This is a genomic window from Novosphingobium sp. SG754 (genome assembly GCF_013149315.1).
GTDB lineage: Bacteria > Pseudomonadota > Alphaproteobacteria > Sphingomonadales > Sphingomonadaceae > Novosphingobium > Novosphingobium capsulatum.
In genome coordinates this window covers 403231-460901 of sequence record NZ_JABGCC010000003.1, presented here as the reverse complement: position 1 = coordinate 460901, position 57671 = coordinate 403231, and the positions used below count along the sequence as shown (strand labels likewise).

General features: G+C 65.5%; 51 protein-coding genes (2 of these 51 only partly in view). 28 read left to right on the top strand and 23 right to left on the bottom strand.

From position 1 onward, the window contains the following. The 4 genes from FHW97_RS10045 to FHW97_RS10030 form a co-directional block, all read right to left on the bottom strand. A protein-coding gene (locus FHW97_RS10045; protein WP_370525354.1) for a LamG-like jellyroll fold domain-containing protein crosses the window boundary here: on the bottom strand, nt 1-1623 show its beginning. Its footprint begins 2208 nt before the window's first position; the window shows 1623 of its 3831 coding nt (coding positions 1-1623); it begins with the start codon at nt 1621-1623; the stop codon falls past the left edge of the window. A gap of 146 nt (nt 1624-1769) precedes the next feature. Beyond that, nucleotides 1770-3368, bottom strand: coding sequence for a family 43 glycosylhydrolase (locus FHW97_RS10040; protein ID WP_171798849.1), 1599 nt, complete (start codon nt 3366-3368; stop codon nt 1770-1772). Continuing rightward, entirely contained in the window at nt 3365-4663 is a 1299-nt protein-coding gene (locus FHW97_RS10035) for an MFS transporter (RefSeq protein WP_171798848.1), read from the bottom strand. Before FHW97_RS10035 ends, FHW97_RS10040 begins: the two co-directional genes overlap by 4 nt. Nucleotides 4664-4734: 71 nt before the next feature. Then, nucleotides 4735-5559, bottom strand: coding sequence for a 2-keto-4-pentenoate hydratase (locus FHW97_RS10030; protein WP_171796673.1), 825 nt, complete (start codon nt 5557-5559; stop codon nt 4735-4737). A 213-nt stretch (nt 5560-5772) separates the two neighbouring features. Between FHW97_RS10030 and FHW97_RS10025 the strand changes: the two genes are divergently transcribed. The 8 genes from FHW97_RS10025 (at nt 5773) to FHW97_RS09990 (ending at nt 16590) form a co-directional block, all read left to right on the top strand. After that, complete coding sequence (locus FHW97_RS10025) at nt 5773-6789, top strand: LacI family DNA-binding transcriptional regulator (RefSeq protein WP_022677926.1); 1017 nt, start codon at nt 5773-5775, stop codon at nt 6787-6789. A gap of 104 nt (nt 6790-6893) precedes the next feature. Then, the gene (kduI, locus tag FHW97_RS10020; RefSeq protein WP_062784042.1) at nt 6894-7730 is read left to right on the top strand and encodes a 5-dehydro-4-deoxy-D-glucuronate isomerase; all 837 of its coding nucleotides are present in this window, start codon (nt 6894-6896) and stop codon (nt 7728-7730) included. A gap of 6 nt (nt 7731-7736) precedes the next feature. After that, complete coding sequence (gene kduD / locus FHW97_RS10015; RefSeq protein WP_171798847.1) at nt 7737-8492, top strand: 2-dehydro-3-deoxy-D-gluconate 5-dehydrogenase KduD; 756 nt, start codon at nt 7737-7739, stop codon at nt 8490-8492. 71 nt (nt 8493-8563) lie between these two features. After that, complete coding sequence (locus FHW97_RS10010; RefSeq protein ID WP_253941734.1) at nt 8564-9508, top strand: PfkB family carbohydrate kinase; 945 nt, start codon at nt 8564-8566, stop codon at nt 9506-9508. Nucleotides 9509-9552: 44 nt separating this feature from the next. Further along, nucleotides 9553-11115: a carboxylesterase/lipase family protein gene (locus FHW97_RS10005; protein ID WP_171798845.1), complete on the top strand. Its 1563-nt coding sequence runs from the start codon at nt 9553-9555 to the stop codon at nt 11113-11115. Nucleotides 11116-11474: 359 nt separating this feature from the next. Then, a complete protein-coding gene (locus FHW97_RS10000) occupies nt 11475-14372 on the top strand; it encodes a TonB-dependent receptor (RefSeq protein ID WP_171793379.1) in 2898 nt (965 codons plus the stop codon). Nucleotides 14373-14478: 106 nt separating this feature from the next. After that, entirely contained in the window at nt 14479-15495 is a 1017-nt protein-coding gene (locus tag FHW97_RS09995) for an alpha/beta hydrolase (RefSeq protein WP_171798844.1), read from the top strand. 30 nt (nt 15496-15525) lie between these two features. Beyond that, nucleotides 15526-16590: a LacI family DNA-binding transcriptional regulator gene (locus tag FHW97_RS09990; protein WP_171798843.1), complete on the top strand. Its 1065-nt coding sequence runs from the start codon at nt 15526-15528 to the stop codon at nt 16588-16590. Here FHW97_RS09990 and FHW97_RS09985 read toward each other — a convergent pair. Together FHW97_RS09985 and uxaC are read right to left on the bottom strand one after the other, a co-directional pair. After that, nucleotides 16587-18011 (bottom strand): mannitol dehydrogenase family protein, encoded by a 1425-nt coding sequence (locus FHW97_RS09985; protein ID WP_054131368.1) that lies wholly within the window; start codon nt 18009-18011, stop codon nt 16587-16589. The genes FHW97_RS09990 and FHW97_RS09985 overlap by 4 nt on opposite strands. Beyond that, nucleotides 18008-19432, bottom strand: coding sequence for a glucuronate isomerase (gene uxaC, locus FHW97_RS09980; RefSeq protein WP_171798842.1), 1425 nt, complete (start codon nt 19430-19432; stop codon nt 18008-18010). The genes FHW97_RS09985 and uxaC overlap by 4 nt, the downstream gene beginning before the upstream one ends. 77 nt (nt 19433-19509) lie before the next feature. Here uxaC and FHW97_RS09975 point away from each other — a divergent pair, with 77 nt between their 5' ends. Then, nucleotides 19510-21027 carry a UxaA family hydrolase gene (locus FHW97_RS09975; protein ID WP_171798841.1) on the top strand — a complete coding sequence of 506 codons (1518 nt, stop codon included), beginning with the start codon at nt 19510-19512 and terminating at the stop codon, nt 21025-21027. Here FHW97_RS09975 and FHW97_RS09970 read toward each other — a convergent pair. Both FHW97_RS09970 and FHW97_RS09965 read right to left on the bottom strand, forming a co-directional pair. Then, nucleotides 21024-21938: a hypothetical protein gene (locus FHW97_RS09970; protein WP_171798646.1), complete on the bottom strand. Its 915-nt coding sequence runs from the start codon at nt 21936-21938 to the stop codon at nt 21024-21026. The genes FHW97_RS09975 and FHW97_RS09970 overlap by 4 nt on opposite strands. Nucleotides 21939-22104: 166 nt before the next feature. Further along, the gene (locus FHW97_RS09965; protein ID WP_171798840.1) at nt 22105-23223 is read right to left on the bottom strand and encodes an acyl-CoA dehydrogenase family protein; all 1119 of its coding nucleotides are present in this window, start codon (nt 23221-23223) and stop codon (nt 22105-22107) included. A gap of 118 nt (nt 23224-23341) precedes the next feature. On the opposite strand from FHW97_RS09965, the gene FHW97_RS09960 reads away from it, so the two are divergent. The 9 genes from FHW97_RS09960 (at nt 23342) to FHW97_RS09920 (ending at nt 32369) form a co-directional block, all read left to right on the top strand. Beyond that, entirely contained in the window at nt 23342-24112 is a 771-nt protein-coding gene (locus tag FHW97_RS09960; RefSeq protein WP_028658247.1) for a LuxR C-terminal-related transcriptional regulator, read from the top strand. A 210-nt stretch (nt 24113-24322) separates the two neighbouring features. Continuing rightward, entirely contained in the window at nt 24323-24742 is a 420-nt protein-coding gene (locus FHW97_RS09955) for a Zn-ribbon domain-containing OB-fold protein (RefSeq protein ID WP_022677757.1), read from the top strand. Continuing rightward, nucleotides 24739-25890 (top strand): thiolase family protein, encoded by a 1152-nt coding sequence (locus tag FHW97_RS09950; protein ID WP_171798839.1) that lies wholly within the window; start codon nt 24739-24741, stop codon nt 25888-25890. The genes FHW97_RS09955 and FHW97_RS09950 overlap by 4 nt, the downstream gene beginning before the upstream one ends. Nucleotides 25891-25896: 6 nt before the next feature. Next, a complete protein-coding gene (locus FHW97_RS09945) occupies nt 25897-27117 on the top strand; it encodes an acyl-CoA dehydrogenase family protein (RefSeq protein WP_171798838.1) in 1221 nt (406 codons plus the stop codon). A 40-nt stretch (nt 27118-27157) separates the two neighbouring features. Further along, complete coding sequence (locus FHW97_RS09940; RefSeq protein WP_054131376.1) at nt 27158-28141, top strand: thiamine pyrophosphate-dependent dehydrogenase E1 component subunit alpha; 984 nt, start codon at nt 27158-27160, stop codon at nt 28139-28141. Nucleotides 28142-28161: 20 nt separating this feature from the next. Then, a complete protein-coding gene (locus tag FHW97_RS09935) occupies nt 28162-29175 on the top strand; it encodes an alpha-ketoacid dehydrogenase subunit beta (protein ID WP_169048643.1) in 1014 nt (337 codons plus the stop codon). 11 nt (nt 29176-29186) lie between these two features. After that, nucleotides 29187-30623, top strand: a complete 1437-nt coding sequence (locus FHW97_RS09930; RefSeq protein ID WP_171798837.1) for a 2-oxo acid dehydrogenase subunit E2 — start codon at nt 29187-29189, stop codon at nt 30621-30623. A 19-nt stretch (nt 30624-30642) separates the two neighbouring features. Continuing rightward, nucleotides 30643-31179, top strand: a complete 537-nt coding sequence (locus tag FHW97_RS09925) for a VOC family protein (protein WP_171793390.1) — start codon at nt 30643-30645, stop codon at nt 31177-31179. Between the two features lie 71 nt (nt 31180-31250). Further along, a complete protein-coding gene (locus tag FHW97_RS09920; RefSeq protein ID WP_171798836.1) occupies nt 31251-32369 on the top strand; it encodes a zinc-binding dehydrogenase in 1119 nt (372 codons plus the stop codon). Nucleotides 32370-32396: 27 nt separating this feature from the next. Here FHW97_RS09920 and FHW97_RS09915 read toward each other — a convergent pair whose 3' ends face one another. The 3 genes from FHW97_RS09915 to FHW97_RS09905 form a co-directional block, all read right to left on the bottom strand. Then, nucleotides 32397-34415, bottom strand: a complete 2019-nt coding sequence (locus tag FHW97_RS09915; RefSeq protein ID WP_171798835.1) for a glycoside hydrolase family 3 protein — start codon at nt 34413-34415, stop codon at nt 32397-32399. A 215-nt stretch (nt 34416-34630) separates the two neighbouring features. Next, the gene (locus FHW97_RS09910) at nt 34631-35770 is read right to left on the bottom strand and encodes an acyltransferase (RefSeq protein WP_171798834.1); all 1140 of its coding nucleotides are present in this window, start codon (nt 35768-35770) and stop codon (nt 34631-34633) included. A 363-nt stretch (nt 35771-36133) separates the two neighbouring features. Further along, a complete protein-coding gene (locus FHW97_RS09905; RefSeq protein ID WP_171798833.1) occupies nt 36134-37342 on the bottom strand; it encodes a S9 family peptidase in 1209 nt (402 codons plus the stop codon). A gap of 369 nt (nt 37343-37711) precedes the next feature. Here FHW97_RS09905 and FHW97_RS09900 point away from each other — a divergent pair, with 369 nt between their 5' ends. After that, nucleotides 37712-37918 carry a hypothetical protein gene (locus tag FHW97_RS09900; RefSeq protein WP_171798832.1) on the top strand — a complete coding sequence of 69 codons (207 nt, stop codon included), beginning with the start codon at nt 37712-37714 and terminating at the stop codon, nt 37916-37918. Nucleotides 37919-38250: 332 nt separating this feature from the next. Here the strand turns inward: FHW97_RS09900 and FHW97_RS09895 are convergent, their stop codons facing one another. Continuing rightward, a complete protein-coding gene (locus FHW97_RS09895) occupies nt 38251-39801 on the bottom strand; it encodes an ATP-binding cassette domain-containing protein (protein ID WP_370525355.1) in 1551 nt (516 codons plus the stop codon). Nucleotides 39802-40138: 337 nt separating this feature from the next. Here FHW97_RS09895 and FHW97_RS09890 point away from each other — a divergent pair, with 337 nt between their 5' ends. From FHW97_RS09890 to FHW97_RS09875, 4 genes are read left to right on the top strand one after another with little or no spacing between them, the layout of a single operon-like run. Continuing rightward, complete coding sequence (locus tag FHW97_RS09890) at nt 40139-40528, top strand: UrcA family protein (protein ID WP_171798830.1); 390 nt, start codon at nt 40139-40141, stop codon at nt 40526-40528. Nucleotides 40529-40555: 27 nt separating this feature from the next. Then, nucleotides 40556-41389, top strand: coding sequence for an SDR family oxidoreductase (locus FHW97_RS09885; RefSeq protein WP_168353375.1), 834 nt, complete (start codon nt 40556-40558; stop codon nt 41387-41389). Nucleotides 41390-41420: 31 nt separating this feature from the next. Continuing rightward, complete coding sequence (locus FHW97_RS09880; RefSeq protein ID WP_171798829.1) at nt 41421-42404, top strand: aldo/keto reductase; 984 nt, start codon at nt 41421-41423, stop codon at nt 42402-42404. A 22-nt stretch (nt 42405-42426) separates the two neighbouring features. Beyond that, complete coding sequence (locus tag FHW97_RS09875; protein ID WP_168353377.1) at nt 42427-42810, top strand: SDR family NAD(P)-dependent oxidoreductase; 384 nt, start codon at nt 42427-42429, stop codon at nt 42808-42810. 419 nt (nt 42811-43229) lie between these two features. On the opposite strand, the gene FHW97_RS09870 is transcribed toward FHW97_RS09875, so the two are convergent. The 5 genes from FHW97_RS09870 to FHW97_RS09850 all read right to left on the bottom strand — a co-directional run bounded on the left by FHW97_RS09870 (nt 43230) and on the right by FHW97_RS09850 (nt 46998). Continuing rightward, nucleotides 43230-43421, bottom strand: coding sequence for a type II toxin-antitoxin system RelE/ParE family toxin (locus FHW97_RS09870; RefSeq protein WP_253941704.1), 192 nt, complete (start codon nt 43419-43421; stop codon nt 43230-43232). 168 nt (nt 43422-43589) lie between these two features. Continuing rightward, nucleotides 43590-44066, bottom strand: coding sequence for a DsrE family protein (locus FHW97_RS09865; RefSeq protein ID WP_171798828.1), 477 nt, complete (start codon nt 44064-44066; stop codon nt 43590-43592). Nucleotides 44067-44153: 87 nt separating this feature from the next. Beyond that, nucleotides 44154-44246 (bottom strand): cytochrome bd oxidase small subunit, CydX/CbdX family, encoded by a 93-nt coding sequence (locus tag FHW97_RS09860; RefSeq protein WP_255476817.1) that lies wholly within the window; start codon nt 44244-44246, stop codon nt 44154-44156. Nucleotides 44247-44275: 29 nt separating this feature from the next. Next, a complete protein-coding gene (cydB, locus tag FHW97_RS09855; RefSeq protein ID WP_171798827.1) occupies nt 44276-45424 on the bottom strand; it encodes a cytochrome d ubiquinol oxidase subunit II in 1149 nt (382 codons plus the stop codon). An 11-nt stretch (nt 45425-45435) separates the two neighbouring features. Next, on the bottom strand, nt 45436-46998 hold the full coding sequence (locus tag FHW97_RS09850) for a cytochrome ubiquinol oxidase subunit I (protein WP_171798826.1): 1563 nt from the start codon (nt 46996-46998) through the stop codon (nt 45436-45438). Between the two features lie 84 nt (nt 46999-47082). Between FHW97_RS09850 and FHW97_RS09845 the strand changes: the two genes are divergently transcribed. Next, nucleotides 47083-47397: a hypothetical protein gene (locus FHW97_RS09845; RefSeq protein ID WP_171798825.1), complete on the top strand. Its 315-nt coding sequence runs from the start codon at nt 47083-47085 to the stop codon at nt 47395-47397. 194 nt (nt 47398-47591) lie between these two features. Here FHW97_RS09845 and FHW97_RS09840 read toward each other — a convergent pair whose 3' ends face one another. From FHW97_RS09840 to FHW97_RS09825, 4 genes are all read right to left on the bottom strand, one after another. Continuing rightward, nucleotides 47592-47924, bottom strand: coding sequence for a helix-turn-helix transcriptional regulator (locus tag FHW97_RS09840; protein WP_054132111.1), 333 nt, complete (start codon nt 47922-47924; stop codon nt 47592-47594). After that, nucleotides 47921-51121 carry an efflux RND transporter permease subunit gene (locus FHW97_RS09835; RefSeq protein ID WP_171798824.1) on the bottom strand — a complete coding sequence of 1067 codons (3201 nt, stop codon included), beginning with the start codon at nt 51119-51121 and terminating at the stop codon, nt 47921-47923. Before FHW97_RS09835 ends, FHW97_RS09840 begins: the two co-directional genes overlap by 4 nt. Then, a complete protein-coding gene (locus tag FHW97_RS09830; RefSeq protein ID WP_233251139.1) occupies nt 51118-52014 on the bottom strand; it encodes an efflux RND transporter periplasmic adaptor subunit in 897 nt (298 codons plus the stop codon). The genes FHW97_RS09835 and FHW97_RS09830 overlap by 4 nt, the downstream gene beginning before the upstream one ends. A gap of 200 nt (nt 52015-52214) precedes the next feature. Next, nucleotides 52215-52553, bottom strand: a complete 339-nt coding sequence (locus FHW97_RS09825) for a rhodanese-like domain-containing protein (RefSeq protein WP_171798823.1) — start codon at nt 52551-52553, stop codon at nt 52215-52217. A 157-nt stretch (nt 52554-52710) separates the two neighbouring features. Between FHW97_RS09825 and FHW97_RS09820 the strand changes: the two genes are divergently transcribed. The 4 genes from FHW97_RS09820 to FHW97_RS09805 are packed head-to-tail and all read left to right on the top strand — an operon-like array spanning nt 52711 to nt 55868. Next, entirely contained in the window at nt 52711-54021 is a 1311-nt protein-coding gene (locus FHW97_RS09820) for an NAD(P)/FAD-dependent oxidoreductase (protein ID WP_062788734.1), read from the top strand. Beyond that, nucleotides 54021-54224, top strand: a complete 204-nt coding sequence (locus FHW97_RS09815) for a DUF2892 domain-containing protein (RefSeq protein WP_062788736.1) — start codon at nt 54021-54023, stop codon at nt 54222-54224. Before FHW97_RS09820 ends, FHW97_RS09815 begins: the two co-directional genes overlap by 1 nt. An 11-nt stretch (nt 54225-54235) precedes the next feature. Beyond that, nucleotides 54236-55495, top strand: a complete 1260-nt coding sequence (locus FHW97_RS09810; RefSeq protein ID WP_168353259.1) for a TolC family protein — start codon at nt 54236-54238, stop codon at nt 55493-55495. Nucleotides 55496-55529: 34 nt separating this feature from the next. Continuing rightward, entirely contained in the window at nt 55530-55868 is a 339-nt protein-coding gene (locus FHW97_RS09805) for a carboxymuconolactone decarboxylase family protein (protein ID WP_370525356.1), read from the top strand. A 248-nt stretch (nt 55869-56116) separates the two neighbouring features. Here the strand turns inward: FHW97_RS09805 and FHW97_RS09800 are convergent, their stop codons facing one another. Together FHW97_RS09800 and FHW97_RS09795 are read right to left on the bottom strand one after the other, a co-directional pair. Beyond that, nucleotides 56117-57325, bottom strand: coding sequence for a hypothetical protein (locus FHW97_RS09800; protein WP_171798822.1), 1209 nt, complete (start codon nt 57323-57325; stop codon nt 56117-56119). Then, nucleotides 57322-57671, bottom strand: the end of a protein-coding gene (locus FHW97_RS09795) for a DUF2254 domain-containing protein (RefSeq protein WP_171798821.1). 1063 nt of this gene lie beyond the right edge of the window; the window shows 350 of its 1413 coding nt (coding positions 1064-1413); the start codon falls outside the window, past its right edge; it ends in the stop codon at nt 57322-57324. The genes FHW97_RS09800 and FHW97_RS09795 overlap by 4 nt, the downstream gene beginning before the upstream one ends.

Here is a 57671-nt window from a genome sequence, read left to right as displayed (position 1 = left end):
CGCCGGCAGATCGAGCGCCACGCCATCCAGGCCATCGTGGCTGTTTTCCCAGCCATAGTTCCAGGCGCGGGCCAGCGGACGCCCGGCCGGCGCATCGCCAAAGTTCGACGGGATCAGCACGTGCACCAGCGGCAGATGCGCGCCCGCCTCGCGCTGTGCCGCCGGGCCGCCAGCCGCACTGCCCGCGCCCACTGCCGCGCGCACGCCCTCGCTCGGCAAGGCGACCACCGTGGCCCGCTCTGCCAAGGGATAGCGTCCGGCGATGAAAGCATTGAGCGGCGCCAGCGCGCCCAGATCGGTGGCGGCCTGGCTGCGCACGGTATAGCGCAGCTGGAACGTGCCATCCGGCACTGCGCCGGGCTTGATGTCATAGGCCCAGATTTCCTGGATCGGCTGTTCCTGCATCACATTGGTAAAGCGCAGCACGCCGCCCTGGCGCGGCGCCAGGTCGGTGACCGAGCGCACCACGCCCTGTGGCCGGGCCGCCAGTTTCTGCCAGTTGCCTTGGCCATCGGCCGACCATTCCAGCGCGCCATAGGCCGCGCCGCGAATCTCCACGCGGTTGAAGGCCGCATCGGCCGGCACTGTCAGGCTATAGGCCTTGCCCCCTTCGACATAAACGTTCCAATCGGGCAGTTCGAAATAATCGTCACGGCCGGGCAGGCGCGATCGGTTGTAAACGCCCGGCCAGGTGGTTTCGGCAATGCCATCCACCCCTTTCCACATCCACTCCTTGAGATCCTTGGCATCGGCAAATTCCACCTTGCGCACGGTGGTGACCGGCGCGGCCAGCGGCGGCGGGGTCTGGCTGTCCCACCCGAAGCGGTGCAGCCAGGCGGTGCGCGGCGCGGAAGCCGCCGGAGAGGGGGCAGATGGCGGCGCATCGCCATGCGCGGCCAGCGCGGCCACGCCGGGGCCACCGAGCATGTGGTCATAGACGCGGATATCGTCGAGATCAGACCCGCGCATGAAGTTATAGCGGCTTTGCACCTGGTGCGGGGCGATCACCCGGCCCGCCAGGCCAAACTGATCGAGCCCCATGTCGAGATCGGCCGCCTGCGTCTTGGCCGCCACTTCGCGCCCGTCCCAGAACAGCTTAATGCCGCGCGCCTCGTCCCAGGCAAAGGCGATGTGGTGCCAGGCATCGGGCGCCGGGGCTTGCGGGATCGTCCAGCTGACCCGCACGCGCGAGAGATTGGCATCGGTGACGAAGGCGTCAAACCCATGGCCGTTCCAATCGATGCGCAGGAACGCCATGTCCCAGCTGGAATGATCGGCGGCGCCGGCGCGAAAGATCACGAACGGCGCTTCGCCCACCGGAGTGTGGCTGCGCCAGAAGAACGCCAGCGTGCCGCGCTGGGCATAGATATTGCCTGGCGCATTCCACGCGACATAGCCGCCATCGGCCCACCGCCCCGCCCCGCCCTGCGCGCCATCGGGCACGATTCCCACGTCGCTCTGGAAATTGGGCACGGCATCGCCGCCGGCCTGGGTAGCGGTGAAATCGCGATCGAGCGGGGCGTGGAACAGCAGGCCATCGGCCGGTGCCGCACGCGCGGCAGTGGTGTTCGCCAGGCAAGCCAAGGCCAGCAACGAGGCACCACGCAAGAGCGGATGGGACACGGCAATTCTCCCGATAATTTCAACTTTATCTTGTTACGTCGCCCCGGACTTGATCCGGGGTCCCGCTTTCTTCTGCTCGGTCCCACGAAGAAGCGGGACCCCGGGTCAAGCGCGGGGTGACGAAGGTGACAGGTTACTAACTTTGTTCATGATTCCAGCACACGAAACCGGAAATCGCGAAAGCGCGCCTCGCCCTTGCCGGCGGCATAGAGGCCGGGGCGCAGCATCAGGAAGCCGCCACGCACGTTGTGGTGATAGCCCGAAACCTCCATCCCCCGGTCAAACCGCTGCCAGGTCTGGCCATCGTCGCCGCTGGTGTGCAGCGAGACGATATGCCGATCGTTGCGCAAGCGCATGCGCAGGCGGCGGCCGTGCGGATTGGCGGAGCGGCCGCGCTCCATGCCATATTGGTGGGTGACGAACGCCTTGGCGTCAAAACCCAGCCCGCAATAGAGCGCCTGGTCATAAAACAGCAGCAGGCCGGCGGTGGTTTCGGGATCGATCTCGATCGTGCAGGCAAATTCATAGGCCTGGTCCCCGGCGATGAGCAGCAGCGGCGAGGAATCCGCCGGCGCCGTGCCGCGCGCGGCGAGGTGCAGGCAGCGGTCGGCCACGCGCACCCGGCCCGCTTCGTCCGGCGCGGGTTTGAAGAAGTTCCACCGCTTGCCCAGCGCCAGCGTGGCGAAATCGTCTGACAGCGGCAGGCCGTGCGGCCCCGATGGGCGCCCGCCGCGCGGGCTGGGCAAGGGCATGGAGAGATCACCGCCCTTCATGCGGAACCAGCCATCGGCGGTCCATTCCACCGGATCGAGCAGGGTCTGGCGGCCCAGTGTCCAGTAATCGCGTTCGAACCCGTGATAGACCGACCACCAATCGCCGCCCGGCCCCGGAATCAGCGTGGCATGGCCGCGTGACCACCACGCCTCGTCCCGGCTGCGCGTGCGCACGATCGGGTTGTGCGGGCAGTTTTCCCACGGCCCGTGAATGGAGCGGGAGCGCGCGGCGATGACCATGTGCCCGGTCGGCGGGCCGGCCGTGCCGCCCACTGCCGTAATCAGGTAGAACCAGCCGCCATGGGCAACGATCTTGGGCCCCTCGGGCGAAAAGCCTTCGACCGGCCAGCGCTCTGCCGAGGCATCGGAATAGCGCCAGGGATCATAGACATGCTGCACAGCGCCGATCGTCGACAGGCCATCGGCGGCGAGCGCCACGCAGTCTCCGCCCGACAGGAACAGCCAGCGCGAGCCGTCTTCGCCCACGGCATGGCCAGGATCGATATGGTCGGGCAGGCCCAGGTTGATCGGCGGGCTCCATGGCCCACCGATCTGATCGGCCCAGATCACATAAGTGGCATTGGGCCGCGCCTTGGCGGCGAAATAGATGAAATAGCGCCCGGCGTGGCGGCACAGATCCGGCGCCCACACCGCGCCGACATTCTGCGTGAGCGCGGCGATGACCGGTTGCCAGTTGAGCAGGTCGCGCGAATGCCAGATGACCAGGCCCGGATAGGAATCGAAAGTGGAGAAGGTCATGTAGTAATCATCGCCATCCTTCAGGATCGAAGGGTCGGGATGATCACCGGCCATGATCGGGTTGCGATAGGTACCGTTGCCCTGATCGGCCAAGCGCTGGCCATCGAACCCGCGTGGGCGCGTGGCAGGCGCGGCCGTGGCGGGAAGGCTGGCCAGCCCGGCGAGCCCCGCCGCACCCACCAGCGCGCCGCGTCGATCGACGCCGCCGCTCATGCTTCGATCCGCACCGGCGCCAGGCGCGGGCTGAGCGCGTGGACCACGGCCAGCGCCACCAGATAGGCGCTGGCGCAGATCGCGAAGAGCACTTCATAACTGTGCGTGGCATCGAGGATATAGCCGGCGAACAGCGCCATGCCCATGCCGCCGAATGCGCCCACCGTGCCACCGATACCCACGACAGACCCCACGGCGCCGCGCGGAAACACGTCTGACGGCAGGGTGTAGAGGTTGGCGGAAAAAGCCTGATGTGCGGCCGTGGCCAGGCCGATGATCAAGACCGCCCACCACATGCTGTCCACCCCTTGCACGAACCAAATCGGCAGGACGCAGATCGCGCAGATCAGCATGGTCAGCTTGCGCGCCACATTGGGCGTGCGCCCGGCCTTGATCAGGCGCGATGACAGCCAGCCACCTGCGATGCTGCCGAGATCGGAAATGAGGTAGATCGCCGCAAGTGGCAGGCCAAAGCTTTTGAGATCAAGGTTGTAGCGCGTGAACAGATAGCCCGGCAGCCAGAACAGGAAGAACCACCAGATCGGGTCGATCAGGAACTTGCCCAGGGCATAGGCCCAGGTTTCCCGCACGGTGAGCAGGCGCGCCCAGCCGATCGGCTGCACCGGATCGGCCGGATCCTGGCGAATCCAGGCGAGTTCAGCGGCGCTGAGCCGGCTGTGCTGTTCCGGGTGGCGATAGAGCAGCCACCACGCCACCATCCAGGCGATGCCGAACAGGCCGGTGACGAAAAACGCCATGCGCCAATCGAACCACAGCACCAGCAAGGGCACCAGCAGCGGCGTGATGATCGCGCCGACATTGGCGCCGGCATTGAACACGCCGATGGCAAAGGCGCGCTCGCGCTGGGGAAACCAATCGGTGACGGCGCGGATGCCAGCGGGGAAATTGCCGGATTCGCCAATGCCCAGGCCGAACCGGGCCAGCGCGAACGACACCAGCCCCGTGGCAAAGCCATGGGCCATGTGGCTGACCGTCCAGATAATGATGGCGATGGTATAGCCCAGCCGCGCGCCCAGCGCATCGACCACCTTGCCGAACGAGAGATAGCCGATCGCATAGGCAACCTGGAACCAGAACACGATCGCGGCAAAATCGGTTTCCGACCAATGGAAATTGGCGGCCAGCGTGGGCTTGAGCACGCCGATCATCTGCCGGTCGATATAGTTGATCGCCGTGGCGGCGAACAGCAGTGCCACCACCACCCAGCGAACGCGGCCCACCTTGGCCCCGACCTGGATATGCCCGGCCTGGTGTGGCCCAGTCTGCGCTTCCATTGCTTCAACTCCCAATAACGGCGGGCTTTTTGCCCTGCCGGTCTTGCCGCAGCGATCAGGCCCCGAAGGGCTCAGGCCGCCACGATCGTGCAGGCCACGTCGCCATGGCCAACAAAGCTGGCGCGCACCTGCTGCCCCGGCACGACCGGATGCACGCCGGTGACCGCGCCAGTGGAAATCCACAGCCCCCCTGCCGCCGCGATGCCACGGGACGCCAGGTTGCCCAGCAGGAACCGCACCGCGCCCAGCGGGCCATCGAGCATGGTGGCGGTGGTCGCCGCGCCAACGCCGACGCCGTCGATCGCCAGGCCCACGGGGATAGAGGCAAAATCAATATCTTGCCACCCAACCAGCGGCGCACCCACGACCAGCCCATAGTTGTTGCCATAGTCTGACACGGTGACCGGCGGGCCATCATCGTTGATGCCGGGATAGGGGGAGGACGCAACCTCGATCCCGATGTGCACGCGATCGAGCAGGGCGCGGGTGGCGGCGTCATCGTCCGGCACCGTGCCGTTCCAGCCCGCCGCCACATGCAGCAGGAATTCCGCCTCGGCCGCGGCAAAACCCTCGGCAAAGACCGGCATGGCGGGCACCTGCCCAGCGCCGGGCGTGACCACGCTATCGGCAAAGATCGGCCCGGCCAGGCGATTGCTCGCCAGCCGCGCATCGTCGGGCGGGTTGATCCGGCCCACTTTCCACCCCGCCACCGTGCGGCCATCGATGGCCAGCGCTGCGTCCTGGATGGCATAGGCCGTGGCCAGATCGGCCGGCATCTGCCCCGGATAGGTGGCCAGCGCGCGCTTTTCACGCCTGGCGGCCACGAATGCTGCGGCTACGGCGCCCGCCTGTGCCGGATCAGCCTGTGCCGCATCTGCCTGTTTCGTCAAACCCATCCCCAACCCATCCCGGGCGGATCGGGCCTTTCACGCGGCTGGAAACCGGTGTCAAAACCCGATACAACGCAATTGAACATGATCCGCCGCGCCCCGTTTATGGCGGGGCAGCATCAGCCTTGCGGCAAGGTAACCGGTGTCATCTTGCCTTTTGTCCCAGCCGAAGGCAAGTCTGAAAAATCGGCGCAGAGCGAGAGACAAGAAGGACACCGGATGGCCAAAGCGCAGAAACCCACGATCAACGATGTGGCGCGCCTGTCAGGGGTGTCGAAAAAGACCGTCAGCCGGGTGATCAACAAGTCTCCGCTGCTCAACCAGGCCACCCGCGAAAAGGTGGAAGCGGTGATCGCGCAGCTCGATTACGTGCCCAATCCCCAGGCGCGGGCACTGGCGCTGCGGCGCAATTTCCTGATCGGCCTGATCCACGACAACCCCAACGCGCAGATGGTGCTGGGGGTGCAGGAAGGCATTCTCGATACGATTCGCAGCACCGAATTTGCGCTGGTGGTGCGCCCGGTCGATCGCCATTCGCCCACCCTGCTCGATGATATTCACCGCTTTATCGAGCAGCAGCGCCTCTATGGCGTGATGCTGCTGCCGCCGCTTTCGGAAAATGACGAGCTGGCCCGGCTGTGCCGCGATCTGGGCTGCACCGTGGTGCGCATGGGCTCGGCCCGGCTGGACGACGAGGCCCACTTGGTGGCGTCCAACGACCAGGAAGCGGTGAGCGAGGCAGTGGCCTGGCTCGCCGAATTGGGCCACACGCGAATCGGCTTCATCGCCGGGCCCGATGGCTTCCGCTCTGCTCGCGAGCGCGAACTGGGCTTCATCGCCGGCATGGGCCGCGCCGGCCTGACGATCGACCCCGCCCTGCTGGCGCGCGGCAACTATCAGTTCGAATCGGGTCATGCCGCCGGGCAGCACCTGCTCGGCACCGCCACCCCGCCCACCGCGATCTTTGCCAGCAACGATGAAATGGCCGCCGGCGTCCTGCATGCGGCCTGCGAACGCGGCCTGCGCGTGCCGCACGACCTGTCGATCATCGGTTTCGACGATACCGCCATTGCCGCGCACATCTGGCCCCCGCTCACCACCGTACGCTGGCCGATCCGGGCCATGGCGCGCACCGCCGCGCTCAAGCTGACACGCCCCGAAACCGCCGCGCGCGACGCGGCTTTCTTCCCGTCCGAACTGGTGCGCCGCGCCTCGGCCGTGCGCGCGCCGAGCTGATCATGCGATCGCGGCGCGGGGCGCAAAAGACGTTTGGCACCCTATTGACACCGGTTACCTAAAGCCGATACCACACCTCTCGGCAGCGAAAGGGAGAGTGCGCCATGTATGCCAAGACCTATCACGCGACGCATCCGGACATGATGGATGGTGTTTCCAACGACGCGCTGCGCGATCGCTATCTGGTTTCGGGCATGTTCGTGGCCGGAGAGATCAATCTCAACTATTCGCACAACGAACGCTTCGTGATCGGCGGCGCCGTGCCGGGCGCGCAGCCCTTGCATCTGCCGCGCCAGACCGAGCCCAAGAGCGCGGCCGGGCACACGCTGCTGGAACGGCGCGAGATGGGTGTGGTCAACATCGGCGGCCCAGGGTTCGTCACGGTGGACGGGCAGCGCTTTGCCATGGCCAACAAGGAATGCCTCTATGTGCCCATGGGCAGCGAAGAGGTGGTGTTCGAAGGCGAAGGCGCGCGGTTCTACCTGGCCTCCACCCCGGCGCACAAGGCCTTGCCGATCAAGCATATCCCGCTGGACAAGGCCAATCCTCTGGCGCGTGGTGACCTGGCCAATTCCAACCAGCGGACGATCTACCAGCTGGTGATCCCCGGCGTGTGTGACAGCGCGCAGCTGCTGCTCGGCCTGACCGTGCTGGAAGAAGGCAGCGTGTGGAACACCATGCCGCCGCACCTGCATGACCGCCGCAGCGAGATCTATCTCTACTTCGACCTGGCCGAGGAAAACGACCGCATTTTCCACTACATGGGCGAGCCTGACAGCATGCGCCACATCGTCATCGCCAACGAAGAGGCGGTGATCAGCCCGCCCTGGTCGATCCATATGGGCGCGGGCACCAAGAAGTATGCGTTCATCTGGGCAATGGGCGGGGAAAACCTCGACTATACCGATATGAACGCGCTCGATATCTGCCAGCTGAAGTAAGCCGCGATGGCGATTTCCTTCAGCCTTGCGGGCAAGACCGCGCTCGTTACCGGCGCCAACACCGGTATCGGCCAGGCGATCGCCGTGGGCTTGGCCCAGGCCGGGGCCGACGTGGCCCTGGCCGGCCGCTCTCACCCCGCCGAAACGCTGGACCTGATCGCCCAGGCCGGGCGCAAGGCGGTGAACATCACCGCTGATCTGGCCAGCACCGCGCCGGTGACGCGCGTGGTGGACGAGGCCGTGGCGGCACTGGGGCGCATCGATATCCTGGTCAACAATGCCGGGATCATCCGCCGCGACGATCTGCTGCAGTTCAGCGAGGCAGACTGGGACGCGGTGATCGATACCAACCTCAAGACGCTGTTCTTCCTGAGCCAGGCCGCGGCGCGCGGCATGGTGGCGCAGGGCAGCGGCAAGATCATCAACATCGCCTCGCTGCTGACTTTCCAGGGCGGCATCCGCGTGCCGAGCTATGCCGCGGCCAAATCCGGCGTGGGCGGCGTGACCAAGGCCATGGCCAACGAACTGGCGCCGCACGGCGTACAGGTCAACGCCATCGCGCCCGGCTATATCGCCACCAACAATACCGCCGCCTTGCAGGCGGACGAGACGCGCAACCGCCAGATTCTGGAGCGGATTCCAGCCGGGCGCTGGGGCGATCCCAGCGATATTGCTGGGGCTGCGGTGTTCCTCGCTTCGCCTGCATCCAACTATGTCACGGGCCACGTGCTGGCCGTCGATGGCGGGTGGCTGGCACGGTGACCGGGCGTTCGGGCCATATCGTCTGCTTTGGCGAGGTCTTGCTGCGCCTGGCAACGCCTGGGCACCGCCTGATGACGCAGGCCGAAAGCCTGGACCTGGTGGTGGGCGGGGCAGAGGCCAATGTCGCCGCCGGCCTTGCCGCGCTGGGCCATCATGCCGCGCTGCTCACCCGCCTGCCCGCCAGCCCGCTGGGCGACAAGGCGCGCGCGGCGCTGGGCGCGGCGGGGGTCGATACCCGCCATGTCGGGCGCGGCACGGGGCGCATGGGCCTCTATTTCCTGGAAAGTGGCGCAGGGCTGCGCCCGGCGACGATCACCTATGATCGCGCCGGCAGCGTGTTTGCCCAGTCCGCGCCCGGCGATTTCGATTTTACCCGCGCGCTCGATGGCGCCGCCCTGCTTCACCTGTCGGGCATCACCCCTGCGCTGGGGCCGGGCGGCGTGGCGCTGGCGCAGGCGGCGGTGGCCGCAGCCGATGCGGCGGGCGTGCCGATCTGCTTTGACGGCAATTACCGCGCCATGCTGTGGGACGCGTGGGACAGTGACCCGCGCGCGATCCTCACCGATCTCATGCAATCGGCCAGCATCATGATCGGCAACCACCGCGATATCGCGCTGTTGCTGGCCCAGCCCTTTTCCGGCGACGGCGCCGAGCGGCGGCGCGAAGCGGCCCAGGCCGCCTTTGCCGCGTTCCCGCGCCTGGCGCTGATCGCATCGACAGCGCGGCACATTGCCGGACCCGATCACCACCGCATCGCCGCGCGGGTCGACGCGCGCGACGGCGCGCACCAGACCGCCGAGGTGGACGTGACCGGCATCGTCGACCGGATCGGCACGGGCGATGCCTTTGCCGCCGGCGTGCTGCACCAGTGGCTGCAGAGCGGTAATGTGGCGGCCATGGCCCAGGCCGGCCTGGCCTATACCGCGCTCAAGCATAGCCAGCCCGGTGACATGTGCACCATCGGCCGTGCCGAACTCGAAGCGTTTTCCGCCAGTGGTGGCGATGTCAGGCGCTGAACGCGCCAAAGCTTAGTAACGACAAGACAAGCGGGAGTGGCAGGATGGACCGGATGACCCGGCGCGGCCTGATGCAGGGCGCGGGCGCCATGGCGATGATCACCACACCGCTGGGCGCAGGCGCGCGGGCACGCACTGCGCCGCTGGCCCAGCCCCGCGTCGGGCGTTATCGCGGTCTGCGCGAGGGCGGCGTCATGGCGTTCAAGGGCATCCGCTATGGCCGGGCGGCGCGCTTTGCCCGTGCCGTGGCCGAACCGTTTGAGGGGCCAGAGCAAGACGCCACGCAATTTGGCCCGCTCTGCCCGCAGCGCGGCATGACCGGGGCGCCGCAGAGCGAGGATTGCCTGTTCCTCAACGTGTGGACGCCCGATGCCCATCCCGGCGCGCGGCGGGCGGTGATGGTCTATTTCCACGGCGGTGCCTATGCCAATGGCTCGGTCACCGATCCGCTGACGCATGGTTCGCATCTGGCCGCTGGTGGCGATGTGGTGGTGGTGAGCGTCAACCATCGCCTGGGGCCGCTCGGCTATGCGTGGCTGCGCCCGCTGGACGTGCAGGCGGCCGATAGCGGCAACCTGGGGCAGCTGGACCTGATCCTGGCGCTGCAATGGGTGCGCGATCACATTGCCGCGTTTGGCGGCGATCCGGCGCGCGTCATGGTCTTTGGCCAATCGGGCGGGGGCGCCAAGATCGCCACGCTGATGGCGATGCCGGCCGCGCGCGGCCTGTTCCAGGCCGCCGCGACCATGAGTGGACAGCAGGTGCAGGCCAGTGGCCCGGGCCATGCGCTGGCCCGCACGCGCGCATGGATGGCGCGCCTGGGATTGGGCGACGATGGGGTTGCGGCCCTGCGCGCCATGCCGATTGCGCGCCTAATCGACGCGCTCGACGCCAGCGATCCGATCATGGGTGGCAGCCTCTATTTCGGGCCGGTGCTGGATATGACCAACCTGCCGCGCCATCCGTTCTGGCCCGATGCGGCACCGCAATCGCTGGATATTCCGATGATCCTGGGCAACGCGCACGATGAAACGCGCGCGTTTCTCGATCCGCGTGGGTCAAAGCTTGCCGGCCTGAACTGGGATAACCTGCCGCACCGCATCGCGGCCGAGGTCAAGATCGATCTCGACCCGCAATGGGTGGTGGCGCAATACCGCGCGCACGCCCCGCAGTCGAGCGCAGAGCAGATCTATTACGCGGCCACCACCGCCGGGCGATCGTGGCCCGGCCAGGTGATCGAGGCCGACGCGCGCGCCGCCGCCAGCGCGCAGGCCACCTGGGTCTACCAGCTCGACCGCCCCTCTCCGCGCGATCCGCTGCGCGGCGCGGCGCATACCGATGATATCCCTTATGTGTTCGGCACGTTGGATGCGCCGGGCAGCTATTCCGGCACCGACGCGCAGGCCCGTGCGCTGAGCGCGACGATGATGGCGGCCTTTTCCGGGCTGGCACGCAGCGGCCGGCCGGGCCTGGCAGATTGGGCGCCCTATCGCCTGCCGGCGCGCGCGACGATGGTGTTCGACGCGGCCCCGCACATGGCAGACGATCCGCGCGGCTGGCAACGCCGGCTATGGGCCACGGCGCCCTATGTGCAGCCGGGATCATAACCGGCGAATCAGCGCCATGCTGCAGGGCCACGCGCGCAGCATGATGCGGCAAAATGCGCCGCGAGATGGGCGGAATTTCAGTTTAGACTATTGAATTACCATATTATTTTTTGATCGACAGCCAAGCAACCGGGTTCTTGACAGGGGAAAGATCGTGCTGCAAAACATATCGTAATGACACCGGTTACCTTTCGCGGCACATAAGGCCGGGAAGGTAGCAAGAGACAACAAGCCCGCCCGATGGCGCGGGCGATCCGCCATGTGCGGATGGGAGTAGTGTTGCCGGATCGATGCAAGCCATTGCGTGCATTGTTGACACCGGTATCATCCAGCCTCACGGGCTGAGAGGGGATGTGACGATGCGCAAGAATATTTCCCGAGTTTCCACGCTCAAGATCGCCCTGTTCGCTGGCAGCGCGCTGGCCCTGCCGCATGGCGCGATGGCCCAGGCCGCCCCGCAGGATACCGCCACACCGGCCACCGACGCGGCTGCTGCGGCCCCGGGCACCGGCGATGACCAGACCCCGGCCATCATCGTGACCGGCTTCCGCCAGTCGCTTCAAGCCGCGCTCAACGTCAAGCGCAACTCGGTTTCGGCAGTCGATGCCGTGGTGGCCGAAGACATTGCCAAGTTCCCTGATCAGAACATTGCCGAATCCCTGCAGCGCATCCCCGGCATCTCGATCCAGAAAGATGGCGGCGAAGGCCGCGCGATCACTGTGCGCGGCTTGGGCGCCCAGTTCACCCGCGTGCGCGTCAACGGCCTGGAAACGATCACCACCTCGTCCGACGGCGCTTCGGCCAACCGCGATCGCTCTTTCGATTTCAACGTCTTTGCCTCGGAACTGTTCAGCAGCCTGGTGGTCCACAAGACCGCAGAGGCGAGCCTGGACGAAGGCTCGCTGGGTGCGGTGGTCGATCTCAACACCGGCAATCCGCTGGCCGGCAAGACCGGGCTTACCGCCGTGCTCAACGTGCAGGGTTCGTATAACGACCTGTCGAAGAATGTCGGGCCGCGCATTGCAGGGCTGCTGTCGTGGAAGAACGATGCCGGCACGCTGGGCGTCAACCTCTCGGCCGCCTATTCGCACACCGATACGCTGGAAACCGGCAACAACACGGTACGCTGGTCGCAGGCCTATTTCAATTCGGTGGGCGGCACGCCGTGCTTCTATTCGGTCGCCGGCGCCACTGGCGGCAATGCGGTGAACAGCGGCGGGTTCTATCGCCCCTCGGCCGCGTGCGATGCCGCTGCGCTCTCGTTCCACCCGCGCATTCCACGCTATGGCGTGGTCGAACACGATCGCCGCCGCCTGGGCCTGACCGGCTCGATCCAGTTCGAACCCAGCACCCACACCAAGATCTCGATCGACGCGCTCTATTCCTCGTTCAAGGAAGACCGCAAGGAAAAGTGGCTGGAAGTACTGGCCCGCTCCAACGAGCGCAGCTTCAACGTGGTCAATCCGGCGTACGACAGCAATGGCAACATGGTCAGCGGCACGTTCAACAATGCCTACGTCCGCACCGAAAGCTATCTGCGCCAATCTAATACCAAGTTCTACCAGGTGGGCGCCACCTGGGACCAGGACGTGTCGGACAGCCTGCGCTTCACCCTGCTGGGCGGCATTTCGCAGTCTGACGCGGATATCCCGGTGGAAAGCACGATCGCCTACGACAGCAAGGGCGCCAACGGCTTCGCGTTCGATTACAGCAACATGAAAGCGCCGGTGCTGAGCTATGGCATCGACGTGACCAACCCGGCCAATTTCCAGCTGGCCGAAATCCGCGATCGCCCGTCCTATGTCACCAACAAGTTCAAGACAGTGCAACTGCGCACCGAATGGGATGTGACCAAGGGCTTTACCGTCAAGCTGGGCGGCGTGTGGCGCCGCTACAACTTCCAGACCCAGCTGTGGACGCGCGACACGGTGGCCTGTTCGGGTAACGGCAAGCCCGACCTGATCCTGGGCACCACCACCTGCTCGTCCAGCGTCTATGGCCTGCCTGTCACGTCGAGCATTTCCGATCTCGTCAGCCTGGGCGATGCCGGGCAACCGGGTGGGACCACCTCGCAGTTCCTGGCGGCCAACATCGGCTCGGCCGCTGCCTATACCAATCTCTATGGCCGCACCCAGGTGGAAGATCTTGGTTCCAACCGCCAGGTGCAGGAAACCACGTCGGGCGGCTATCTGCAGTTTGACGTGAAGGGTGATCTGTTCGGGCTGGAATATGCCGGCAACGCGGGCATCCGCTATGCCCACACCGATCAGCGTTCCACCGGCTATACCGCAGGCGTCGCCGCCACGGTGGGCCGCACCTACAACGACTGGCTGCCCTCGTTCAACATCGCGTTCTATCCGCACCGCGACGTGATCCTGCGCGGCGCCATTGCCAAGGTCATCACCCGGCCTTCGCTGGGCAATCTCAATCCCGGCGGCTCGGTCGACGGGTTCAACTATCGCGTTACCTTCGGCAACCCGTTCCTCAACCCCTATCGCGCCACCAATTTCGACGTGTCGGCCGAATGGTATTTTGCGCCGCAGGCGCTGCTGTCGGTGGCCGGCTTCATCAAGCAGATCCAGAGCTTCCCGGTCTCGGGCACTTATACCGCCACGCTGCCCCAGCTCGGGCTCGATCGCTCGGTGCTCACGCCCAGCTCGCCCGCCTACATCAACTATGACCCGACGCAGGAATATATCGTGTCCTCGCAGGTCAACGGCGCGGGGGCCACGCTCAAGGGCATCGAAGTGGCTTTGCAGCTGCCCTTCACGTTCCTGCCCAGCTTCCTCAGCCACACCGGGTTCCAGGGCAATGCCACGCTGATCAAGAGCGACGCTGATTACACCATCACCGGCCCGGCGGTGAGCGCCTGCACCCGCAATGCGTCCGGTGCCTGCACGCTGGCAGGGGTTTCGGCGATCTATAACCAGACCCTGCTCAACGTCTCGAAGCGGGCGTGGAACGCCACGCTCTATTATGACGATGGCAAGTTCAGCATTCGCGGCTCGGTCAGCTATCGCGGGCCCTTCGTTGACGGCACCAGCGCCACGGGCAACGTGTTCGAAGGCTATGGCGCCTATACCAGCGTGGATGCGGCGGTGCGCTACAAGATCCGGCCGTGGCTGGAACTGTCGATCGATGGCAACAACCTGACCGACGCCTATCGCTATCGCTTCACCGATGAAACGGCGCAGCGCAATTACGAGAACAACCACTTTGGCCGCACCATCCTGTTTGGCGCCCGCGCCAAGCTGTGAGGGTTAGCCCGCGCGCCTGAACGACGCTTCCCCCCGCCCACGTCATCCCGGACTTGATCCGGGGTGGCGTGGGCATCCCACTTCTGAAACTGAGGAAACTCTGCCCATGACTCTTGATCGTCGCGCTCTGGTGGCCCGGACGCTGGCGATCGGGGCTTGGGCAGCGGCCCGGCCGACGCTGGGGCAAACCCCGCCACCGGCCGGGCCACGTGGCACGCCGCCCGGGTTGCCGCAGCCGGTTGAAACGATCGACCTGTGGCCGGGCGGCGCGCCTGGCATGCCCAGCGGCTCAGAGGCCCATGCGCTGGTCGAAAGGGTCAACGAACGATCGACCGACAGCATGGTCAACGACCGTGCGGTGCTGGGCGTAACCCGCCCACGCCTGGCGGTGTTCCGCCCCGATCGCCCCAATGGCGCGGCCGTGATGATCACGCCGGGCGGCGGCTATCGCTGGGTCGTGGTGGACAAGGAAGGCTATGAAATCGGCCGCTGGCTGGCCGCGCGCGGGTTTACCGCGTTCGTCCTGTTCTATCGCCTGCCCGGCGATGGCTGGGCATCGGGCGCCGATACCCCGCTGACCGATGCGCAGCGGGCGATGCGCCTGATCCGCCACCGCGCGCGCGATTACGCGATCGATCCCGAACGCGTGGCGGCGATGGGCTTTTCAGCTGGCGGCCATGTCTGCGCCGACCTGGCCGCGCGCTTTGCCGTGCCGGTCTATACCCCGCGCGATGCCGCAGACGCATTGTCGGCCCGGCCGCACAGCGCCGCACCGATCTATCCCGTGGTCAGCATGGACCCGGCCATTGCCCATCCTGGATCGCGGCAGCTGCTGCTGGGTGATCATCCCTCCCTGGCCGCGCAGGTGGCGCATTCGCCCGATCGCTGCGTGCCGGCAGACGCCCCGCCGCATTTCCTCTGCCATGCCGAGGACGATGACGTGGTGCCGGTGGAAAACACCGTGCGACTGCGGGCGGCGCTCAAGGCGCGGGGCATCCCGCTGGAAATGCATCTCTTTGCCAATGGCGGCCACGGCTTTGGCCTGCGCCGCGCGATCGGCAAGCCGGTGTCGGCCTGGCCCGATCTGTGGCGGGCCTGGGCGGCCACGGTGGGACTGGCGTGAGCGCGCCATATCTGCGCATAGAACAGGGGCATGACCGACCGCCCTGCCCCCTTTCCAGAAAGCGCGCCCGCCGCTGACCATCCGCGCCACGGCGAACCGACGATCGAGGACGTGGCCGCCGCCGCCGGGGTTTCGATCCGCACCGTGTCGCGCGTGCTCAACAAGTCTCCCAAGGTCAACGCGCAGACGCGCGAGCGGATCGAGGCGGCGATTGCGGCGCTGCAATTCCGCCCCAGCCTGCGCGCCCGCGCCCTGGCGATGCGGCGATCGTTCCTGATCGGGTTGATCCACAACGATCGCAACGCGCTGGTGCTCGATTCCATCCAGCGCGGCATCGTGTCGGTCAGTTCGGCACACGGCTACGAACTGATCGTCCATTCCACCCCGCGCGAGGGTGAGGCGGCAATTGCCGATACCCTGGCCTTTGCCGGGCGATCGCGCGTGGACGGGTTGATCGTGCTGCCGCCGATCTCGGGCGTGGCCGGCCTGGCGCAGGCGCTGGAGGCGGCCAAGGTGCCGGCCGTGGCGGTTTCGGCCGTGCCGCTCGATGGGTTTGCCGGGGTGGTGTTGAGCGACGAGCGCGGCGCCGGCGCGCAAGTGGCGCGCCATCTGCTGGGACTGGGCCATCGCCGCCTGGGCCTGGTCAACGGGCCGGAAGACATGGCCTCTGCCCGCGAGCGCCGCGCCGGTTTCCTGGCGGAAATCGCCACGGTGCCCGATGCGCGGGTGGCCGAAGCGGCAGGCGACTATGGCTTTGCCGCCGGCATCGCGGCGGCAGAGGCCCTGCTGGCCGCACCCGACGCGCCCACCGCGATCTTTGCCGCGAACGACATCATGGCCGCCGGTGTGCTCAAGGTGGCGGCGCGGCGCGGCATTGCCGTGCCGGGGCAGCTTTCCGTAGTGGGCTTTGACGGCAGCATGCTGGCGCAGATGGTCAGCCCCGCGCTCACCTCGGTCACCCGGCCGTTCGGCGCGATAGCTGCGGCGGCCACCGGCGACCTGATCGCGCGGATCGAGGGCGGCAGCCCGCCGCCCCCGTTTCATCCCGAACTCATGCTGACCCCGGCCGAGAGCAGCGGGCCGGTGCCAGGCTAAACAGGTTCCAGCTGGCCGGCGGCCAGCGCGGCATGCGCCTTGGCCACCGCATCGAAAAGCTGCGCATCCTGGCCCAGCGTGCCGAACACCGCTGGCATGGCCAGCACAGCGCGCCAATCGCTGGCCCGCGCCAGCAGGTCTGCCGCCAAGGGATCGGTGATCGCGGTGCCGCTGCGTGCGGCCCGCTCCAGAAAGCGCAGCCAGGCGGCAATCGGCACGGCCAGCCGGGTGATCGGCCGGCCTGCTTCCAGCGCCTCGCGCACTGTGCCAAGCAGGCGGTAGGGCAGCTTTTGCGAGCCATCCCAGGCGATCTGCGACAGCAGGTGGCGGATCGCCGGATTGGCAAAGCGCGCTAACACATCGGCAATATAGCGCGACAGGTCCAGCCCCGGCGGCGCCATGACCGATGGCGCGATATCCTCGCGCATCAGGCGTTCGACAAACCTGGCAAGGGCAGCGTCCTGCATCGCCTGGGCCACGGTTTCATGGCCGAGCCCCAGCCCGACATAGGCCAGCGTCGAATGCGCACCATTGAGCAGGCGCAGCTTGGCCATCTCGAACGGGCGCACATCGGCGGCGAACGTCACCCCGGCCAGATCGAGCGCCGGGCGCTCTCCGGCAAAGCGATCCTCGATCACCCACTGGGTAAAGCCTTCGCGCTGGATCGGCCAGGCATCCTCCAGACCGGTCGCGGCGGCCACTTGCGCGCGCAAGGCATCGTCGGTGGCCGGCGTGATCGAATCGACCATGGCATTGGGAAAGCACACCTGATCGACGATCCATGCCGCGGTCTGCGGGTCCACCTGCTGGGCCAGGGCCAAGGTGGCGGCCTCCAGCTTGCGGCCATTGTCGGTCAGGTTGTCGCACGACAGCACGGTCAGGCCAGGCAAGCCGGCGCGGCGCCGTGCGCCCAGGCCGCAGACCAGCCAGCCGATGAAGCTTTGCGGCACCCAGCTGTCGTTCCCGGCCCCGGTGAGGTCGGCAGCGATCGCGGGGTGGGTGGTATCGAGCGCGCCATCGGCGCCCAGGCAATAGCCCTTTTCGGTCACCGTGGCGCTGATGATCCGGGTATCGGCATGGGCCATGGCGCCAAGGATTGCCTGCGGCGCCTTGCCGGTCAGCACTTGGCCAATGCTGCCGATCACGCGATAGCGCGTCTGCCTATCCAGCAAGGCCAGCGTATAAAGCCCGCCCTGCGGCCCCAGCGCCTGGGCCACCCCTTGCGAATGCAGGCTGATGCCAGTGATGCCCCAGCGCGGATCGTGCGCCAGCAGCGTGTCGAACGCGGCGGCCTGGTGCGCGCGGTGAAACGCGCCGGGCCCGAAATGAACCACGCCAGCGCGCATGGCGCCGCGATCATAGGTGGGCCGCGCCACATCGCCGGGCAACAGCGCCAGCGTTTCGGGCGAAAGCCGGGTCATGCCGACACCGGCAGGCCATAGGCGCGGCGCACCAGGCTCGTGGTCAATTCCACGATCAGGTCGGCCGCTTCCCAATCGGCCAGGCGGTGTTCGGCCACCAGCCGCGCCAGGAAACCGCAATCGATCCGCCGGGCCACATCGTGCCGCGCCGGGATCGACAGGAACGCGCGCGTATCATCGTTGAAGCCCACGGTGTTGTAGAACCCGGCGGTCTCGGTGGTCATTTCACGGAAGCGGCGCATCCCTTCGGGGCTGTCGTGGAACCACCAGGCCGGCCCCAGCTTGAGGCAGGGATAATGCCCGGCCAAGGGCGCTAGTTCGCGGGCATAGGTCGTTTCATCCAGCGTGAAGAGGATGACCTTGAGCGCCGGCTCGTTGCCGAACAGATCGAGCATCGGGCGCAGCGCCTCGACATATTCGGTGGCGCGGGGAATGTCGGCGCCCTTGTCGCGGCCATGGCTGGCGAACAGCTGCGCATTGTGATTGCGCGTGGCGCCGGGATGAATCTGCATCGTCATGCCATCGTCCAGGCTCATCCGCGCCATCTCGGTCAGCATCTGGGCGCGGAACAGCTCCGCCTCGGCGGCATCGGCCTTGCCGCCAATCACCTTGGCAAACAGCGCCTCGCATTCCGCGCGCGAGAGGTTGGCCGTGCGCGGGGTGAGGAAGCCGTGATCTGTGGCGGTGGCGCCCATCGCGCGGAAATCGGCGCGGCGGCGGCGGTGCGCGGCGAGATAACCGGCCCACGTCGTCACGTCTTCGCCGCTGAGCGCCGCAAAGCGCACCATGTCGCGGGCAAAGGCATCGTGTTCGGGGTCGATCACCGAATCCGGGCGATAGGTCGTCACCACATTGCCCCGCCAGCCCGAGGCGCGGATCGCCTGGTGGTGGGCAAGATCATCAGCCGCACCTTCGGTGGTGGCGAGCAATTCGATGTTGAACCGATCGAACAGCGCACGAGGGCGGAACGCCGGGCTGGCCAGCGCCGCGCCAATCACGTCATAATGGTGATCGGCACTCGTTTCATCGAGCGTCTGGTCGATGCCGAACACCTCGGCAAAGACGTGGTTCAGCCACATTGCCGAAGGCGTGCCGCGAAACAGGTGCCAATGCGCGGCAAAAGTGCGCCAGGCCTCGCGCGGATCGGTAGCGGGAAGCGCCCCGCCCTGGCGCGGCACGCCCAGCGCATCGAGCGACACGCCTTGCGAATAGAGCATGCGGAACAGGTAATGGTCGGGCGCCAGCAGCAACTGCGTGGCATTGTCCCACGGTGCGTCAGTGGCAAACCATTCCGGGTCGGTATGGCCGTGCGGGCTGATGATCGGCGCCTGGGCGACCGTGGCATAGAGCGCGCGGGCAATCGCGCGGGTGTCCGGATCGGCGGGAAACAGGCGATCGGGATGAAGAACCAATCTGGGCATCGACAACAGGCCTCTTGTAGGATCGCTGGCGGGTCTAGTGGATTGTGCCAGCGCTGGCAACAGTGTATCCCCGCGCCATGACCCAGGCCATTTGCCCCCTTCCCGACGCGCTCAAGATCGCGCCCAACGACGATGTTGCCGTGGCCTTGCAGCCACTTGCCGCCGGGCAGCAGGTGATGATCGAGGGCAGCGCGATCACGCTGCGCCAGGCGATCCCGGCCGGGCACAAGTTTGCCCTCGCCGCGCTGTCCCCGGGCGCGGCGGTGCATCGCTATGGCGCGCGGATCGGCCTGGCCATCGCGCCGATCGCGCCAGGTGATCACGTGCACAGCCACAATGTGAAGACCGCGCTGGGCGGCGAACTGGCCTATGCCTTTGCCGCGCCGGCCAAGCCGCAGCGCGCGCAGGATGATCAGGCGCCGCAGTTCCTGGGCTATGCCTGCGCCGATGGCCGCGTTGGCACGCGCAACGAGGTGTGGATCCTGCCCACGGTGGGCTGTGTCGGCCGGCTGGGCGAGCGACTGGCACAGCGCGGCCAGGCCATGGCCGCCGCCATGCCGGGCGCGGCGATTGATGGCGTCCACGCGTTCAACCATCCGTTCGGCTGTTCACAGCTTGGCGCCGATCTCGATGGCACGGCTGCGATCCTGGCGGCGCTGGCCTGCAACCCCAATGCCGGGGGCGTGCTGCTGCTGGGCCTGGGCTGCGAATCCAACCAGCTCGATGCTCTGCTGGCGCGCATTCCTGCCAGCCGGCGCGATCGCCTGCGCGTGCTGCGCGCGCAATCGGAAACCGACGAGTTCGCCGCCGGGGAAGCGCATCTGGCCGATCTGCTCGCCCTGATGGCGCAGGACCGGCGCAGCCCTGCGCCGCTGTCCGCGCTGCGCCTTGGCGTCAAATGCGGGGGATCGGATGCGATGAGCGGGCTGACCGCCAACCCGCTGATCGGGCGAATGACCGACGCGGTGACGCAAGCCGGCGGCACTGCCATCCTTACCGAAATTCCCGAGATGTTCGGCGCGGAAACCCTGCTGCTTGGCCGTGTCACCAGCCCTGATGTGTTCGATCGGCTCTCTACCCTGGTCAACCGCTTCAAGCGCTATTTCCTCGACCATGGGGAGCCGGTTTCGGAAAACCCCAGCCCCGGCAACATCGCCGGCGGCATCACCACGCTGGAGGAAAAGTCGCTGGGCGCGGTGCAGAAAGGCGGCCAGGCCCTGGTGACCGACGTGATCGACTATGGCGGGCAGGTCAGCCAGCGCGGGCTTACCGTGCTGGAAGCGCCCGGCAACGACGCTGTTTCCACCACTGCGCTGGCCGCGGCCGGCGCCACGCTCACGCTGTTTTCCACCGGGCGCGGCACGCCGCTGGGCAGCCCGGTGCCCACGGTCAAGATCGCCTCGAACAGCGCGCTGGCCAAGCACAAGCCGGGCTGGATCGATTTCGATGCCGGCCAGGCCCTCAACATCGGCACGAACGCGGCGGCCGACGCACTGCTCGCGCAGATCGTGGCCATCGCCAGCGGCACGCCTGCCCGCAACGAAGCCAACGACGAACGCGCCATCGGCATCTGGAAGCGCGGGGTGACGCTTTAAAAGATCGGCCGGGTCAGTTTCAGCAGCGCCGCTGCATCGCGCACATGCCGTTCCCATGTGCTGCCGGCATAGGGTGCGCAGGCAAAGCTGACGGTCAGGCGATCATCGCGCATGCCATCGACCCAGCGCAGCGCAACGTTACCGCCCGCATCGCCCGCGGCCGTGCAGCCCTCGGTCCCGGAAATCGCCTTGACGCCCAGCGGGCGATCGCCGGCCAGCGCGGCGATGAATGCATCGGCATTCTGCCCCCGCGTCTTGGTCGGGGTGCGGCGATAGACCCATTTCTGGTGCACGATATCCCAGCTGCCACGCTCGATCAGCACTTCGCCAGTGGGCGAAACCGACAGCCTGACCGTCTCGCAATCCTTGCAGGCGGTGGGCGGTGACACCGTGACGATCAGCGTGGAAATGGCGACCGGCGGGGGTGGCGGCGGCGGAGGTGGAGGCGGGGGCGGCGGCTCTGGCGCGTGGTTGACGACGATCGGCGGCGCCTCCGGCTCGGGCGCCGGAGGAGGAGGAGGCGGAGGAGGCGGTGGTGGTGGCGGAGCCACCGGCATGACCTTTGCCGGTGCAGGCGCCGGTGCCGGCGCAGGCGGCTCTTCGGTGTGGGGGATCACGTCGGCGATCGGGCCAGCGTCGGGCGCGGGCGCCGCCTCGCTCTGCGCTGGCGGAGTTGGGGCCGGCTGCGGCGTGGGTGTAACGGCGGGCGGCACCGGTGCAGGCTCGGCAACCGGTGCAGTCGCCGCGGGCGCAACCGGTTCGGCCGGCGCCGGGCGGCTGGGCGCAGCAGGCTTCTCCACCGGCCGGCCCAGGCGGGCGGCGGCGGCGTGGGGGTGAAGCAGCGCGGGGCCGCAACCCTCCAGCGTGAGCAGCGCGCCACAGGCCACACCAGCCAAGACGAGACGCCTCATCGAAACCTGCATCATCACCATCCCGACCAAGAACCACGCGTCAGGCGGAAAGCCCCTGTTCCCGCGCGCATGCTCTTATCCTGCCGGATCGGCGCAGAATATCCCCCTGATGCAATTTTTCAATGTGTGGCGAAGGCTTGCGCCGGCCGGGTGGGCCTGTGCCGGCTCAGGCCGCCAGCCCGGCATAGCGATCAAGCTTGGCCAACGGCTCTTCCGGCCAGCGCGAGAGCAGCACCAGCCGCTTGTGCCCGTGGCCGATTGCCAGTTCATCGGTCACGCCCATGCCGCCGTGGAACTGGATCATGTCGTGCCCCAGGCTGAGCGACACGTCACTGATAAAGGCGCGGGCACCCGCCACGGCTTGGGCGAAATCTCGCTCTGCCCCACCCACCAGCGCGAGATTGAGCAGCGCGCGCGATTGCTCGAGCGCGCAATAGTGCGCCACCATGCGGTGCTGGATCGCCTGGAAGCGGCCCAGCGGCGTGTTGAACTGGCTGCGCGTGCGCAGGTATTCCAGCGTCTCGTCAAAGATCCGCTGCATCACCCCCACCGCCTCTGCCGCGCGAGCCAGATCGGCCAGCGGCATGATCTGGTCGAGCAGATCCAGCCCGCCCGCCAGGCGATGCGACGCTGGCACTACCACGTTATCGAGCGTCAGGTGCACCGCCACGCTGCCGTCGATCAAGCGCCAGGGCGTGATCGTCAGGCCCGGCGCATCAGCGGGCACGAGGTAGAACGCGATGCTATCGGCACCAGTGCCGCCATGATTGGCGCGCGCGCTCACCAGGAACGCGTCGGCGCCCTGCCCGGCCGGCACGCAGTGCTTGGTGCCAGACAGGCGCACATTGTCTTCGCCGGCCTGGCTACGGGTTTCCACCCAGGCGCGGTTGCCGCGCTGCCCCGGCTCGGCATGGGCCAGGGCCACGCGCTGCGCCCCGCTGGCCAATCCCTCGCGCCAGGCATCGGCCAGGCTGTCGGCCGCACCGGCCAGCAACAGCCGCGCGCCTACCAGCACGCTTTCGGCCAGCGGCTCTACCACCAGGCCGCGCCCCAATGCGGCAAACAGCGCCACGATCGCGCCCGGCTCAAGCTCCATGCCGCCATCCGCCTGCGCCAGGGGCGCTGCCATCAGCCCGCACTCGGCGAGCAAATCCCAGTTTTCCTTAGAGAAACCCTGCGCCTCGGCCATATAGGCGCGGCGCCGTTCGATATCATAGCGATCGGCCACGAACCGGTCGGCCAGGCCCGCGAGCATGGTTTCTTCTTCGCTCAGCTCAAAATTCATGGGTGTTGCTCCCTCCCGGTTCGATCTAGCACTACCGACAGGCCAACCACGCTGCGAAAAAGGTTAGGATGGCCGCCAACGCCCGCTCAAAAGAAGGCACAAGCAGATGGTCCTGGAGATGGATGCCCCTAGCCTGGAATGGGTTGATGCCGTTCGCATAACGGCGCCCGACGAGATTCGCCGCGCCGCCCAGGCGCTTGATGCCATTGCCCGCAATTGCGGCATGCAGGCCGCGCCCGCGCACAACATCGCCGACAAGCGCACGCCGATGGATGTGGATGGCAACGTGCTCGCGCGCGACGTGTTCGGGTGGACCAGCGAAAAGGCCTGGTGGCACAATCCGCGCATTGCGCTCGATTCGCCGATCACCACCGCCTGCCGCTTTGAAGCCGAACCGTTCTGGGTAAATGAAAAGGGCTGCCACACCCGCGCGCCCAACCGCTATCTGGCGGCAATCGACCTGACCAACTTTGAAGCCCGCGCGATGACCCGTGCGGCGATTGTCGTGCCGGTGCACCTGCCGTTCGGCCAGATCGGCGCGGTGTCGTTCAACCCGCTGGACCAGTCGCTGACCGACCTGGGCGCATTGTTTGCGCGCTATGGCGATATCTTTGGCCTGGTCGGGCGCACATTCATCACCAGCTATGTCAACACGATGGGCTCGGCCCAGGCGCTGCCGCCCGGATCGCGCCTGTCCAAGCGCGAGGTCGAGTGCCTGCGCTGGGCCGCGATCGGCAAGACCGACCTGGAAATCAGCATGATCATCGGGCGCAGCCGCGCCACGGTGCGGTTCCACATCCACAACGCCTCGATCAAGCTGGACGCGGTCAACCGCAGCCAGACCGTGTTCAAGGCAGCCCAGCTTGGCTACATCTCGCTGCAGAAGTGATCCCGCGCAGCATGGCCGCAGCATGTGCGGCACCAGGCGCCTCTCCCACCGGGCAGGGGCGCCTTGCCGTGCGCGTGCAACCGCCAGGCACCAGCCCGCCTTTTGTGCAGGCCTAGCGTTTTGAAGAGTCGCCATGAGGGGGGCGGGCGCGCTTTATCGGGAACAGCGGAATCGCCAATGGTTCCGCGCCTGATATGGAAGAGGAAGACCTTGGCCCAAGCCGCTGCCCTGTTCATGCCCGATGCGCCCTTGCGGCTGATGGGCGGGCGCGCACGGGCAGAGCGGCCAGACGCCGGGCGCATCGTTTTCCCGCATCCCGGCACCAGCGATTTCGATACCGTTGCGCTCGGCACCCAGGGCACGCTGTGGTCTTATACCATCCAGCGTTTCCCCCCCAAGGCGCCGCCCTATGCCGGCCCGGCCGCGTTCAAGCCCTGGGCGCTGGGCTATGTCGATCTGCCCGGCGAAGTGATCGTGCAGGCGCGCCTGGTGGGCATGGCGTTTGATGCCATCCGCATTGGCATGCCGCTGCAACTCACGCGCGTGGCGCTGGATGACAGCGCCGACGATCCGCTGTGGCTGCCCGCCTTCGCCCCGGCAGAGGCCCTCGTTGCGGAGCGCGCAGCATGAGCGCGGGCGTGCATATCGTGGGCATCGGCATCCACCCGTTCGGCCGCACGCCGGGGCTCTCTGGCCTGGAACAGGGCGTGCACGCGGTGCGCGCGGCGCTGGCCGATGCCGGGGTGAACTGGGGCGATATCCAGTTTGCCTATGGCGGATCGGACGCGGCGGGCAATCCTGACAGCATGGTATCGCACCTGGGGTTGACCGGCGTGCAGTTCATCAATGTGCGCAATGGCTGCGCCACCGGCGGTTCGGCGCTGTTTTCCGCGCAGATGGCGATCCGTTCGGGCGAGTTCGAGCTGGGCCTGGCGCTGGGTTTCGACAAGCATCCGCGCGGCGCCTTCGATGCCAAGCCGGCGGAATACAACCTGCCCGAATGGTATGGCGCGGCCGGCTACATGGTCACCACGCAGTTCTTTGCCGCCAAGATCATGCGCTACATGCATCTGCACGGCATTTCGCGCCGCACGCTGGGGCTGGTGGCGCAAAAGGCCTTTGCCAACGGCGTGCACGCACTGCACGCCTGGCGGCGCGAGCCGGTGGCGCTCGACACCATTCTCGATGCGCCGATGGTCTCTGACCCCTTCACCAAGTTCATGTTCTGCTCGCCGGGCGAAGGCGCGGTGGCGCTGGTTCTGGCGAGCGAGCGCATGGCCCGCCGGCTGGGCGCCACGCCGATCCGCCTGGCCGCCGCCACGATGCGTACCCGCCCACCCGGCAGCTTCGAGGTCTTTGCCCCCAGCATCGACAGCGGCGGCGGCACGGCCACCGCCACACGGCTGGCCTCTGCCGCGGCGTTCGAGGCGGCGGGCATCGGCCCGGCCGATATTGCCGTGGCGCAATTGCAAGACACCGAAGCCGGCGCGGAAATCATGCACATGGCCGAAAACGGCTTTTGCGCCGATGGCGAACAGGAAGCCTGGCTGGCGCAAGGACGCACGCAGATCGGCGGCGCGCTGCCGGTCAACACCGATGGCGGGTGCCTGGCCTGTGGCGAGCCGATCGGCGCTTCGGGCCTGCGCCAGGTCTATGAAAACGTCGTGCAACTGCGGGGCGCGGGCGGTGGCCGGCAAGTGCCCGGCAATCCGCGCACGGCCTACAGCCACGTCTATGGCGCACCCGGCGTTTCAGCCGTCACCATTCTTCAGAAATAGCCCCTTATGGACCTCGATCTCTCTCCCCAAGACCTGGCCTTCCGCGACGAAGTGCGCGCGTTCCTGGCCGAAAACCTCACTGCCGAAATCCGCGATGGTGCGGCGGCCACGCCATCGGTCTTCGTCGAACCCGAGATTGGCCAGGCATGGAACGCGGTGCTCCACCGCAAGGGTTGGCTCGCCTATCAATGGCCGCGCGAATATGGCGGCACGGGGTGGACCCCGGTGCAACGCTATATCTTTGAAAAGGAATGTGCCGAGGCCGGTGCACCCAATCTTACCGTGCTGGGACTGAAGCTGGTCGCGCCGGTGATCTATACCTTCGGCACGCCTGAACAGAAGGCGCACTACCTGCCGCGCATCCTCTCGGGCGAAGACTATTGGTGCCAGGGCTTTTCCGAGCCGGCCAGCGGATCGGACCTCGCCAGCCTGCAATGCCGCGCGGTGCGCGTCAGCGACGAACGCGGCGATCGCTATGTCGTCAATGGCTCCAAGATCTGGACCACCCACGCCCACTGGGCCAACCGCATGTTCTGCCTGGCGCGCACCGATGCCAGCGCGCACAAGAACGCTGGCATCTCGTTCCTGCTGGTGGACATGAACCAGCCCGGCATCTCGGTGCGCCCGATCCTGACTCTGGCAGGTGATCACGAAGTCAACCAGGTGTTCCTGGAAGACGTGGAAGTGCCGGTAAGCGACCGCGTCGGCGCCGAAGGCGACGGCTGGAAGCTGGCCAAGTTCCTGCTCGAAAACGAACGCGGCGGATCATGCCACGCGCCCAAGCTGGCCTATGACCTGCGCCGGATCGAAGCCGATGCCAGCCAGCAGCCCGATGGCCACGGCGGCACCATGGCCGGCAATGCCGAATGGCGCCGCCGCGTGGCGCGCATCCGCCTGGGGGTGGAATCGCTGGAAATGATCGAATTGAAGATCCTGTCCGAAATCGCCCACGGGCAAAAGCCGGGGCCGCAGACCTCGCTGGTCAAGCTGCTGGCATCGAATCTGCGGCAGGATATCGACCTGCTGGCGATGGACCTGCTGGGCGTGGCGGGGCTGGAACTGGAACGGCAGCGCCCGCTCTATGGTGCGCAGGCGCCGCAGGCGGTGCATGGCCTGCCTAGCCAGGTTGCCGCCGCCCGCTATCTCAACAGCCGCGCCTGGACCATCTTTGGCGGCACCAACGAAGTGCAGGCGGGCATCATCGCCAAGACCGTGCTGCATCTTTAAACCACAGGCAGCCAGAACAGAATCCGTCGGGAGTTAGGGAATGCAACTGAGCCGCGAAGCCCTGCTGAACGCCTATCGCGCGATGAAGACCATCCGCGAGTTCGAGGAAAGGCTGCACGTCGAAATCCAGACCGGCGAGATCGCCGGTTTCACCCACCTCTATTGCGGGCAGGAAGCCGTGGCCGTGGGGGTGTGCGAGCATCTCGGCACGCAGGACCGCATCGTTTCCACCCATCGCGGCCATGGCCATTGCCTGGCCAAGGGCTGTGACGTGGACGGGATGATGAAAGAGATCTGGGGCAGCCGCGAGGGCCTGTGCAAGGGCAAGGGCGGATCGATGCATATTGCCGACATCGACAAGGGCATGCTGGGCGCCAACGGCATCGTCGGCGCCGGCGCGCCGATCGCGGTGGGCGCGGCGCTGGCCAGCCGGGCCGATGGGCCGGGGCCCGATGGCATGAAAGTGGCGATCGCCTTTTCCGGCGATGGCGCCTGCAACCAGGGCACCACGTTCGAGGCCATGAACCTGGCGGTGGTGACCCAGGCACCGTGCATTTTCGTGTTCGAAAACAACCACTATTCCGAACACACCGGCGTTTCCTATGCCGTGGGCACCAATCGCGACATTGCCAGCCGCGCCGAAGCGTTTGGCATGAAGGCCTGGCGCGCCGATGGCACCGATTTCTTTGCCGTGCACGAGACCATGCGCGAAGTGCTGGACCACGTGCGCGGCGGTGGCGGCCCGGCGGCGGTAGAGTTCGATACCGAACGCTTCTTCGGCCATTTCGAGGGCGATCCACAGCGCTATCGCGGCCCTGGCGAGATCGAGCGCATTCGCGCCGAGCGCGACTGCCTGACGCGGTTTCGCAACGCGGTGACCGCCGCCGGCCTGCTCGACCATGCCGATATCGACGCGCTCGATGCGCAGGTGCTGGGCACGATCGAGGCGGCCGTGGCCGCTGCGCGCGCCGCGCCGCGCCCCACGGCCGACGATGTCCTGGCCGACGTCTACATCAGCTACTGATCGCGGGAAGAGACGCAACGATGACCAAGATGATGTACCGCGACGCCGTGCTCTCCACGATCATGGAGGAAATGGCACGCGACCCCGATGTGGTCGTGCTGGGCGAAGACGTGGTGGGCGGCATGGGCACGGCCGGCGGGCCCGAAGCGATCGGCGGGATCTGGTCCACCTCCACCGGGCTCTATGATCGCTTTGGCCCCGGCCGGGTGATCGACACGCCGATTTCGGAAAGCGCGATCATGGGCGCGGCGGCCGGCCTGGCGCTGTCGGGCAAGCGGCCGGTGGCCGAACTGATGTTTGCCGATTTCATCGGCGTCAGCCTTGACCAGCTGTGGAACCAGATCGCCAAGTTCCGCTATATGTTCGGCGGGAAGACACGGTGCCCGGCGGTGATCCGCATGGCCTATGGCGCCGGGTTCAACGCCGCCGCGCAGCACAGCCAGTCGGTCCACCATATCCTCACCGGGATGCCCGGCCTCAAGGTGGTGATGCCCTCCACCCCGGCCGACGTGAAAGGCCTTTTGCGCACCGCGATCCGCGATGATGATCCGGTGATCTTCCTGGAACACAAGGCGCTCTATGCCACCAGCGGCGAAGTGCCCGATGACCCGGATTTCATGATCCCGTTCGGCCACGCGCGCCTCTCCCGCGCTGGTGGCGATGTGACGCTGGTATCGTCCGGCCTGCTGCTCGGCATGTGCGAGGCCGTGGCCGATCGCCTGGCCGCCGAAGGGATCGGCTGCGATGTGATCGACCTGCGCACCACCAGCCCGCTGGACGAGGAAACCATTCTCGACAGCGTGGAAGTGACCGGGCGCGTGGTCGTGGTCGATGAAGCGCCGCCGCGCTGCGGCCTGGCTGCAGACTTGTGCGCGCTGGTGGCGGAAAAGGCGTTTTCCAGCCTCAAGGCGCCGCCGCAGCAGGTGACGCCGCCGCACACTCCCATCCCGTTCGCGCGCGAGCTGGAAAGCGCGTACCTGCCCTCGGTCGACAAGATCGAGGCGGCCGTGCGCCGCGTCCTGGCCTGGCGCTGAAGGAGAGAGCGATGCCCGACATCCGCCCTTTCTGCATGCCCAAGTGGGGCATCGAAATGACCGAGGGAACCCTCGCCGAATGGAAGCTGGAGGAAGGCGCGAGCTTTTCCCGCGGCCAGTTGCTGTGCCTGATCGAGACCGCCAAGATCACCAACGAGGTTGAAGCCGAATGGGACGGCGTGCTCGCCCGCGTGCTGGTCCCGGCGGGCGGCGACGCGCAGCCGGTGGGGGCGCTGCTGGCAGTGCTGGCCCAGCCCGGCACCAGCGATGCGGATATCGACGCGTTCATCGCCGGCTTCCGCCCGGCCGATGCCAGCGTCGCGGCGCGCGGCGGCAGTGCGCCGGCGCAAGAAGCAACGCCTGCGCCTGCATCGGCTCCGCCCGTGCCCAAGCCCTTGCTGACCAACCGTGCGATCAGTCCCGAGGCGCGCAAGCTGGCCGAGGCGAGCGGTCTGGATATCGAGCCGATCACCGGTTCGGGTCGCGATGGCCGCATCACCCTGCAAGACGTGCAGCAGGCGCTGCGCCCGGCGGCCACGCCTGCCCTGGCGGGCGCGCTGCCCGCGCCGCAGGACGAGCTGGCCGATGGGGCCAAGGTATTCGCCTCTCCCCTCGCCCGGCGCCTGGCCGCGCGGCACGGCATTGCCCTGGCCAGCATCACCGGCACCGGGCCGCGCGGGCGTATTTCCAAGGCTGACGTGCTGGCCCTGGTGCCTGCCCCTGCTGCGGCGCCTGCCGGCATGGCGCCATTCGTGCCGGTGCCCAACCTGCCCACGGTCGTGCCGTTCGACCGGGTGCGCAAAGTAGTGGCGCAGCGGCTGAGCCAGGCCAAGCAGGACATTCCACATTTCTACCTGCGCACCAGTGCGCGGCTGGATGAACTGCTGGCCCTGCGCCAGACGGCCAACCTGGTCTTGGGCATCAAGGCCTCGATCAACGATTACCTGGTGCGCGCCACGGCGCTTGCCCTGGCCCAGCACGGCGATGTCAACGTGCAGGTGCACGGAGACAGCGTGCATCGCTTTGCCCATGCCGATATCGCCATTGCCGTGGCCAGCCCCAAGGGCCTGGTCACGCCGATCGTGCGCCAGGCCGATCGGCTGGGCATGCCCGGCATTGCCGCCGCCACCCGCGCCCTGATCGACAAGGCGCAGGCCGGCAAGCTGGGCTATGAAGACATGGCAGGCGGCACCTTTTCGATCTCCAACCTGGGCATGTTCGGGGTGGAAGAGTTTGCCGCGATCATCAATCCGCCCCAGGCCGCGATCCTGGCGGTAGGTGCGGCGGCCCGCACCCCATGCGAGTTGCCGGGCGGCGCCGTGGGCTTTGAAACGCGGCTGGCGCTGACGCTGTCGGTCGATCATCGCGCCGTCGATGGCGCGGCCGCCGCCGCGTTCCTCGCCACGCTCAAGGGCCTGCTCGAAGCGCCCGAGCGCCTGTTTGCCTGATAGTTTCACGGAGCATACCATGTCCCAGCGCGGCCCCCTCACCCAGTTTGGCCCGATCTTCCAGATGGCCTACCTGCCCGCCGATTTCGATGCGGCGATCGACTATTGGACCAGGGTGGTCGGCGCCGGTCCGTTCTTCCTGATGGAAGGCATCACGCTGACCGACATGACCTATCTGGGCGAGCCGAGCGACGCGCGCTTTTCGGCCGCCTGGGGCTATTGGGGCGACATGCAGATCGAACTGATCCGCGCGGAAAACGATGCGCCGTCGATCTATACCGGCCCCTATGCCGTAACCGACCGGCTGCACCATGTGTGTGTCGAGGTGGATGACCTGGAACCGGTGCGCGCCGCGCTGGCCCAGGCGGGCGCCACCATCCTGATCGAAGGCAAGGTGGGCGAAACCGGCGGGGTGATCTATGCCGATGCCGGCGCCGGGCCGGGCGGCGTGATCGAATATGTCAAGCTGATGGAAGGCGGCGCGGGGCTTTTCGCCATGATGCGCGAGGCCGCGCGCGATTGGGATGGCAGCGATCCGCTGCGCAAGCTGGGCTGACCAGCGGTTGCAAGCGCCGTTGCCCGATCCCATGTAGCAGGGCCCGCTGACAACACGGAAACACCAACGCCATGCAACCGCAAACCACCCTCGTCCTGACCAGCCAGGCGCACGAAGACGGCAAGATCATCGCCGCGCTCACCGAAATGCCCCTGCCCGAACCGGCCGAGAACGAACTGGTGATCGCGGTGGAAGCCGCGCCGATCAACCCGTCTGACCTGGGCCTGCTGTTCAGCTCTGCCCGCGTCGACCAGGCGACCTTTGCCCCAGGACGCGTGGAAGCGCCGCTCTCGCCGGCTGGCCTTGCCGCGCTATCCGGCCGCCTGGGCGAGGTCATGCCAGTGGGCAACGAAGGCGCCGGCACGGTGATCGCTGCCGGAAGCAGCCCGCGCGCGCAGGCCCTGATCGGGCGCCGCGTGGCGACCTTTGCCGGTGGCATGTATGCCCGCCATCGCGTTGTCCCGGTCGAGGCGTGCATGGTCCTGCCCGAAGGCACGAGCGCCCAGGATGGCGCGGCGGCCTTCGTCAACCCGTTGACCGCGCTGGGCTTTGTCGAAACGCTGCGCGCCGTGGGCGGCAAGGGCATTGTCCACACCGCGGCCGCGTCCAACCTTGGGCAGATGCTGGTGCGCCTGTGCGCGGCCGAAGGCGTGCCGCTGGTCAACGTGGTGCGCAAGCCCGAACAGGCCGATCTGCTGCGCGGCCTGGGCGCGGCCCACGTGGTTGACAGCTCCAGCCCCGATTTCGCGGCCGATCTGCGCCAGGCCCTGGAAGCAACCGGCGCCGATACCGTGTTCGACGCCATCGGCGGCGGCCCGCTGCTGGGCACCATCCTCTCCACCATGGAACAGGTCGGCCGGGCAGCAGCCGGCGCCTATTCGCGCTATGGCTCCACCGCCAAGAAGCGCGCCTATGTCTATGGCATGCTCGATACCGGGCCGATCACCCTGCCGCGCGACATCGGTTTTGTCTGGGATGTTTCGGGCTGGCTGCTCGGCCCGACGATGGAAGCCCTGGGGCCAGAAGTGCGCGCCCGCATGACGGCCCGCGTCGGCCAGGACCTGACCACGCTGTTCGCCTCCAGCTACAAGGCGCAGGTGCCGCTCTCGCGCGTGCTCGATGCCGACGTGGTGGCCGACTACAACCGCCGCGCGACAGGCGCCAAGTATCTGATCCTGCCGCAGGAATAATTGGTTCAGCGGGCGCCGGCCGGGGGCTTACTGCCCCGCTGCGGCCGGCGCCACGCCCAATCCAAAGCCGAACGGAAACAGCGGATCGACGCTGTCATCACCCACTGCCGGGTTCTGCCGTTCCACCGCCGCCATCGTGCGCGGCAGTTCGAACGGCAGGCGCCCGCGCGCGGTTTCCTTGCCGGTCACCACATCCAGCAGGCCCTCGTCGCTCACCCCGAAATTGCCCAGCACGGCGCGGGTCTTGGGCAGGATCTCGGTGAGGATCGCCGGGCGATCGAGGAACACGGCGAGCACCACCGGCACTGTGGCCGCCACTTGCGCCACGGCATCGTAATCGGCGTTGCCGGGGCGGAAATCGAGGCGGCCCTCGTTCTGGCGGCTGCCGAAGAAGTTGTTGGGGTGCAGCCGCTCGAACGGCGTGGTCGCCCGCATCAGCGCCACTTGCGCGTCTTGTGGGCGCTCCACCACTACCAGGCCATGGGCGCGGGCCTGCGCCGCGTCGATGCCTTTGAGATAGACGCGCGTGCCGGCTGCCAGCGGCAGGATGGCGCCTTCGTTGCGCAGCAGCACTTGCGCCTGGGCCTGGGCCTTGCGCCCTTCCGCCAGCGCGGCGGGCGTCACCGCATCGCGCGCGGCGGCCGGATCGACCAGCGGGTTGTCGAACAGGCCCATGACGAACTTGAGCGTCATGATCCGCGCCACGGCAGCGTTGACGCGGGCGATCGGAATGGTGCCGGCCTGAACGTCGCGGATGACCCGTTCCGGCTCGGTCACGCCGCCGAACTGGTCGATCCCGGCGCGCGTGGCCTTGGCATAGCGCTGCGCCGGGGTCAGGTCTTCCACGCCCCAGGGCATGGCGATCTCGTTGGGCGTCTGCGGCGCGGTCGGCGCGCGACAGGCCTGGCTGCAATCGCGGGTGATGCCCCAGTCCGACAGGATCAGGCCCTTGAAACCATAGTCCTTGCGCAGCATCCCCAGCAGCTGCGCATTGTAGCCGGCGGCCACCGGCTCAAGCGGCTTGCCGGCAACATGCGGCCCGGAAATGATATCGTAGGTGGGCATCACGCCGGCCACGCCCGCGGCAAAGGCGCCCAGGAACGGGCGAATATGCGTCTTGAGCGTGGCATCGTCGTGCACCGCCATGCGCCCATAATAGTTGTGGCCGTCAAACCCTTGCGGATTGGCGCCATAGCCCACCCAGTGCTTGACCACGGTGGCCACCCCATCGCGCGCCAGCATGTGGGCGTTGCCCTGGAAACCAATGACATAGGCTTCGACCATGGCGCGGGCGAGATCGGCATTGGCCCCGAACGTGCCGGTGCCACGCGGCCAGCGCGGGTCGGTAAACAGGTCTGCCTGGGGCGAAAGCGCCATGTGGATGCCGGTGGCGCGGTATTCGCGGCGCGCCACATCGCCGAAATGGCGCATCAGGGCGGCATCCCCCAGCGCGGCAAAGCCCAGCGTTTCGGGCCATTGCGAATAGCCTTGGGTGGCGGCGCTGGCCCCCACCGTCACCTGGAAATGGTGACGCGGATCGGTGCTGATGGTCAGCGGGATGCCCAGCCGGGTCTGCGCGGCGAGCACCTGGATCGCGTTGTTTTCCTGCGCCATGCGCTCGGGCGAGACGGCCAGGCGGGTGATGAAGCTGGTAATGTGCTGGCCCGCGATCGCCTGCTGCGCGGCGGCCCGGTCATAGCCTTGCGAGGATGCACCAACGGCGCTGTCGGGCGTGACCAGCGAGCCGTGCATCATCGCCCCGGCCTTTTCCGCCAGGGTCATCCGCCCGACCAGATCGGCCACGCGCCGCGCCACTGGCAGGCGCCAATCCTCGTAGGGATCAAGCCGGCCGTTGCGGTTGAGATCGCGAAACCGCTGCTGGCCCAAGGTTAGCACCGGCCCGGCATCGGCCGGGATCACCGGCTGTTGCGGTGCGGCCTGCCGGGCCGGCGCTGCGGCGCTCAACGGGTGTGGAGACGCCGCGAGGGACGCGGTGGAAAGCTGGGCCAGCAAGGGGGCGACAATCAGGGCGGCGGCTCGGTTCATCGACAGTTTTCCCACTTTTTCTGGTCCACATGGCCTCGCACCTGCTGGCACGATCCGGTCTGATTGATCGTGCGCGCTCACCCGCGCGGGTACTGGCGTTGATCTACCTTTCCTATTTTCGGACAAAGCCTTGGCCATGCCAGACGCCGCCCGTCAAAATTTAAGTAGCGATCAAATTGTCGCGGGTAAACCCGGATTGGCCCGGCAGATATCGATCATGGCGTGGCGCTGAATGCCGAACGTTGGTGCCGGCGCGCGCGAAGCCGCCGGCCCAGCCAGCCACGGATCGGCCGGTCCCACGCCACATCGGCCAGCCAGGCTACCGCCACCAGCAATGGCACCAGGCCCAGGCCGATCACCAGCATCCGCTCAGGGGTGGGATGGGCCTTGGCGACATAGTTCATCCACACGTACAGGAACGGGAAATGGGTGATATAGATCGGGTATGACAGCCTTCCGCAGGCGCGCAGCAGCCAACCCGTGATCGGCCCGGCCGCCGAATGGCAGCCCGCCACGATGATCGCGGGAAACAGCAGGATGACGCAGGCCGCCTCGTAAACGCCGTTGAGCTTGATGCCGCCCACCGCTGGCCAGATCGGCAGGAGCATGGCGCCGACCATGATCGCCGAAAGCAGCGGCCAGCCCAGCCGGATGCGCGGCAGCCGGGCGCGCATGCGATAGAGCCACAGCCCGGTGACGAAGGGAAAACACAGGCGCACCGGCGCCATCCACAGGGTTTCCCAATACGAACCCTGGTCCAGCGAACCCAGCGCCATGCCGCTTGCCGCCAGCCCCACGCCGCTGATCACCGCCAGCACACCCAGCGCACGCGTGGACCAGTGGCGCAGCACCAAGGCATAGGCCAGGTTGCCAAGGTATTCCTGCAACAGGCTCCAGCACGGGCCGTTGAGCGGGTGAGTATCGGTCCAGCGGTTGGGCAAAGGCCAGGTGGGCACCAGCGCCAGCCCCATGACCAGCGCCACGACCACGCGTGACAGTGCAATCGCCTGTTCCGGCGCGCCCAGGGGATCGAGGAGATAGCTGGCAAACCCCAGTATCACGCCCAAGATCACCAACGGATGCAGCCGCACCAGGCGCAGGCGCAGGAACTGGCCCACGCTCATCCGCGGCCAGCGGTCATCATAGGCATAGCCAATGACAAAGCCCGACAGCGCAAAGAAGAAATCCACCGCCAGCGGGGCATGGTGCAACACCACCTTGTCCCCCTGCCACAAGACGGTGATGCCCTGGATGTGGAACAGCACCACCATCATCGCAGCCGTGCCGCGCAGGCCATCGAGCACAGCAAAATGCGCCTTGCCGGTGGCAGTGGTATCGGCGTGTTCCTGGCGCATCGCGTCTTGTTCCCCCACATCTCTCAGCCCGGCTTTGCTCAGGTCAGCATGGCCAGCGGCAGGGCGTGATGTTGAGCGAAACCGCCGCCACAGGCAAGGCCAGGACCCTTGGCGCCCGTGCCGACCGTGCCGGCCTGGGATCGACCGCCAGCAGATTGTTGTGCGGCCAAGCCCAACCTGTCTGGTTCGCGCGAATTGCTTGGATAGCCAGTCGCCATCCCGCAAATGCGCGTAGCGAGCGGTATCAGTCCAGGGCATGGACATCTTCATCGTCTCGACGACGACGCTGCGTCACAACCCACTGATACCGCTCAATCACTTTTCGCTCGGGTTCTCGCTGAGATCAAGCGATGGCGTTATTCTTCACTTGCTGTCGAACCAGGTCTTCCATTGCGGAACGGCAGTCGCAAACGTGCCACGATGGCTAGTCTGACCGGTTGAAACCGCCTCGACGTTGGGATTCCCCGATCCCATGGCCTGGGCATAGGTCATGGCCATGCGGCCAACACCTGTGGTGATGGCTTCATCAGCTTCACCATAGTAATTGCGCACCGGCGATTTGATCGGCCAGCGATAGGACTGCGCCGACATGATCAACTTGCCGTAAGCGGAATTGGCAAAATAGTTGCTGTCGAAATATTCGGGACGCATCAGCTTGTGCAGATCGGTCGTGATGTTGGCAGGGTTGCCCGGCTTGCGGTCATAGGCATCCTTGGACATCTGGTAATATTCGTCGGTCAGCACCGAGTGTGCCAGCCCTGGCTCGCCATAATAGTTTTCGTAGGCGAAGGATGACAGGATCACGATGCTGTTCAGCCACGCTGCATCGAACTTGCGCGGATAGAGCAGGAAGCCCTCCATCAGCGCATAGACATCGAGGGGAGCACTGGCTGTGGCTGCACCGTCAACCTTGACGCCGACCGCTTCGAGCTTTTCAAGCATGGCCATCGTTACGAACCCGCCCTGCGACCAACCGGCCAGGAACAGCTTGTCGCTCGACAGCTTCATGGACTTGAGCACGGCGCGGCTGGCGATGAGCAAGTCATAGGTTGCCTGCTGATGGCTGGCTTTGACCATGTAACCTTCCGGTTCAGTGGAAATGCCGAGGCCGAAATAGTCAGCACCGATCAGCATGTAGCCCTGCCCGGCGAACTGCGCGATCATCAACTCGGTTTCAGCCGACTGGTCCGCGAAGGACGGAACCTGTTCGCGTTCGTACACAGTACCGTGCTGATAAGAGACCGTGGGAAACGAGGTACCATTGGTATCGGGCACCGCGAGCAGCCCCGAGGTCACGGTCGGCTTGTTGCCCTTTTCAGGGATGACCGAATTATAGGTTATGCGATACAGGCGCACAGCGTTGCGCGCCGGCGTATATTGAACGTTGATGCCGGAAAAAGCTGGCGTGTCAGTCTTCAATATCTTGTTGAGACGATCCACATCCCACCGCGCCAGAAATTCATATTTCACGTCAGAATTCACGGCAATCGGCGTTTCTTGCCGGGCAAGGGCAGGTGGAACTCCAAGCGCTAAGAGCGCCACAAGGAAAAATGCTCGCACAACATTCAACATCTGAGTGCCTTTCCGGAATTTCGTTGCCCACTACATCCAGCATAAGTCAATTTTATAAAATTTGATGAACAATTGGTGGAAATGGACGAAAATATTATCCGCGATGATTTCAGGATAAGCCGATTAGAGACTGACCAAAAAAGAAGGCGCTCCATATCAGTGACTTGTGATGGCGCCGTATTTGCGGCACGACAACCGACAAGGCGTGTGGACCGCTATCACCCGGAGGGGGGAATGCCAGATCAGACCTGCTTTTGCCCAGTGATGTGGCAGATGTAGAATAGGCGATCCCGATGCCATTGCCGCCCAGGAGCGCGCAAGTCGACCGCCAAGAGCCTCGAGATCAAGGGCATCCTGTGTCCTGTCGAGGTGCTGCCGGCCAACATCGGGCTGCAGGACCGGGTATACCGCTACACGTTGACGCTGTTCGTGCGCAACCTCTGCAACCAGAACGATTATTCATCAATGGTGCACACCCGCCTGATGGCCAGTGCGACCAATCCCAGCGACCTCACGGCGTTCGTCAACAAGGACGCCAATCGTTATGTTGGCGCGACATTCGGCGCCAAGTTCTGATCCGTGATGGCCCTCCGGCACAGGCTGTGCTGGCGCGCGCACCGGCCGCGACGCCTGCGCGGGCATGGGCTTTCTCAATCCGGCGGTGGCCCCAATTGATACCCGGTTTCCGCCACGAAGCAGGCAAAGCCGGCATTCGTCTCCGGTGTGGCGCTTCCTCGGGGTAGTAGGCCGCCGACCCCATCATGAAGGTGCCGCCGGGAATGGTGACCATCCCAGGAAGCGGTGTCCACGCGGTCGTGTTCAAGGCGGTTCCCATGCGTTAGAAGCTAGTGACAGCGCAAGACCAAGGCAACCGCTAGGGCGACGCCCAACTGGCGTCTGCGCCCCGTTTAGGCCAGTTGAATCTCTCGCGTGACGCCGACCGCATCGCGAAATGCCGCATCGTGGCTCACCAGCAGCAACGCCCCGTCAAAGGCGCGTAGCGCCTGTTCGATCACCTCAATCGATTCGACGTCGAGATGGTTGGTCGGCTCATCGAGCAGCAGCAACTGCGGCACGCTCCGGGCGGACAACACGCAGGCAAGCCCTGCCCTCAGGCGTTCGCCGCCGCTGAGTTCGCGCACCAGCCGATCGCCGGCGGCGCCGCGAAATGCAAACCGCGCGAGGGCGGCTCGCGCTTCGTTTTCGCCAAGTTCCGGATTGCACTGACGCATATTGTCGATCAGGCTCGCGTCGGGATCAAGCAGGCTTACCGTCTGATCCAGCATGGCGAATGGAACGAGGCGTTCGATTGTGCCGCTCGTCGGCGCGATGAGCCCTGCCACTAGCTTCAGAACCGTGGTCTTGCCAGCACCGTTGCGCCCGGTCAGCGCCACGCGTTCGGGGCCGCGCAGCGAGAGCGTCAGTCCAGCGATGACCTCGCGCTCGCCCACACCCCAGATGACGTCGTGACAAGCAAGCACGAGGCGGCCTGGCGGAAGGTGGCAAGGCGCAATGGCGACCTTGAGCGGCGTGACGACATCGATGCGGGTGCGTGCCGTTTCCAGCGCCACGCCTTTCGCGTCAATGCGATCCTGTGCCTGGGCATGGCTACCCCCAGCGCTGTTTTCGGCACGCTCGCGCTGCCGGCCCAGCAGAATCTTGGGCGCGCTGCCGCTGGCGGCATAGGCCTTGCCAGCGCGATCCCGCCGCGCCTGGTCCTCACGCGCGGATTGCGCCTCCTTGCGGGCAGCGCGAACGTCGCGTTCTGCCGCTTCGAGCTGAGCTTCCGCCTGCGCTCGGGCGGCGTCGCGCGCGGCTGCCCACTCCAACCAGCCGCCACCGTGGATCGATACGCCGACAGGTGACAGGGCGACGATCCTGTCGACGGATTGGAGCAAGGCGCGATCATGACTGACGAGAATGGCACCGCCGCGCCAATTGGCAAGCAGGTCTGCAACAGCGGCGCGGCCATCATCATCGAGATTGTTGGTCGGCTCGTCGAGCAGGAGCAGATCCGGTTCGGCGAGCAACAGTCCGGCGATGGCCAGCCGTGTCCGCTCTCCGCCGCTAAAGCTGGCCATGGGGCGGCCAAGATCGACCGGCGGCAACCCGGCGGCAGCGAGCACCTCCTCCAGGCGCCGGGGTAAGTCCCAATCGGCTTCGCCGAAGTCCCGCTCCGTGCCGGATCCCGCTTCGATGCGCGCCAGCCGCGCAAGCCCTGCTGAAACCCCCAAGGCGTGGGCTGCAAGCTCATTGCCTGGCGTGACGATCTGCTCGAGCATGGCGACGCTGCCGTTGACCGCAACGGCGCCGCTGTGCACCGGCGCCTGGCCGAGGATGGCGCGCAGCAGGGTGGACTTTCCAGAGCCATTGCGCCCCACGACGCCCACGCACTCTCGGCCCACCGTGAGCGTCAGATCGGAAAAGAGCAGATGCCCTGACGGCGTGGCAAGCGCCACGGAATCAAGCGTAAGAAAAGAAGACATGAGAGCACCGGATTGAAAATGGACGGGCAGGGTCAGCGCGTCTTCCGGTCCATCTCATCCTCCTGCATGTCGGCCCGCCATCGTCATGGCCTGCCATGGCTTTAACACGAACATGGCGGCGCGCGCAAATCCTGGACGGTTGACCGCCTGGAACGCTGGTTCAGTTGCCATCCGTCCAGCAAGGAACGGCCACCTCAGACAATAAAAGTGCAGGCGTGACGGCCGTCACGCGTAAGCGGGGCGTGGTCCGGATAGTCAATCCCTTGTCAGGCACGAACGCCTGGACTGACTTTTGACAGGGGAATTGACCATGATCTCGATCACCAACTTCGCCAAGAATGTTGCCCTCTCGCTCGCGTCCCTGGCCGCGATCAGCGCCATGCCTGCCGCCGCGCAGGACACGACCGCCGACATCCCGCACGCCGAGATGGACATCGCGCATGTCGATTTCACCTCGCCCAAGGCGGTGAAGGCCCTGCAGGCGCAAGTACGCCGGGTGGCCGCCCAGATCTGCACACCGTACACCGATGGCTCGGGCCACATGACCACCGACGAGCGGCACTGCTACAGCAAGGCGGTAAAGGGCGGCTTGGCCCAGATCGAAACCCGCCAGCAGTTGGCGCTGGCCCGCGCATCCAAGACCACGGTGGCCGCCAACACCGCCGTGCGCCCGGTAATCGTCACCAATGCCACAGGCTAATCTGGCTCCATGATGGCAGGAGCGATTATGGCAAAGCATGTGGTGGTGATCGTCGGCGCAGGTGGGATTGGCATGGCCATCGCGCGGCGTCAGGGCATTGGCAAAACAATCGTGCTGGCCGACTGGAATGCCGATCTGCTGGCCAAGGCGGCCCAGGAGTTGGAAGGCGCCAGCTTTAGCGTGGTGGCGCGCCAGGTGGACGTCTCTTTGCGTGCATCGGTTGCGGCCCTGGTCAATGCCGCAGCGGAGCTGGATCCGGTGGTGCAGGTAATCAACACCGCTGGCCTCTCGCCCAACATGGCCAGCGTGGACAAGGTGCTGGCGGTGGACCTTTATGGCACGGCGGTGGTGTTCGAGGAATTTGGGCGGGTGATCGCGCCGGGCGGGGCGGGACTGGTGATTTCCAGCATGGCCGGCCACATGGGCGAACGCCTGCCGGCCGACGTCGAGCATGCGCTGGCAACCACGCCCGCCGATGACCTGCTGGCCTTGCCGTGCCTGTCGATCGAGGCTGTGCCCAATTCGATGGTCGGCTATATCGTGGCCAAGCGCGCCAACATCCTGCGCGTGCAGGCCGAAGCCATCCGCTGGGGAGCGCGCGGTGCGCGGGTAAACGCGATCAGCCCAGACATCGTGGCCACGCCGTTGGCGCAGCATGAACTGAACTCGCCCATCGGCGATGGCTATCGCGCAATGATCGCAGCCTCGCCTGCAGGCCGCATGGCGCCGCCTGAGGAGATCGCCGTTGCCGCCAGCTTCTTGCTGGGACCGGATGCGGGCTTTGTTACCGGCAGCGATTTGTTGATCGACGGTGGCGTGATCGCGGCCATGCGCGCGGGCCTGTTAGGCCTTCCGAGCTGAGCAGCCCCACACTGACACGAAGGACAAAACGATGGAAAAGCGCACCCTTGGCCGCAGTGGTCTCGAAGTTTCAGCAATCGGCTTTGGCTGCATGGGACTGAGCTATGGTTATGGCCCCCCGGTGGACGAGGCCGCCGGCGTCCGGCTGATCCGCAAGGCGGTCGATAGCGGTGTGACCTTCTTCGACACGGCCGAGGCCTATGGCCCCTGTGCCAACGAGGAACTGGTCGGCAAGGCGCTGGAAGGCGTGCGTGATGCGGTGGTGATCGCCACCAAGTTCGGTTTCCGCCACGGCAAGACCGCCGATGGTCTGGACAGTCGGCCCGAAACGATCCGCGCGGTGACCGAAAGCGCGCTGCGGCGGCTGCGGACTGACTATATCGACCTGCTGTATCAGCACCGGGTCGATCCCGCCGTGCCGATGGAGGATGTCGCGGGAACTGTGCGCGACCTGATTGCCGAGGGCAAGGTCAGGCATTTCGGGTTGTCCGAGGCCGGGGTGGAGTCAATCCGTCGCGCCCATGCGGTTCAGCCAATTGCGGCACTGCAAAGCGAATATTCGCTGTGGTGGCGTCAGCCCGAGCAGGATGTGCTGCCAGTGTGCGAGGAACTGGGTATTGGTTTCGTGCCGTTCAGCCCGCTGGGCAAGGGCTTCTTGACCGGAGCGATCTCGCAGGACACTCAATTCACGGCGAACGATTTCCGCAACGTCGTGCCGCGTTTCGAGGAGGCCAACCGCAGGGCCAATGCTGCGCTGGTTGAACGACTTACTGCGATTGCGCAAGCCAAGGGGGCGACACCGGCCCAGATCGCCATCGCCTGGCTATTGGCACAAAAGGCGTGGATCGTGCCGATCCCTGGCACCACCAAGGCACACAGGCTGGATGAGAATCTGGGCGCGCAGGCGGTGGTTTTGACCAACGCAGACCTTGCCGAGATCGCCCAAGCCCTCGATGCCATGCCCATCGTGGGCAAGCGTTATCCCGCTGCCATAAAAGCTCGGGTTGGGCGATAGTCGGCAAGGGGGAGTGACTGATATGCGTGAAGTGGTGGTTCTGATTGGTGCCGGGTCCATCGGCCAGGCCATTGCCCGAAGGGTGGGCGCAGGACGGCAGGTGGTGATCGCGGACTTGCGCGTCGATGCCGCAGAGAGTGCTGCGCGCACTTTCCGCGATGCAGGTTTCACGGTGACCGCCGCTCAGATCGATGTCTCCTCCCGCCCCTCGGTTGAGGCCTTGGCCAGTCATGCGGCGGCCCTTGGGCCTGTACTGAATGTGATCCATGCGGCGGGTGTGTCACCCTCGCAGGCGCCGGTGGCCACCATTCTCGCGGTTGATCTCTATGGCACGGCACTTGTCCTCGAAGCGTTTGGCAGGGAGATCGCGTCAGGCGGAGCGGGAGGAATCGGAAAAAATCTCTAAGTCGTTGTTTAATAACAAAAGAAAAATTTTTCTTTGCTTTTGCCCACAGATCGCCCACCTGATCGTCTACAATCCATCAAACACAACGACTTACATATTTTTCTCAGCCATCCGTTTTCACGTCGCCAGTCCAAGCGTGCTCGCCGTTTCTGTGGCAGGCTTTTGGTCATGACCGCTTCACACTTACGATTTCAGCGCTCTAGAGCCATCGGCGAGCGCCTCCCAGCGCTAGCGAGGCTGACCAAGTGCAACCGGCCTTGCTGGAACGGAACCGTCGAATCAAATGGTCAATGTGCCGGTCCCCAGCACAGCGGGTATCGGACGGTTTTCTACCATGATGATGCAAGTGCGTTGTCACATCGCGGCAGACGCCAGTTGGGCAAGGCCGATGTCTGCCCCACCACGAAGCCTGCTAACTTTCACCTGCGAACAGGCGGCAAGATGTCCTCGCGCAAGCGCGCTGCATGGGGGTAGTCCGCAAGAAACGCGAAAACGACGCCCAACCCTTCGTGATAGGCATCGGCCTGCAGCAGACCACACTGCTCGAGCCCGTCCAGAAAGATGGCTGCCAGATCGTCGGCTGCGGCGCGCGTTAAACGAAAGCGCGCCACAGTCAGCCTTGCAACCCGGCCTGGCTAATCGCACGTGCCCGGACGACCCATACCATGCGAAGGCTCAGCCCCCGCCGTCAGGCTGTGGCATAGGGCAAAACCCGCCCAAGCGCCCGCATACAGGATGTGATCTGCAAGGGTCATGACAGCTCAAGGATTCATGACCGCTCATGGATGGAGATAGACATAGCCCTTGCCCTGCAAACGCGCGATTTCAGCAACCCCGCTGGGAACGACATCATCAGGCTTCACACCATAAAGGTCCGCAGGGGTCAGCTTCATCCCCTGCATCGTATTGTTGCAGGCCAGGAAGCGCACGCCCTTGGCCCGCAGCTCATCAACGGCTTTGGCAAGCTCGGCATCCTCCTTGGCCATCACGAAAAGCTTTACCCCGGCTGCAAAGTTGACAACACGGATTTCAACTTTGCCGTCTGTGGCGGCAATATGCGCGCCGATATGGCGCAACAGGCGGTTGAAATAGGCTTTGTCATCCGGCCAACCACCATCGTTCTGGTAGACCACCTTTTGAAAGACATAATAGGGCTGTTCCGCGACAGCATGCCGCCCTTTGGCGAAAGAAAAGGCTGGAAAGGCCAATCCTGCTGCGACCAAGGCCAAGGAACAGATCCTCGAAATTGCGCTCATCCCGCACCCCCTTCCAATTCCAAACCAAAGCGGCGCCGACGGGAAGGGTCGGCGCCGCTGTGTCCTGACATGCTTAACCGTGAAGGTTCAGACCGCAGGATCATCGTCTATCGGCGAATTGAATTCGTGCCACAGCCCGTTGATGATGCCAAAGCCCACCGCAAGGCCCAAACCCAGCACTCATGTAAAATACCACATGGAAGTTCCTTTCAGTAAAAGTCGGGGTTGGTCTGGACATCACGCAGAGTGATCCGCCCGCCCAGCATCTTCATCACCCAGGCCGTATAGCCCAGCACCATCGGCAGGAAGATCACCGTCACAATCAGCATGATGAACAAAGTCATATGGCTGGACGAGGCATTCCAAACGGTCAGGCTGGAGCGCGGGTCAATCGAGGACGGCTGGATGAAGGGAAACATCGACAGGCCCACCGTGGCGATGATGCCGGTAGTGGCCAGCGCGGTGCCGATGAGGTTCAGCGCACCGGATCGTTTGACGATACCCACCAGTGCAACCAATGGCCCGAGCAGCCCCAAGACCGGCGCCAGCACCATCCACGGATGCCCGCTGTAATTGGCCAACCATCCACCGGGCGCAGCGACGCTGGCCGACATCAGCGGGTTTGACGGGCCTTGGGTATTAACAGCCCCCGTCAGCGCCAGCCCCATGCCGCCTTTGGCCACCATCACCCCGCCGATCAGGAACAGTGCGATGCTGGCCAGCGCCGCGATACGGGCGATGGCGCGGGTGCGGGTCAGCACAACCCCTTCCTCAATCTTCACCGCCAGCCAGCCCGCACCATGCAGCGCCAGCATCGCCACCGAGAGCAGGCCGGTGAGCAGCGTAAAGGGCGTGAACAGACCAAGCAGCGTGCCCTCATAGGTCATGCGCAGATCGCTATCGAAGCGGAAGGGCGCGCCAACCAGCACATTTCCCACCGCCACACCGAATACCAACGCCGGCACGAAACCGCCCACGAACAGGGCCCAATCCCAGCGGTTGCGCCATACGGCATCGGCATGCTTCGAACGATACTTGAACGCCACCGGCCGCAGGATCAGCGCCGCCAGAACGAGAAACATCGCAAGGTAGAAGCCGGAAAAGCTCACCGCATAGACGAACGGCCATGCCGCAAAAATCGCGCCGCCACCAAGGATGAACCACACCTGATGGCCCTCCCAGTGCGGGGCGATGGCGTTGATGACCAGCCGGCGTTCTTGATCGGTACGCGCGACGAAGGGCAGCAAAGCCCCAACGCCAAGGTCATAGCCATCGGTCAGCGCAAAGCCGATCAGCAGCACGCCCAGAAGCGCCCACCAGATTACCCGCAGCGTTTCATAATCGAGAGGGATATGCATATCCTGTCCCCTTATTCGGCGGGTAGCAGGGCAAAGCCCTGCGCCTGCGCGGTAAGCTCGTGGTGCTCGATCGGCCCCTTGCGGATCGCGGCGATCATCAGGCGGATCTCGATCACGGCCAGCGTGCCATACAGCGCGGTGAAGCCGAAAATCGTCGCCCACACCTGCGGCACGGTCAGCGAGGAGGCACCAAGGAAGGTGGGCAGCACGCCGTCCACCGCCCAGGGCTGACGCCCGATTTCGGCCAGCACCCAGCCCGATTCTATCGCGATCCACGGCAGCGGGATCATCACCACCGCCAGTTTTAGGAACCAGCGCTTTGAGAACTGGCAGGCCGAGGCGCAATAGAAGGCCATGCCGAAGAAGGCGATAAAGCCAAAGCCCAATGCCGCCATCCCCCGGAACAGGAAGAACATCACCGGCACATTGGGCACAGTGTCCCACGCCGCTTTCAGGATCAGCTGGTCATCCGCCTTGCGCGGATCGGCGACGTAGCGTTTGAGCAGCATGGCGTAACCGATGTCACGCTTATGCGCCTCAAAGGCAGCGCGGGCAGGCCCATCGGCGCGGTCAACCTTCAGCTTTTCCACCGCATCATAGGCGATGATGCCGCTGTGGATGCGCTCGTCTGCGCGCAGCACCAGTTCCTCGATCCCGTCGATCTTGCCGGTCAGGCTACGCGTGCCAATGATGCCCATGACATAGGGCAACTTGATCGCGCCATGCGTGGTGCGCGCCGCCACATCGGGCAAGCCCACCAGCGTGATGGCGGCCGGGGCCGCTTCGGTTTCCCACATGGCTTCAATCGAGGCCAGTTTCATCTTCTGGTTGTCGGTCAGCGCATAACCGCTTTCATCACCCAGCACGACCACCGACAGCGCCGAGGCCAACCCGAAGGCCGAGGCCACCATCATCGAACGGCGAGCAATATTTGTGTATTTGCCACGCAGCAGATAAAGCGCCGAAACACCCATCACGAAGGTCGCCGCGCAGACATAGCCCGCGCTGACGGTGTGCACGAATTTGGCCTGCGCCACCGGATTGAACAGCACCGCCGAAAAATCGGTCACTTCCATCCGCATGGTTTCGGGGTTGAACGTGGCGCCGACCGGGTTCTGCATCCAGCCATTGGCAATCAGGATCCACAGCGCCGAAAGGTTGGTGCCCAGCGCGACCAGAAAGGTGACCATCAAGTGCTGTACCCGGCCCAGGCGATCCCAGCCGAAGAACATCACGCCGACCATGGTCGCTTCGAGGAAGAAGGCCATCAGCCCTTCAATCGCCAGCGGGGCACCGAAAATATCCCCAACGTAGTGAGCGTAATAGGCCCAGTTGGTGCCGAACTCGAACTCCATGGTCAGGCCCGTTGCCACGCCCAACACGAAGTTGATGCCAAACAGCTTGCCCCAGAACCGCGTGATCACCCGCCAGATTGGGCGCTTGGTGATCACATAGATGCTCTCCATGATGACCAGCATGAAAGAGAGGCCGAGCGTCAAAGGCACGAAAAGAAAATGGTACATGGCTGTCAGTGCAAACTGCAGCCGGGATAACTCAACAACCGCCATATCCATCGGACATGCCCCCTTGGTAAGGCTGCGCATTCCGCACAACACCGGCAATGGCAGGCGACACACACGCGTAGACTCGCTTGCTAATTGCAGATATTTCTAATATTATTGATTTGTAATATGTTCAAGTCCCTTTCCCTCGCTCGCTCCGTCCAGGGCGCCCGCTACGGCGAGCGGATGCGGGGCCACCGCGCCGCGCCGTTTGCGCGGTCTGATCTGCGCATGGAGCTATTGGCCCACATCGCCAAGCCCACACTGGCGGGGCCACTGCCTTTGCGCCGCGGCGAAATGGTTGCCTGCTTTGGCCGCGATGTCGATCTGCTGGAAGCGTACCCGATGGATTGGATCAATGGCTGGGCGGCGATGGGGCGCAGCTGTCTCGCGCGCAAAGACGGCGTGTAGCCTTTGCGCGGGCCTTGCTGGCCGGGCACCCATGGCTGGTGCTGCATCAACCGAGCGCAGTACTGGACGCCGCAATCGAAAGCCGCCTTGTGCAAAGGCTTGGCGCGTAGCTGGAGGAGACAGGGACGGGGCTGATCTTGATCAGCCACCGCCTAGCCTTGGCCAATCAGACGATCAGTCTTTAACCGAAACCTTCAGCAGGCCTTGGCGTGCATACCAACAGCGCCCGCATCGCATAGCGCGCACATGGCGTGGATCACACCCGAAACGACGGGATCGCTCAGGCTGTACCAGCGTACCTGCGCGTCGATGCGCACGTTCACCGCACCTTCGGCGCGCAACATGGCCAGGTGCTGCGAAACGGCGGACTGCGAAAGGCCCGTCATCGCCACCAGCTCGCTCACGCTGACCTCACCTTCGTCCATGCGGCACAGCATCAACAGGCGCTCGGGATGACTCATGAGCTTGAGCCGCGCCGCCATATGCGTAGCGTTCGATTTCAATTCGGAAAGGTCAGTGGGCTTCATAGTGCCCCTCCAGATAAGGCAATCCCGTCATCCCGCAAGACCACGTAGATGGCGGGAATGACCAGAAGGGTGAGCAACGTGGAGGAAGCCAGCCCGAACAGCAGAGAAATGGCCAGCCCCTGAAAGATCGGATCGGTGAGGATCACACTTGCGCCGATCATGGCGGCAGCGGCGGTCAGCGCGATGGGTTTGACGCGAATACGCCCGGCCTCGATCAACACATCGCGCAGCGATTTGCCGGGCGTGGCGGTATGGCGGATGAAATCGACCAACAGGATCGAGTTGCGCACGATGATCCCGGCCAGCGCGATGAAGCCAATCATGCTGGTGGCGGTAAACGGCGCGCCAAACAGCATATGGCCCAAGACAATGCCGATCAGCGTCAGCGGCACGGGCGTGAGAATCACCAGCGGCAGTTTGAAGCTGCCAAACTGCCCCACCACCAGCACATAGATCGCCAGCAGCGCCACCATGAAGGCTCCGCCCATGTCGCGGAAGGTGACCCAGGTGATCTCCCATTCGCCATCCCACAGGATCGATGTGTGGCTTTCGTCGTCGGGCTGGCCGTGCATCAGGATAGTCGGTTTCGTCAGCCCATGGCCCACCCAGTCATAGGCCTCCACTGCCTTGTCCACCGCCAGCAGGCCATAGATCGGCGCCTCGTAGCGGCCCGCCATGTCGGCCATCACCATGGTGGCGCCCCGCCCGTCGCGGCGGAAGATCGCCTGCCCGCCAGATTGGGCCTTGGCATCAACCAGTTCACCAAGGCTGAGCAACTGCCCTGCGGGCGTGACCGCCACAGGCGTCGCCGCCAGCGCGCCCGACCAACTCCGCTGCGATTGATCGAGGCCGATCTCCACCGGCAGCGGTTCACGATCGGCGCCGCGCGGCACGTAGGCGAGGGTTTGCCGCCCCATCAGCGCACCGATGCTGTCGAGCACCTGGCTCTCTGCCAAGCCATAGTGATCCAGCTTGTCGCGATCAGGCACCAGTCGCAGCGTTGGGCGGGCCACGCCGAACGAGTTGTCGGTATCGACGATGAAGGGCACGGACTTGAAAATCTGCTCGAGCACCAGCGCGGTTTTCTGCCGTGTCGCCTCGTCAGGTCCATAGACTTCTGCCAGCAAGGTCGCCAGCACCGGCGGCCCCGGCGGCGTTTCCACCACCTTGATCACGCCACCGGCAGGCAGTGCCAGCGCCCGCAACCGTTCACGCAGATCAACGGCAATGGCATGGCTCGACCGGCTGCGATCGCCTTTAGCGGCGAGGCTGACCATGACATCGCCCTGATTGGGCTGGCTGCGCAGGAAATAATGGCGCACGAGGCCATTGAAGTTGAACGGCGCCGCCGTACCTGCATAGGCTTCCATCGCGCTCACTTCGGGGATCTGGCGCGCAATGGCGCTGGCCTGCTCCAGAATGCGCGAGGTTTCCTCCAGCGAAGTGCCTTCGGGCATATCAGCCACCAGTTGCACTTCGCTCTTGTTGTCGAAGGGCAAGAGCTTGACCGTCACGGCCTTGAAATAGAACATCGAGCAGGCCACCAAAGTGGCAACGCCAACGCCGATCAGAAAGCGCTTGGCGCTGGCCCGCGTGGCGATCACGCGCTTGGCATAGCGGGCATAGAGCGCGCCGAGCTTGCCGCCATCCTCGCCCGCATGGCCATGGGCGAGCGCACCCCGCGCAAAGCGGATCATCAGCCAGGGCGCGATCACCACCGCAACAAAGAAGCTGAACACCATCGCCGCCGAGGCATTGATCGGGATCGGCGCCATGTAAGGCCCCATCAACCCCGAAACGAACAGCATCGGCAGCAAGGCGGCCACCACCGTCAAGGTCGCGATAATCGTGGGATTGCCCACCTCGGCCACGGCCTCGATAGCGGCCTGCTGGCGACTGCGACCATCGTTCATGCCCCAGTGCCGGGCGATGTTCTCGATCATCACGATGGCGTCATCGACCAGAATGCCGATCGAAAAGATGAGCGCGAACAGCGATACGCGATTGATCGAGAAGCCCATGATCCGCGAGGCGAACATGGTGAGCATGATGGTGGTGGGAATGACAATCGCCGTCACCCCCGCCTCGCGCCAACCGATGGCGAAGCCGATCAGGATGACGATGGACACTGTCGCCAAAGCCAGATGGAAGATCAGTTCATTGGCCTTGTCATTCGCCGTTTCGCCATAGTCGCGCGTGACATTGACCGAAACGCTGGCCGGGATCAGCCCGCCCTTCAACGCCTCGACCCGCGCCACTACACCTTGAGAAACAGTGACGGCATTGGCCCCGTTGCGCTTGGCAATGGCGATGGAGACAGCAGGCGCTTGTCGCCATCCGCTGCCATCCTTGCTCCAGCGCCAGCTGCGCGCCTGATCCTGCGCGCCGCCTTGCTCAACCTGTGCAACATCGCCCAGAAGCACCGGCGCGCCGCTTGCAGAGCGCACTGTCAGCCGGCGCACCTCATCCACACTGGCGAAAGGCGCGCCTGCGCTCACGGCCAGCGCTGCCCCACCCTCGCGGACCGAGCCGGCGGGGAAGCTGCGGCCACCCTGACGGATGGCATCGATGACGCTGGAGAGCGGCACACGCGCCGCCGCCAGCCTTGCTGGATCGGGGACAACGCGGATCGCCTCGCGCTGTCCCCCGGTGATGAAGGTCAAGCCCACATCGTCCACCTTGCCCAATTCCGTGCGCAGCTTGCTAGCCAGCGTGTAAAGGCTGCGTTCGTCCCAGCCCGGTCCTTTGGGGGTGAGCGTCAAGACCACGATGGGCACGTCGCTGATGCCGCGCACGGTGATCTGCGGGGGCTGGACGCCGGCAGGGATCTTGTCGATGTTCGCCTTGATCTTCTCGTCCACACGGGTGGCGGCCGCTTCAGGGTCTTGGCCCACATTGAACCGCGCCGTCACCATCACGCCATTGTCTTGCGCCTGGGTGTAGACATGCTCGACGCCGTCGATGCTCTTGACGATCTGCTCGAGCGGCTTGCCTGCCAGTTCCACGCTGTCCGCCGCCGAAAGGCCGGGCGCGGCAACGCGAATGTCGACCATCGGCACCTTGATCTGCGGCTCTTCCTCGCGCGGAATGGTAATCGTGGCGATCAGCCCGACAAGGATCGCCGCCAGCAGGAACAGTGGCGTCAGGGGCGAGGCAATGGTGGCACGCGTGATGCGCCCGGAAATGCCCAGATTCATGAGGCGCCTCCCACGAGCACATCGCCGGCATTGACGCCCGAGAGGATTTCGACACTCTTGGCATCTGCGGCGGGCGATGTCTGCACGGGCACTTGCATTACCCCGCCAGATTTTGTCGCAACCTGCACATAGTCGAGACCGTAGCGCGTGACGATGAAAGCGCGGGGCACGATGATCCCGCGATGGATTCCAGCCGCCAACTGCGCCGCCATGCGCCGCCCGATCAGGCTCGAATCCAGCCCGGCCATGGCGACATCCGCACTGACCTGCCCAGCGGTCACCGCCGGATAGATGCGCGTCACGCTACCCTCGCCGCTCATCCCATCGACGCGCACCCGCGCGCCCGGTTTCACCTTGGCCGCCAGGCCTTCTGGCAGATCGAGCCGCAGCACCACCGGGCCGGAGGTGACCACCGCCACCACCATCCCTGGCACCACCGGCGATCCGGCCGGCACATCCGCGCGCAACACGCGGCCGTTGGCTGGCGCGACCACCGCACCATTGCCCGCCATCGCGCGAATGCTGGCCTGCTGGGCATGGGCGGCCCGTGTCTGGGCCGCGGCGGCGCTGGCGCCTGCCTCGGCCTGCTCCAGACGCGCCTTGGCATAGACGCCATTGGCGGCCAGGAACTTCACGCGATCCAGCTCGGCCTTGGCCTGTGCGGCCTGCGCCTGTGCGGCGGCAGCTTGGGCGCCATAAGCGGCGGATTGATAGGTGAGCTGACTGTCGGCAATCCGGCCGATGACCTGGCCCTGCCGCACCATATCGCCGGCGCGCACAGACAGGCTGGTCAGCAGGCCGGGAATGCGCGCCAGCACTTGCGCCTGATCCTGGCTGGTCACCTCGGCAGACACGCTTTGCCAGTCGGGCGTATCGCTGGCAGTTACGGTCAAGCGTGGCCCGTTCGCCGACACTCCCGCGTCAGGCACAGGTTTGTCCTGCCCACAGCCCTGAAGTGTTGCCGCCATGAGCGCAACACCCAAGGCCCCGACCGTCAAACCCCGGCCCTGCATGCCTTTCACCCCCCAGTGGCTTCCAACCATTGTCATCTCCCGTACCCACGCCCGATGCGCCCGATCCTGCGCGCCTGCACTCAGCGCTCGACCGGCAATCCAGCCTTGGCCCAGGCGCCAAAACCGCCAGCCAGATGGGTGTCGACACTGGCTTGCGCAGCCGCGCATTTGTCGAGCGCCATGCCCGACCGCTTGCCACCGAGGCAGGTCAGGACAAGTTGCCTGGCGCCGGGCGCGGGCAGCTTGCTGGGCTGAAAAGTGGACAGCGGCATGTTGATCGAGCCGGGAATGTGCCCGCTCGCGAATTCGTCCACCTCGCGCACATCGACGACGAGAACCTGATTCGCGGCAACCATGCCCGCCAGTTCCTGCGGCCCAACCTCCCGGTGTTTTGCCGATTTTTCAAAGCCAAAGACCATGATTCGCTCTCCCATTCCGCAGCGTATGAAGACGCGTAAAAAACATCACTTGCTTATATTGCTTAATAGTTATATTAGTCAAGTGCGATTGAAGCGGATGCCGAGTCCCCATCGGTCAGAAAGCCAAGGGGCCGCATATCTCTGGGAGAGCTGATCCATGTCCAAGCCTGCAAACGCATTGCCCCGCATCCTTGTGCTGGGCGCTGGTCTCGGCGGTACCATCGCCGCCTACGAGATCCGAGATGCTACCAAAGGCCGCGCAGAGGTGTCCGTGGTGTCGGACAGTGACGATTACTGGTTCGTGCCGAGCAACCCATGGGTGGCAGTGCGGTGGCGCGAGACCGACGCGATCCGCGTGTCGCTGCCGCCGGTCATGGCCAAGAAGGGCATCACTTTTACCAGCGTTGGTGCCGCCCGTGTCCATCCAGCCGAAAACCGCGTGGAACTGCGCGACGGCACCAGCATGTCTTATGACTATCTGGTGATCGCCACGGGGCCTGAACTGGCATTTGATGAGATTCCCGGCTTTGGCCCCGATGGCCACACGGTTTCGGTCTGCCGGACCGACCATGCGGCACATGCCGCCGACGTGTTTGACGAATTCTGCAAAAACCCAAAGCCGATCGTGGTGGGCGCGGCGCAAGGCGCTTCATGTTTCGGTCCGGCCTACGAATTCGCGCTCATCCTCGATACCGAGCTACGCCGTCGCAAAATCCGCGACCAGGTGCCGATGACTTTCGTCACCAGCGAGCCCTATATCGGCCACCTCGGCCTCGACGGCGTGGGTGACACCAAGGGCCTGCTGGAAAGCCAGTTGCGCGAGCGGCACATCAAGTGGGTGACCAACGCCCGCGTCACCAGCTTCGATGACGGCATGGCCCATGTCGAGGAAGTGGGTGAGGATGGCGCCGTCAAGAAGGTGCATGATCTACCGTTCGGCTTCTCGATGCTGCTGCCCGCCTTCCGTGGCATCAAGGCCGTGTATGGCATCGAAGGGCTGACCAATCCGCGCGGGTTCATCCTGGCCGACAAGCACCAGCGCAACCCCAATTTCAAGAACGTCTACTCGCTGGGCGTTTGCGTGGCGATTCCGCCGCTGGGACCGACGCCGGTTCCTGTGGGCGTGCCCAAGACCGGCTTCATGATCGAGAGCATGGTGACGGCCGTGGCCCACAATATCGCCGCCGAACTCGATGGGCGTGAGCCGAATGAAGTGCCGAGCTGGAACGCGGTGTGCCTTGCCGATTTCGGCGACGGAGGCGTTGCCTTTGTGGCCCAGCCCCAGATCCCGCCGCGTAACGTCAATTGGTCATCTCATGGCAAATGGGTTCACCTCGCCAAGGTCGGCTTTGAAAAATACTTCCTCAAGAAGGTCCGCTCGGGCGTCAGCGAGCCCTTCTATGAAAAGCTCGCGCTGCAAATGCTGGGTATCAACAAGCTGAAAGAAACCACCAAGGAGGATGTGTGATGAGCCTTGATTCCGCTGTGATGCGCTTTGCCGGGGCAGTTGTTTTGGGCAGCGCCTTGGCCGCCCAGTTCGTGAACCCTGCATGGATTTACCTCACCATGTTTGCCGGGGCCAACATGGTCCAAGCCAGTGTGACGGGCTTTTGTCCCGCCGCCATCCTGTTCCGCGCGCTGGGCGTAAAGCCGGGCTGCGCGTTCAAATAAGGGCTGATGCCATGCGTCATCTGATCATGCTGTTGCCCTTGTTGGTGGCCTCGCCCGCCTTTGCCGAAGGGCAGGATCTGAATGCCACCATCGCCGATGCCTTGGCGCACGCTCCTGTCCTGGCCGAGGCCCAGGCGGGAGAAGCGCAGGCACAAGCAAGGCTCGACGGCGCCAAGGCACAGGGCAACCCGATGCTCAGCGTCGAAGGACAGATTGGCGCCGGGCGCATCGACAATGGTGGCTTCTTTGGCTTTACTGCCAGCAATGTCACGCCGCTGGCGCTGCGAGCAGGCGCGGAAATGCCACTGTATGCCGGCGGGCGGGTGGCTGCGGCGGTGGACCAGGCGCGTGGGGGGCAGGCGATCGCCACGCTGGCGCTGGCCGATGCACGGTCGCGGGTGATCGTGGGCGCGGTGGCTGCGCATGCTGAGGTATTGGCAGCGCGCCGGATTGAGACACGCTTTCAGCAAATGGCCACCGAACTGGCTGAAGTCGAGCGGCAAGCCCGCTTGCGATTTCAAGCCGGCGAAATCCCCGCCTCGGATCTTGCCGCTGCCACCGCCCGCCGGGCCGAGGGCGAAGCTGGCCTAGCTGCCGCGCAGGGCCGCAGCGTGACCGCAGAAGCCCAATATGTCCGCTTGACCGGCCATGAAGCGGGCGCGCTCGCCCCCTTGCCAGCGCTGCCTGCCACCCCGCCCAGCCTGGACGAGGCGCTCGACAATGCCCATCACGCCAATCCCGTCCTCGCACAGGCCGAAAAAGGCATCGACGTCGCCCGAGCCGGGGTACGCGGCGCAAAGGCGGAAAGCCTGCCCACCATTGGCGCCTTTGCCGAGGCGACCCGCACTCGCGACCAATTCTTCCCCGATTACCGCGCAGATGCGATGGCAGTGGGTATACGTGGCCGGTGGACCTTGTTTGCCGGTGGTCGCACCACTGCCAAAATCCACGAGGCCGACGCCACGCTCGACGCCAGCGAGGCGCGCGCGCGCGAGGCCCGGGAACAAATCGACGCTGCGGTCATCGCCGCCTGGACCGGCCTTCAGACCGCGCGCCGCGTGGTCGACGCCAGCGCGGCCCGTTCCGCCGCGACCGCCGAAGCTTTGCGCAGCGTTCAACTGGAAGCCAAGGTCGGCGCCAAGCCCACTCTGGCCGTTCTCGACGCCGAGCGCGAGGCCACCGCAGCTGATGCGGCCGCCATCGAGGCGGAGGGCCAGCGCATGGTTGCCGCCTGGCAATTGAATGCTCTGGCTGGACAGATCAATCCTTGAGAGGAGGAACTTGATGCATAAGGACTGGCCGCAGATGGCCAAGGAACTGTCGGGCGCGATCAAGCAAGTTCGTCTTGGCGCACCGGATGTCATGAAGAATTTCTCTGCAATGGCCAGCGCCGCCACGGCCAATGGTGCATTGGACAGCAAGACCAAGGAGCTGATCGCGCTGGGCATTGCGGTCGCGATCCGCTGCGATGGGTGCGTGGCCTTTCACGCGCAGGCCGCCGTCCGGCACGGTGCTTCCCGCGAAGAGGTGATGGATGCCATGGGCCTCGCCATCTACATGGGCGCTGGTCCCAGCCTGATGTATGCCGCTCAAGCGGTGGAGGCCTACGATCAATTCGCCGCAGATCAGGCGCCAGGCGCCTGATCGCAGCGCCCGCCCTATTCATGCAAAATCCATATAGATGGCGAGGCCCATGGCATCCTTGTTTTGAAGAGGTTGATTGGGTTTCAACCCTTCGCTGGAGCGCTTCGCTGGGTCTTCATTTCAAAGCGCTGCGGAAATGCCAACGGTTATCATCACGAGGCTGGGCATGGCCTTAACGGAATCGGCAATCGCGCGCTTGGGGGGACGCCCACTACGGAGCAGGGAGACGGCGGCCCCGTGGCAGCCCCTCACCCTTCCGCCGGTGCGCCGACCGCCGCTGCGACCAGGCAGACCAGACCGATGGCGCCAACGCCGATCCGCTGCGCCGCTGTTCCCACGCCATTCCTGACCGAAACGATCAACGCCAGCGCACATTGCAGCGCATAGAACAAAGCAAAGGCGCGCGATGACAGCGCGACCACCTCGAATGGGTCCGTCAGCCAGACGATGACGATCGCCAGCGCGCCAGCCAGCAGGAACGCGAGCGGCACGCTGATCTTGCGCCGTGACACCTCGTTGATCAGGCCACCCGAGCCGATAGAATCTGCCACCGCCGCACTCAACTGGCTGGCAACAGCGCCGATCAGCACGAACACGCCAAGCGCCGGCGCGATCAGTTCCATGATATCGAGAATGCCAGCCACCCCCTGGGTGGCCGCAGCGCGCGACAGGAACGGTGTGAGCAGCGCAATGAACGCCAGATAGATCGCCGAGGAAATCCATTGCGCATGCCGCATCGTGCGGACCCGCAATGCCGCCGGATAGGCATGTCCGAGATAGCGCGAGGTCTCGAAGCCCTGCACCGTGATCAGCAGGCCGAGCAGCATCGGCACGCTGGCGAACGACAGCCGCGCAGGCGGCAATGCCGCTTGCATCCCGCCGATCCCCCACGCCAGCGCCAGCGCCACGAGCAGGCCGGCGATGATCCCGATCTTGAGCGAGACCGTACCGTGGGCGAGGTGCTCCACCTTGCGCAGGCTGCCCCCCAGGGCCAGCAGCGTCATCAGCATGATCAGCACGGTCACGATAGTGTTGGCGGCCAGCGGCTGAAGCGTGGGCGCAATGGCGATCGGCTTGAGCGAGAATTCCGCCAGCAGCTTGAGGTAATAGGCCACCGACACCGCATAGGCGAGCGCCAGCACGCCCTGCGTCAGCCGTGCGAGCCAGGCGACGGGATCGTTGAAGCTGGCTGTGGCAAGATAGCTTTCGACATGCACGATGTTGAACCGGATCACCGCGCCCGCCGCATAGGCAATGGCGAGCAGAATAGCCATGGCCCCGAGCGCCGCGCTGCCGAACTCGCGCGCAAGCAGCGGCCCGCAGATGAGAAAGCCCGATCCGATGATGGACGCCAAGGGCGTGACCGTCGCGCGCCAGGTATCGCTGCGCGCAAACCGGCCGAAGGTCAGCGCCAGGGTGACGACAAGCGCCACGATCAGGGCAACGGCAACAATCATATGATCCCTTCCATTCGGTCTGCATCGCCGGCGTGGCTGTCTTGCCCCCCAGCATGGACCAAGGCGTTCAGCGCGCTGTCGGCGCGCGCCAACACGGCATCGCGACATGCGCCATCCAGCGCCTTGGCAGCCAGCGCGCGAAAGGCGCGGGCCTGCCTGGCCAGCGTTGCGATAAGTGCAGGATCATCGCAGTTGCGCGCAACATCGCCCAGCGCATCGAGATAGTGCTTGCCCGCGATCATGTCGGCGCTGGCATACTGGGCAAGGGCGCCAAACGCGCGGTCGACAAAACCCTCGAACGTTGCGGGCTGCGCGACCAGCCGCAGGCTTCCCTCCGCATCCACGC

Coding starts and splice junctions, on each gene's coding strand:
- FHW97_RS09840 (WP_054132111.1), bottom strand. CDS start 47,924: ATGAAGCCCACTGACCTTTCCGAATTGAAATCGAACGCTACGCATATG.
- FHW97_RS10005 (WP_171798845.1), top strand. CDS start 9,553: ATGGACCGGATGACCCGGCGCGGCCTGATGCAGGGCGCGGGCGCCATG.
- uxaC (WP_171798842.1), bottom strand. CDS start 19,432: ATGCCCAGATTGGTTCTTCATCCCGATCGCCTGTTTCCCGCCGATCCG.
- FHW97_RS09885 (WP_168353375.1), top strand. CDS start 40,556: ATGGCAAAGCATGTGGTGGTGATCGTCGGCGCAGGTGGGATTGGCATG.
- FHW97_RS09815 (WP_062788736.1), top strand. CDS start 54,021: ATGAGCCTTGATTCCGCTGTGATGCGCTTTGCCGGGGCAGTTGTTTTG.
- FHW97_RS09965 (WP_171798840.1), bottom strand. CDS start 23,223: ATGAATTTTGAGCTGAGCGAAGAAGAAACCATGCTCGCGGGCCTGGCC.
- FHW97_RS09825 (WP_171798823.1), bottom strand. CDS start 52,553: ATGGTCTTTGGCTTTGAAAAATCGGCAAAACACCGGGAGGTTGGGCCG.
- FHW97_RS09940 (WP_054131376.1), top strand. CDS start 27,158: ATGCAACTGAGCCGCGAAGCCCTGCTGAACGCCTATCGCGCGATGAAG.
- FHW97_RS09880 (WP_171798829.1), top strand. CDS start 41,421: ATGGAAAAGCGCACCCTTGGCCGCAGTGGTCTCGAAGTTTCAGCAATC.
- FHW97_RS10010 (WP_253941734.1), top strand. CDS start 8,564: ATGACGCAGGCCGAAAGCCTGGACCTGGTGGTGGGCGGGGCAGAGGCC.
- FHW97_RS09820 (WP_062788734.1), top strand. CDS start 52,711: ATGTCCAAGCCTGCAAACGCATTGCCCCGCATCCTTGTGCTGGGCGCT.
- FHW97_RS10035 (WP_171798848.1), bottom strand. CDS start 4,663: ATGGAAGCGCAGACTGGGCCACACCAGGCCGGGCATATCCAGGTCGGG.
- FHW97_RS09905 (WP_171798833.1), bottom strand. CDS start 37,342: ATGTTGAATGTTGTGCGAGCATTTTTCCTTGTGGCGCTCTTAGCGCTT.
- cydB (WP_171798827.1), bottom strand. CDS start 45,424: ATGCATATCCCTCTCGATTATGAAACGCTGCGGGTAATCTGGTGGGCG.
- FHW97_RS09865 (WP_171798828.1), bottom strand. CDS start 44,066: ATGAGCGCAATTTCGAGGATCTGTTCCTTGGCCTTGGTCGCAGCAGGA.
- FHW97_RS09930 (WP_171798837.1), top strand. CDS start 29,187: ATGCCCGACATCCGCCCTTTCTGCATGCCCAAGTGGGGCATCGAAATG.
- FHW97_RS09950 (WP_171798839.1), top strand. CDS start 24,739: ATGAGCGCGGGCGTGCATATCGTGGGCATCGGCATCCACCCGTTCGGC.
- FHW97_RS09970 (WP_171798646.1), bottom strand. CDS start 21,938: ATGAGGCGTCTCGTCTTGGCTGGTGTGGCCTGTGGCGCGCTGCTCACG.
- FHW97_RS09975 (WP_171798841.1), top strand. CDS start 19,510: ATGACCCAGGCCATTTGCCCCCTTCCCGACGCGCTCAAGATCGCGCCC.
- FHW97_RS10030 (WP_171796673.1), bottom strand. CDS start 5,559: ATGGGTTTGACGAAACAGGCAGATGCGGCACAGGCTGATCCGGCACAG.
- FHW97_RS09915 (WP_171798835.1), bottom strand. CDS start 34,415: ATGAACCGAGCCGCCGCCCTGATTGTCGCCCCCTTGCTGGCCCAGCTT.
- FHW97_RS09945 (WP_171798838.1), top strand. CDS start 25,897: ATGGACCTCGATCTCTCTCCCCAAGACCTGGCCTTCCGCGACGAAGTG.
- FHW97_RS09835 (WP_171798824.1), bottom strand. CDS start 51,121: ATGAATCTGGGCATTTCCGGGCGCATCACGCGTGCCACCATTGCCTCG.
- FHW97_RS09890 (WP_171798830.1), top strand. CDS start 40,139: ATGATCTCGATCACCAACTTCGCCAAGAATGTTGCCCTCTCGCTCGCG.
- kduI (WP_062784042.1), top strand. CDS start 6,894: ATGTATGCCAAGACCTATCACGCGACGCATCCGGACATGATGGATGGT.
- FHW97_RS09805 (WP_370525356.1), top strand. CDS start 55,530: ATGGCCAAGGAACTGTCGGGCGCGATCAAGCAAGTTCGTCTTGGCGCA.
- kduD (WP_171798847.1), top strand. CDS start 7,737: ATGGCGATTTCCTTCAGCCTTGCGGGCAAGACCGCGCTCGTTACCGGC.
- FHW97_RS09910 (WP_171798834.1), bottom strand. CDS start 35,770: ATGCGCCAGGAACACGCCGATACCACTGCCACCGGCAAGGCGCATTTT.
- FHW97_RS10000 (WP_171793379.1), top strand. CDS start 11,475: ATGCGCAAGAATATTTCCCGAGTTTCCACGCTCAAGATCGCCCTGTTC.
- FHW97_RS10040 (WP_171798849.1), bottom strand. CDS start 3,368: ATGAGCGGCGGCGTCGATCGACGCGGCGCGCTGGTGGGTGCGGCGGGG.
- FHW97_RS10025 (WP_022677926.1), top strand. CDS start 5,773: ATGGCCAAAGCGCAGAAACCCACGATCAACGATGTGGCGCGCCTGTCA.
- FHW97_RS09810 (WP_168353259.1), top strand. CDS start 54,236: ATGCGTCATCTGATCATGCTGTTGCCCTTGTTGGTGGCCTCGCCCGCC.
- FHW97_RS09875 (WP_168353377.1), top strand. CDS start 42,427: ATGCGTGAAGTGGTGGTTCTGATTGGTGCCGGGTCCATCGGCCAGGCC.
- FHW97_RS09850 (WP_171798826.1), bottom strand. CDS start 46,998: ATGGATATGGCGGTTGTTGAGTTATCCCGGCTGCAGTTTGCACTGACA.
- FHW97_RS09990 (WP_171798843.1), top strand. CDS start 15,526: ATGACCGACCGCCCTGCCCCCTTTCCAGAAAGCGCGCCCGCCGCTGAC.
- FHW97_RS09995 (WP_171798844.1), top strand. CDS start 14,479: ATGACTCTTGATCGTCGCGCTCTGGTGGCCCGGACGCTGGCGATCGGG.
- FHW97_RS09985 (WP_054131368.1), bottom strand. CDS start 18,011: ATGACCCGGCTTTCGCCCGAAACGCTGGCGCTGTTGCCCGGCGATGTG.
- FHW97_RS09925 (WP_171793390.1), top strand. CDS start 30,643: ATGTCCCAGCGCGGCCCCCTCACCCAGTTTGGCCCGATCTTCCAGATG.
- FHW97_RS09960 (WP_028658247.1), top strand. CDS start 23,342: ATGGATGCCCCTAGCCTGGAATGGGTTGATGCCGTTCGCATAACGGCG.
- FHW97_RS09935 (WP_169048643.1), top strand. CDS start 28,162: ATGACCAAGATGATGTACCGCGACGCCGTGCTCTCCACGATCATGGAG.
- FHW97_RS09920 (WP_171798836.1), top strand. CDS start 31,251: ATGCAACCGCAAACCACCCTCGTCCTGACCAGCCAGGCGCACGAAGAC.
- FHW97_RS09800 (WP_171798822.1), bottom strand. CDS start 57,325: ATGATTGTTGCCGTTGCCCTGATCGTGGCGCTTGTCGTCACCCTGGCG.